Origin of the sequence: Bordetella tumbae, assembly GCF_965139195.1 — a bacterium.
In the GTDB taxonomy this organism is placed as follows: Bacteria; Pseudomonadota; Gammaproteobacteria; order Burkholderiales; family Burkholderiaceae_B; genus Bordetella_A; species Bordetella_A tumbae.
This window is the reverse complement of record NZ_CBCSJH010000046.1, coordinates 1-40,768: the sequence shown is the minus strand read 5'-3', so window position 1 is coordinate 40,768 and position 40,768 is coordinate 1. Positions and strand designations below refer to the sequence as shown.

Here is a 40,768-nt window from a genome sequence, read left to right as displayed (position 1 = left end):
GTGCCGGGCCGTTGAGCACGGATTTAGTCCGCGCAGCGGACCGAGGCCCCTGGTCATGGGCCGAGTCCGTGCGATAGGCCCGGCGCCACGCCCAGGCACGCGGCAGGGACGCCTTCAGAGAGACAATCAAGAGCAGCAAACGCCCCACAACACCAACAGCGATAAAAAATGCCCCCACGCTGCGCCTTCGGCTTGCTGCCCCAAGGGGGGGCGGCCCCGGCAACAAAAAACGCCGGCATCAAGCCGGCGTTCCGAGGGAATTACACCCATCGATTTAGACGGGTGTTTGATGCAGCAAGCGGCTAGGGCGCCTTCTTTTTCTGTTGAGCGGCAAAATCCCCCGCCACAGCCGTGCTGAAGGCTGAAGGCTGCAGATACTTGCGCAAAGCGGCATTGACCGAATCGGGGGTGAGTGCCTCGATTTTCTGGTCGAACTGCGCAGACCATTCGAACGTCCGGCCACGGCTCAGGTAGTCGACCCAGGCAGAGGCCAGCACGCTGTCTTGGGCGCGGGACAGCTTGCGATAGTTCAGCAGGGCGGTGATGCCGTCTTCGATTTCTTTGGCCGTGAAGCCGTCTTTCACCGCGCGGGCGAGTTCCTCTTTGATGGCGGTTTCCAGGCGCTCACGGTTTTGCGGCGCGTAGATTGCATAGACCGTCCAACTGCCCGAAGGCTCGTACGAGGACACCGACAGATTGCTGCGTACGTTGTACGAGAGGCCTTCTTTTTCGCGGACGCGTTCCCACAGGCGTGAGGTTTCCGAGGTGCCCAGCAGGAAATTCGCCAAATAAAGCGCCGGGAAATCCGGATCGGTATCCTGCAGCTTGAGAGGCAACCGCGAAATGTAGAAGGCATTGGCCTTGTCGGGCGTCTCGATATCGAAGTTCTGCGCTTTGATGTCGTGGTAAGGATCATCCAGGCGGGTGTACGCTGGTGCCTTTTGCCAGCCTTTCAGCCCCTCGGTCAGGGATTGCTTGACCGCATTGGCGTCAAATTCACCCACCGCGGAGAACTTCACCGTGCCTGCGCCGTAGAACCGCTTGTGAAACGCCGCCAGTGCATCGCGTTTGATGGCTTCGGTCTGCGCCAGCGCCTCGTCAAAGGTAGGTACATAGCGCACGTCGTCGGCAGGCCACGGGTTGTCCTGGCGCGCCAGCGCACGCGAGGCCAGAGCCGTAGGCTCGGTCATGGCGCTGCGTATCGAGGTCAGTGCTTGACGTTGATACTCCTCGATTTCGGCTTCCGGGAAATTGGCATTGCGCACGATATCCAGCACCAGGCTGACCAGCGCGGGCAAATGTTCGCCAGCGGCTGACATCGAGACGGTCAGGTCGGTGCCGGAGCCGCTGAACGAGACCTGCGCTTGCAGCGCGTCGAAACGATCCTGAATTACCTGGCGCGACAAGGCAGGCGTGCCGCGTTCGAGCAGATCGGCGACCGCCGCGGCATTGATACGCTGGCCGCGCAGGCTCGCCGCATCGCCAAATTGGACAAGCAATTCGGCCTGCACGCGCCCACCGCGCGTGGTTTTGGGCAGCAAGGCCAGTTGGACCGCGCCATTGGGCAGATCCAGGCTGTCGCGTTGCGTCAGTTTGTCGATGTTGGCCGGTGAGGGGTCAAAGGCATCGGCTTGTTTGAAGTCGGTATCGCCTTTGTAGTCTTTCAGTGCCGCACTCAAATCGGCGCGCAGCAGTTGCGGCGAGCGTTTGGGTTTTTCCGTGGGGATGTAGCGGCCTTCGGTGCGATTGCTGGCGGTCAAATACTCGGTCGCAACGCGTTGTACGTCTTCGAGCTTGGCTTGGCGCACGCGGTCACGGTGCAAAAAGAGCAGGCGCCAGTCACCGCCCGCAATGGCCTCTGACAGCGCGACGCCGATTTGCTCGGGGTCTGCGTAGAGCTGTTGCCATGCGGTCAGCCACTTGCTGCGGGCGCGATCCAGTTCCTCTTTGGTAAAAGGCTTTTTATCCAGCGATTCCAGGGTGGCGGTGAGGGTTTGCAGCGCTTTGTCCTGATCCATGCCTGGCTGCAACTGAGCGCCGAACATGGCGACACCGGGATCGTGTTGATCCATGGTGAAACCGAAGACTTCCGCGGCCAACTTGGTCGGCACCAGGGCCTGGTACAGACGGCCCGATGGCGTATCGGCCAGGATGGTCGCGGCCAGGTCAAACGGGATGTAGTCGGGACTGCCGGCCGAGGGAATGTGGTACATCGCGGCCACCAGCGGCGTGCCGCCCGCGCGTCGCAGGGTCACGGCACGCTCGCCGTCCTGCACCGGCTCGACCGTGTATTCCGGCGGAAGCTTGCGTTCCGGTTTGGGCAATTTGCCCAGCGTTTCGCTGATGGCTTCGAGCGTCGTTTGCGGATCGAAGCTGCCGGCCACGATCAGGACGGCGTTATCGGGTTGGTAATACTCATGATAAAAGGCGCGCAATTGCCCGACATCGACGTTTTCTACATCGGTGCGCGCGCCGATGGTGCTCTTGCCATAGCTGTGCCACTGATAGGCGGCGGCTTGCATTTTCTGCATCAGCACGCGAAAGGGGTTGTTTTCACCGCTTTCCATTTCGTTGCGCACCACGGTCATCTCGGAGTCGAGATCCTCTTTGGCAATCAAGGAGTTGACCATGGCGTCGGCCTGCCAGCCCAGATACCATTTCAGCGTCTCGGGGTTGGCCGCGAAGCTGGCAAAGTAATTGGTGCGATCGCTGGAGGTCGAGCCGTTGGCCTGCAGGCCGCGGCGGGAAAACTCACCCAGCGCATTACGCGTGGTGGGCGTGCCCTTGAACAACATGTGTTCCAGCAAATGCGCCATTCCGGTCTGGCCGTAGTTTTCCTGGCGTGACCCGACCAGATAGGTCATGTTGACCGTGGTGGTGGGCTTGGAGGCATCCGGCGCCAGCAGCACGCGCAGTCCATTGGATAGCCGGTATTCCGTGATGCCCTCAACAGAGGTGACCTCTGTGATCCCAGTGGGTGTGGGCGCGGCACCTGCCTGAAAGGCGAGAAATGACGTGACCAGCAGGGCGTTCAAGCGGGCGAATAGCCCCGAAAGCGAAAAACGCATAGCAAGCATCCATAACGGGCGAAAGTCGTTGGAGTGTATACGCAACGGATGGTTCCTATCGCCACGCCGTGATCAAACGGTTCAGTTCCATACAAGACTGAGCGAAGGCGCAGGCTGTCTCGCGGTATAAGTTGCGTCGCTTTACAGTCAGAGAAACCCTGCAAACCTCGCCGTTATAATTCGTTCGAATCAGCATGGCGCCTGGCTTGGCTAAAGGCCGATATGTATGTCGTCGTCTCACCCAGAGAGGTGGGCCTCACGGACTTTCAGATGAATTCTTTCCTATCTCATGCATTGCCTGCCGGGGCCGTGTTGGTCGAGTGCACTTGCGAACGCCATGGTCCGGCGATTCTGGAAATTTTCAACGACGCTATCCTGACCTCGACGGCCCTGTACGACTACAAACCGCGCACGTTGGCCTCGATGCAAGCCTGGTTTCAGGCGAAAGCGGCGGGCGGCTTCCCGGTTGTTGGCTTTGAAAACGAAGCAGGCGAGTTGATGGGCTTTGCCAGTTACGGCTCATTTCGCGCCTATCCTGCCAACAAATATACAGTCGAGCATTCGGTGTATGTCCAGAGCCGTTTTCGTGGCAAAGGACTGGCCGAGGCGCTGATGCGTATCGTGATTGATCGCGCCCGGCAAGCGCAATTGCATGTGTTGGTCGGCGGAATTGACGCCACGAATGCAGGCAGCATCAGGCTGCATGAAAAACTCGGCTTCGTGCATGCCGGGACGATCCGGCACGCAGGGTTCAAATTCGGACGCTGGCTGGATCTGGCGTTTTACCAGTTGATCCTGGATACGCCCGTCGAGCCAGTCGACGGTTGAGCGGGATCATTTCGATAACTGCCGCATCGCCTGTTCCAGGCCTGCTACCGTCACCGGGTACATGCGCTGTTGCATGATGTCGCGCAGCAGTGCGATGGACTGGCGATACTGCCACGATGCCGTGGGCTCGGGGTTGAGCCAGGCGGCCTTGGGCCAGGTATCGAGCAATCGGCGCAGCCAGACTGCGCCAGGTTCTTTGTTGTAATGCTCCACCGAGCCGCCGGGTTGCAGAATCTCGTACGGGCTCATGGTCGCGTCGCCCACGATGATCAGCCGCCAATCGGGGTTGTATTTGCGCAGCACGTCCCAGGTGTCAAAGCGTTCGCTGTTGCGCCGGCGGTTGTTTTGCCACAGCGTCTCGTAAGGGCAGTTATGGAAGTAATAGACGTCCAGATTGCGAAACTCGCTGCGTGCAGCGGAAAACAGCTCTTCGACACGCGCGATATGGTCGTCCATGCTGCCGCCGACATCCAGCAGCATGAGGACTTTGACCGTGTTGTGGCGTTCGGGCACGAGCCGCAAATCGAGGTGACCCGCATTGCGTGCGGTGCTGGTGATGGTGTCGTCCAGATCCAGTTCGAGCTCAGCGCCTTCGCGTGCAAAACGGCGCAGGCGTCGTAATGCGACTTTGAAATTGCGCGTCCCCAGTTCGATTTGATTGTCGTAGTCGCGGAACTGCCGCATGTCCCAGACTTTCACGCCGGTGCGGTTGCCGGCGGAGTCGCCGCCTACGCGGATGCCTTCGGGGTGATAGCCGCCATTGCCAAAGGGGGATGTACCGCCTGTGCCGATCCATTTGCTGCCACCGGCATGGCGTTCTTTTTGTTCTTCGAGGCGCTCTTTGAAGAGCTCCATCAGTTTGTCCCAGCCGTGCTTTTCGATCGCGGCTTTCTCTTCGGGTGTCAGGCTTTTTTCGAATTGCTTGATCAACCAGTCGAGCGGAATGTCCTTGTCGGCGGGCAACGCCGCCTCGATGCCGCGATAGTATGCGCCAAAGGCGGCATCGTAGCGGTCGTAGAGCGACTCGTCTTTTACCAGTGCAGTGCGCGCCAGGAAATAAAAGTCATCGAGCGTGGGCGACATGACCTGGTGTTGCAGGGCTTCCAGCAGGGTCAGGTATTCCTTGACCGAGACCGGCAGCTTGTGTGCGCGCAGATGGTAGAAGAAGTCGATCAGCATATCAGCGCCGGGCGTTGCCGCGGGTCATGGCCGCCAGGCGTTCCAGCAGTTGCACGTCCTGTTCGTTCTTGAGCAGCGCGCCTGCCATCATCGGGACGGAGGCTGCGGCGTGCGCATCGATTTGCGACGCCGTCGCGCCCTCGGCCAACAGCAGGCGCAGCCAGTCCAACAGCTCGGACGTGGAGGGCTTCTTTTTCAGCCCGGGGGCTTCACGCAAGGCAAAGAAGGTGTCCATCGCCGCACGCAAGACGTCTTGCTTCAGATCAGGAAAATGCACCCCGACAATGTCGCGCATCGTTTCGCGATCCGGGAACCGGATGTAGTGGAAAAAGCAGCGGCGCAGAAACGCGTCAGGCAGGTCTTTTTCGTTGTTCGAGGTGATGATCACCAACGGGCGGTGCCGTGCGGCAATGGTTTGACGCGTTTCGTAGACATGGAATTCCATGCGATCGAGTTCGCGCAGTAAATCATTGGGGAATTCGATATCGGCTTTGTCGATCTCGTCGATCAACAGCACCACGGGCTCGGGGGCGTCAAAGGCCTGCCATAGCGTGCCTTGCACAATGTAGTTGCGGATGTCGCGCACCTTTTCGTCACCGAGTTGCGAGTCGCGCAGGCGCGATACGGCGTCGTATTCATACAGGCCCTGATGCGCCTTGGTGGTGGACTTGATATGCCATTGCAGCAGGGGGCGCCCCAGCGCGAGCGCGACTTCTTCGGCGAGCATGGTCTTGCCGGTGCCGGGTTCGCCCTTGATCAGCAAGGGGCGTTGCAGCGTCAGCGCAGCGTTGACGGCTAGTTTGAGATCGTCGGTCGCGACGTAGCGGTCGGTTCCTTCGAAGCGGGATGCAGCAGGGCTCTGGGCAGCGGACATAGGCGATGGCAGCGAAAGAAGGGCGGAGGAAGTCCCCGCGTGGGTTAGTATGGCTCAGCAACAATTATCGTACAATCGACCGGGTTTGTAGCTGGGTTCAGGCCCGGCCGCTCATCCCGAGCACAGTTTTCAGCCTTACAAAGAGCCATTCCAATGAAGTTGAAAACCTTTCTGTCCTCGCTGGTTGTAGTGGTGTCCTGTGCTATCGCTGGTCAGGTGGCTGCTGCTGAGGCAGCACCGACCGGCAATATCCAGAACGCCAAAAGCAAAGTGTCCATGTGCATTGGATGCCATGGCATTCCTGGCTACAAAGCCAGTTTTCCCGAGCTCTATCATGTGCCGATGATTGCTGGCCAAAACGCCAAATACATCGAAGCCGCCCTCAATGAGTACAAAAAAGGCGCGCGCAGCCATCCGACCATGGATGCCATCGCGGGCAGCCTGAGCGACCAGGACATTGCTGATCTGGCCGCTTATTACTCTAATCTCAAGTGATGCGAGGGCACATGATGAAACGCTATACGTTGATCCTGGCAGGGGCCATGCTGGCCGCCGCCAGTGGTGGTGTGCAAGCCGGGGATCTGGCTGCCGGTAAAGCGGTATTTGATAAATTCAACTGCGCCTCGTGTCATGGCGCTGATGCCAAGACATCTGTTGACCCGGCTTACCCTGTACTGGCCGGGCAGCACGAAGACTATCTTATCCAGGCACTGAAGGCTTACAGGCGGGGTGCTGCCGGCACGCCGGCCACGGCCAACGTGCGCAAAAATCCCATCATGGGAGCTTTTGCGGCGCAGCTGTCGGATCAGGATATCGAACACGTGGCGCAGTGGCTGTCCGCGCAGCCGAGCGATCTCGGTGTGCGCAAATAACGCACGCCAAGTATCGCCGCGCCAGACTGGCTGATTTCTGTTCTGGGTTGTTATGGCCGCCGGTTTACGGTGGCCCTTAACGCTCGGCGCGTTGCCGGATCAGGTCGATGTAGACATCGCTATCGAGTTCGGTGCCAAGTCGTTGGGCTTCCCAGACGACCTGGCCCAGACAGTCCATGATGTCGTGCGCGGCCTGATGCGCGTCACTGCGCGCGACCAGTTTTTGGTAGGCGGCACGAATGCCGCGCGGGTGGTCGATCGACAATTGTTCTGCGATGGCCAGATGCATCGACAAATGCAAAAACGGATTCGTACGGCCTTTTTCGACTGGATATTCCGCTGTCATGGCTTCGGGATGTTCCAGATCGCCGTGATATTCGGGGTGCTCGATGATCCAGTCCAGCGCCATCGATTCCAATGGCGTCAGAATTTCATTGGCACGGTGTTTGCGCCAAGTCTCGATAAAGAACTCGCGGACTTGATCCCGGGACGGGTTGAACATGTGACGTAACGTCTATAAAGACAGAAAGGAAAGTCTTCATTTTACGCCGGCGGGATTTCATCCCCGCACGGGCGTCAGAATGGGCGCTAGAATGAGCTACGGCCCGCCGTCTGGCTCGGTGGCTAGCGATATCATGCTGGCCACAGCGATCTGGTGGCGAGCGAGCAACCCCCCAGGAGCAATAGGAGCATTCATGTCCTACCAACATATCAAGGTTCCCTCTGCGGGCCAGAAAATCACGGTCAATGCTGATTTTTCTCTGAACGTGCCTGATCAGGCCATCATTCCATACATCGAGGGGGACGGTACGGGGGCGGACATTACGCCTGTGATGATCAAGGTCGTGGATGCTGCAGTTCAAAAGGCGTACGGCGGCAAGCGCAAGATCCACTGGATGGAAGTCTACGCTGGCGAGAAAGCCACCAAGGTCTACGGGCCGGACGTGTGGCTGCCTGATGAAACGCTGGATGTAGTCAAGGATTATGTGGTGTCGATCAAAGGACCGTTGACGACGCCGGTGGGAGGTGGGATCCGTTCGCTGAACGTGGCGTTGCGTCAGCAGCTCGACCTGTATGTCTGCCTGCGTCCGGTACGTTACTTCAAGGGGGTGCCTTCGCCTGTGCGCGAGCCCGAAAAGACCGATATGGTGATCTTCCGCGAGAACTCGGAAGACATCTACGCCGGGATCGAATACGAAGCGGACAGCGAGCAGGCCAAGGAACTGATCCAGTTCCTGCAGACCAAGCTGGGTGTCAAAAAAATCCGTTTTCCCAATACCTCGTCTATTGGCATCAAACCGGTGTCGCGCGAAGGCACCGAGCGCCTGGTGCGCAAGGCCATTCAATATGCGATCGACAATGACCGGGCATCGGTCACGCTGGTGCACAAGGGCAACATCATGAAGTTCACCGAGGGTGGCTTCCGTGACTGGGGCTATGCGTTGGCACAAAAGGAATTCGGTGCGCAATTGATCGACGGCGGTCCGTGGTGCAAATTCAAAAACCCCAAGACGGGCCGGGAAATTACTATCAAGGACTCCATTGCCGATGCCTTTCTGCAGCAGATTCTGTTGCGCCCGGCAGAGTACGACGTCATTGCCACACTGAATCTGAACGGCGACTACATCTCCGACGCCCTTGCCGCGCAGGTCGGTGGAATCGGGATCGCCCCGGGCGCCAACCTGTCTGACTCGGTGGCGATGTTCGAGGCGACCCATGGCACGGCACCCAAATACGCCGGCAAAGACTATGTCAATCCGGGATCAGAGATCTTGTCCGCTGAAATGATGCTGCGACATCTGGGCTGGGTCGAGGCCGCCGACCTGATTATTTCCAGTATGGAGAAATCGATCCTGTCCAAGCAGGTCACCTATGACTTTGCCCGTTTGCTCGAGGGGGCGACCCAGGTGTCGTGCTCCGGCTTTGGTCAGGTGATGATCGACAATATGTGAGGTGCTTTGCGCGAAACCATGGTTTCGCTGCCAGGTCGTCATGAAAACCGCCCCAAAAGGGGCGGTTTTTGTTTTGGGCCGCCCCCAAAACAAAAACGCCCCCTTGGGGGCAGCAAGCTGAAGGCGATGCGCCGCGTGAAGCGGTTCTGTGGCCTGAACGAATCCTGTCAGATGGTAGCGTTTGTGAGCGATGGCGGCGCACTTTATTGCAGATCTTTGCGTCTCAATCTGTCATGTGATGAGTTATTACCCGGACATATTTGATCGAAAACACCCCTTATCCCGCAATATCTACACCGTAAATAGGCCTAATACCAAAAGAGAGGTTCTTGCATGGAGTGAGTTTATAAGTCGGACTATGTCGCCCCATGGCTGTTGTTAACACGCAATAAAGACGTGATTTCTAAATGTGTATTACGTAACTTAATAATTTACACAAAAGCCATTATTCCCATAAAAAACAATGAATTAATGCTTTTGTAAGAAATATTTAGATTCATTATGTAGTTCCTGGTTTTGGGGCGGACAAAACGTTTCCCTAAGGTATGGGTTCTGGCAGTCTCCACGGGTGGGGACTAGCGGCTTTCTCTACTGATCGGGATGAGGATATGAAACTAACAAAAACTCTGCTGGCTGGCGCGATCCTCGCCGGCATGGCCGGCACTGCGTACGCTGAGACGCAAGTGACCTTGTACGGCTTGATCGACGTGGGTATCACCTATCAACGCAACAAGGTTGGCACTGAAGACAGCAACCGTGCGTTGTACGGCGGTAACTACCAGTCTCGTATCGGCATGACCAACGGCATCCAGAGCGGCTCGCGCTGGGGTCTGCGTGGTACCGAAGATCTGGGCGATGGCCTGCAAGCTGTGTTCGTGCTGGAAAGCGGTTTCGGCGCCAGCAATGGTAACAGCGCTCAAGGCGGCCGCCTGTTCGGTCGTCAAGCCACCATCGGTCTGCGCAGCGAATCTTGGGGTCAAATTGATTTGGGCCGCCAAACCAACATCGCTTCCAAGTACTTTGCCAGCATCGATCCGTTCTCGCTCAGCTACTTGAACTCGACCATGGGTTCCGCGTTCAGCGCCGCCAACACGGTTCGCTACGACAACATGGTCATGTATCAAACCCCGTCGTTCAGCGGTTTCCAAGCCGGTATCGGTTACTCGTTCAACGTGGATGACGAAGAGCGTCCGGGCGAATTCAAGACCAGCGACAACAGCCGTGCTATCACCGCTGGTATCCGTTACGCCAATGGCCCGTTGAACGTTGCTTTGACGTACGACCGCCAATTCCTGTATCCGAGCCAACCGCAACCCCAACAGTTCATCATTGGTGGTTCGTATGACTTCGAAGTGCTGAAGCTCGCATTGGCCTACGGCCGCACCTCCGACGGCGTGTTCGCTGGTCAAGACTTTGACGTGATGGGCGGTCTGGGCAATCCCAACACCCCCGCCAAGGGCCAAGGCGGCACGAACGACGCCTTCACCTGGGACGGTCTGAAGATCAATTCGTACTTGGTCGGTGTCAGCGCTCCGATCGGCGGTGCCAGCAACATCTTCGCTTCGTGGCAACGTGCTGATCCTAACAAGGGTCTGGAAGCCATGGACATCTACAGCCTGGGCTACACCTACGACTTGTCCAAGCGCACCAACCTGTATTCGGTCGCTTCGTATGCTGACGCTGCTGATTTCGTAGACGGCAACAAGGCGCTGACCGTTGGCGTTGGTATCCGTCACCGCTTCTAAGATCTAGGTACGGGTCGCCCTTTTTCCGAGCGGAGTCGGGGCACCTTGTTCTTAGCCACCTACTTTGTAGGTGGCTTTTTTTTATCTTCAAAAAGGGTTTTTGCTGGAAAAGCGGTGCCGTCAGGACGGGACGATTTTTTCGTCTAAAATGCACCAAACTGGTGCGACAAGGGAGATGTATTTGCGCCACCTTAGGGCATTCCCCTAGTGTGACAATCCCGCTCATGGTGCACAATCATGTTCATGCAGGTGAGGAGACAAATAGCCCAAAAAGGGCAACCGGCGGCACCGGTATAAATAAACTGGCAGTACCCTAATAAGAGCAAAACGCACAACGGCCGGCACCCATCAGGTGCCGGCCGTTGTCGCATATAAGCCCGCCCGGCCCGATGTTGCAAAAATGGGCATACTGCGGCAACGTGGATACGAATGAATAATATGCCGGATTCCCCGAGTTCCACTCCCTCTGCGATGCGGCGCTATTGGCGGCGTAATCTGATCTTGATCGGCGTGCTTGTCCTCTGTTGGCTGGCGCTGACGTTTCTTCCTGCTTATTTCGCCCGCGAGCTCTCTTTCGACTTCATTGGCTGGCCGTTTGCGTTCTGGATGGCTGCCTACGGGGCGCCGTTGTCTTATTTGGTGCTGATCGGCATCTACGCCCGTTTGATGAATCGGGCCGATGCGCAGGCCCGCAGTGACGCCGAGCGGGGCGATTGATGCCGTTTTCCGGAGACAACGCACGCGAGTTCAAGATCCGGCTGCGCCGCATTTACGTGTTGTATACCGCAGGTTTCGCCTTGCTGATCGTACTGCTGGCATTAGCCGAGATCGCGGGCATGGCGCGCGACTGGATTGGCTATGTTTTCCTCTTGGTCACGGTCAGCCTGTATGCCGGTATCGGTATCGTGTGCCGTACGTCCGATCAGGTGGAGTACTACGTCGCGGGCCGCCGCGTTCCGGCGGTCTATAACGGGATGGCCACCGCCGCCGATTGGATGTCGGTAGCCTCGTTCATCGGGGTGGCGGGAACGCTGTACCTGACGGGATACGGCGGCCTGGCGTACATCATGGGATGGACGGGGGGCTATGTGCTGGTGGCCCTGTTGCTGGCGCCTTATCTACGCAAATTCGGCCAATACACGATTCCGGATTTCATGGGCGCCCGTTATGGCGGTAATTTGGCGCGTTTGGCCGGGGTGGCGTGTGCGGTGCTGTGCTCGTTTACGTATCTGGTTGCCCAGATTTACGGTGTAGGGATCATCACGACCCGTATGACGGGTATTTCGTTCGAGCTCGGCATTTTTGTCGCGCTGGGCGGCATGTTGGTGTGTTCCTTTTTGGGGGGCATGCGCGCGGTGACGTGGACACAAGTCGGTCAATACATCATCTTGGTGGTGGCGTATCTGGTGCCTGTCGTGTGGTTGTCGATGAAGCATACCGACATGCCGCTGCCTCAGTTGTCCGCAGGCAAGGTGCTGCAAGAAATCACTGAGCGCGAAGCGCAAATGGGCAAGGATGTGTCCGAGTTGCAGGTACGCCAATTATGGAAAGCGCGCGCGGATGAAATGACGCAGCGGCTGCAGGCCCTGCCGCAATCCTGGGCCCAGGAAAAAGACCGGTTGCGCAGCCGTCTGGCGCAACTGACGGCTGCGAACGCGCCCATGATCGATATTCGTACGCTGGAGCGCGAACTCGAAACCTATCCGGCCAGTGTCGAAGAAGCCCGTGCCGTGTGGTCGCAAGCCAGGGCGATTTACGAGGCACGCGGATCGCCGCCTGTGCCTCATGCCGAGCCGTTCCCGTCGAAAGATCCCCAAGAACGGCAGGATATGCGTACCAATTTTCTGGCGCTGGTGTTATGCCTGATGCTGGGGACAGCCGGCATGCCACATATTTTGATGCGTTCATACACGACGTCGTCGGTGGTCGAGGCGCGGCGTTCGGTGTGCTGGTCGTTGTTGTTCATCCTGCTGCTGTATTTCATGGCGCCGGCGCTGGCGCTGCTGATCAAATACGAGGTCTATACGCAGGTGGTGGGCTCGAAATTCGCGTCCCTACCGAGTTGGGTGCATGCCTGGAGTGCGGTGGACGTCAATTTGCTCGATCTGGTCGATGTAAATCGTGATGGCCGGGTACAGTTGGGTGAGCTCAGCATGGGGGCCGATGTGGTGGTGTTGGCCATGCCCGAGATCGGTGGCCTGCCCTATGTGATTTCTGGTTTGGTGGCCGCAGGCGGGCTGGCCGCTGCGTTGTCGACGGCCGACGGCTTGTTGCTGACCTTGTCGAATTCCCTGTCGCACGATATGTGGTATCGAGTCGTATCGCCACGCATGTCGGCAGCGCGTCGCGTCATGGTGTCCAAAATACTCTTGCTGGTGGTGGCGTTCGGCGCGGCCTGGGTGGCGGCGCGCAAGCCCGCAGATATTCTGTTCATGGTGTCGGCGGCTTTTTCTTTTGCGGCGTCATCGTTTTTCCCCGCATTGGTCATGGGCATCTTTTGGCGCCGGGCGAATAAATGGGGCGCCACGTTCGGCATGGTTGTCGGATTGGCGGTGACATTCACCTATATGGCGCACACGCATCCTTGGTTGCGGGAATGGGTGTTCGGGATTGACCGGGCCCAACCAATGGATCTGTGGTGGGGAATTCAGCCGATTGCGGCGGGGGTATTTGGCGCGCCAGCGGCGTTCTTGACGATCATCGTGGTGTCATTGCTGACGCCGCTGCCCGATCGGGCGACGACGATGTTGGTGCAGTATTTGCGCGAACCGGACGGCAAGCCGCCCACATCACCGTGAGCGCGCGAGGTGGGCAATAGCTCTGTGAGCGTGTCATTGTCCAGAGAGCAGTGCGGCGCGTGGATCTGCTCTCAGTTCCACGTGTCAGTGGCTGACGGATTTCGAAAACACGTTCATGATCACTACCCCTGCGATGATCAACGCAATGCCCAGGATCGCCGGGGCATCAAGGTGCTGTTTAAAAAACAGCGCGCCCACCAGCGAAATCAGCACAATGCCCACGCCAGACCACACGGCGTAGGCAATACCCACGGGTATTTCGCGCAAGGTCAGGGCCAGAAAATAAAAGGCCACGGCATAACCTGCCACCGTGATTACCGATGGAACCAGCCGAGTAAAACTGTCGGAGCTTTTTAGTGCGCTCGTGGCAATGATCTCAGCCACGATGGCGATGCCCAGATAAACCCATTTCATCTTTGAATCTCGCAAAGCATTGGTGCTCGTGCCGAAGTAGAGCAGGCCGCAGGCGCGGCGTTGCCCGATGATTCTGATCAGCGCCTGGCCCCGGTCTGGCGCAGCAGAACCAGCAAAGCTCCCGCGCCGCCCTCACGTTCCGAGGCCTGAGAAAAAGCCATGACTTCGGCTTTCTGGACCAGCCAGGTCCGAACTTTGTCTTTGAGTACTGGTTCCAGGCCTTGCGAACCATGGCCCTTGCCGTGCACGATGCGCACGCAGCGGATGCCATGTTCCAGGCATTCGTCTAAAAAGGACAGGACGGCATGGCGAGCCTGCTCGACACGCAGGCCGTGCAGGTCCAGTTCCGCACCGGCGGGCCATTGGCCCCGACGCAGGTTGCGGGCGGTATCGGGCGCCGCGTCAGCGCGTACAAAAGCGGTGCCACTCTCTGAGAGCAGGTGGGCGACTTCGGTCCCGTCAGAGACACCGGCATCGGCGCGGTTAGGCGTCTCGCCCATGGCCGCTGCGCGGCGCATGGCGACGGCAGCGCTGACCGGGGCAAGTCCGGCAGGGGGCTTTCCAGGCTGAGGCGAGGCGGCAGGACTGGCCGGCTCGGGTATGCGACGCCCGGATTGCTTGAGGGGCGTGACGGCCTTGGCCGCACGACGGAACGCATGGGGATCGCTGTCTGCTGCATTGGCCTCAGCCGTCTGGCGCGCAATCCGTGTCGCCTGCTCGGCCCGCGCCCGGGCTTGTTGCGAGGCCTGGTGCAAACGTTTCAGATCGCCCAGGCCGCCTTTACTATTGCGCATTCTCCAGCCACCGCTGTGCGTCCAGAGCCGCCATGCAACCCGTGCCGGCGCTCGTGATGGCCTGGCGATATACGTGGTCTTGCACGTCGCCAGCCGCAAAGACACCGGGCACCGAGGTCATCGTTGCCATGCCCGACAGACCGCTCTTGGTCACGATATAACCGTCTTTCATTTCGAGTTGTCCCTCGAAAATGCCGGTATTCGGTTGGTGGCCGATCGCAATGAAGGCGCCCATGACGTCGAGGTCTTCGGTTTCGCCGGTTTCGGTGCTGCGAATACGCACGCCGGTCACGCCGCTATCGTCGCCCAGGACTTCGTCCAGCGTATGGAACAGCTTGAGCTCCATATTGCCGTTGGCGACCTTGTCCATCATCTTGTCGACCAGGATGGGTTCGGCGCGGAATTTGTCACGGCGATGAATGACGGTGACCTTGCGGCAGATATTGGACAGATAGAGGGCTTCTTCGACCGCGGTATTGCCGCCGCCCACCACCACGACGTCCTTGTTGCGGTAAAAGAACCCGTCGCAGGTCGCGCAGCCCGACACGCCGCGGCCCATGAAGGATTCCTCGGATGGCAGGCCGAGATATTTGGCCGAAGCCCCCGTCGCAATAATCAGTGCATCGCAGGTATACAGATTGCCGGTATCGCCCGTCAGTGTGAAGGGGCGCTTGGACAAATCCACCTTGGCGATATGGTCAAACACCATCTCGGTGTTGAATCGCTCGGCATGCTGCTGAAAGCGCTGCATCAGGTCGGGGCCTTGTACGCCGTCGACGTCAGCAGGCCAATTATCGACGTCGGTGGTGGTCATCAACTGGCCGCCTTGGGCCAGACCTGTAACCAGGACGGGGGACAAATTTGCCCGTGCCGCATAGACGGCAGCCGTGTAACCGGCCGGGCCGGATCCTAGTATCAAAACTTTAGCGTGTTTGGGCGTGGACATAGGTCATTATCTTTAAGGGGATGCCCAATTATAATGAGCCCTATGCCGCGTATTTCAACTGCTTCTCCGCGCGCCTCGCGCAACACCCGTAACGGCCCTTCGCCGCTGCAAACGCGTATTTCCGCTTTGCTGCGAGAGGCCCGCTGGATCTTGTTCGCCGCCCTGGCCGCCTGGCTGACACTGGTGCTGGCCACCTGGTCACCCTCCGACCCGGGATGGTCGCATTCTGTGACCAATGGTGCGATTCACAACCGAGGGGGCACCTTTGGGGCCTACCTGTCGGACATTTTGTTGTATTTGTTCGGGTATTCCGCCTGGTGGTGGGTGGTGTTGCTGTTGCATCGAGTGCGGGCCGGCTATCGCCGCCTGGCCAGCCAACTGCGCGCCGATGGCAAGCAGCCCGAAGTCCTGCCGCGTGTCCACTGGGAAGAAGGCGTCGGATTTTTCCTGGTATTGATCGGGTCGCTCGGCATCGAGGCATTACGGCTGTATAGCTGGGGCATGCATTTGCCGGGCGGTACCGACGGTGAAAGCGGTGCAGGCGGCGTGATCGGTCAGATGCTGGCCAGCAACTTGGCGCAGGGCGTCGGTTTCACGGGGGCGACCCTGGCGCTGCTGGTATTGATAGCGATTGGCCTGAGCCTGTTTTTCTCATTCTCGTGGCTGCATGTGGCCGAGCGCGTCGGCACCTGGCTCGAGGGCGTAATACGTCGTATACGCGAGTCCTATACCGCCCGCCAGGACCGCAAGGTCGGCGAGGTCGCCAAGGCCGTACGTACCGAGCAGGTCGAAGCCAAACACGAAAAACTGACGCACGAACAGCCCGTGCGCATCGAGCCCGCGATCACGGTGGTGCCGCGCTCGGATCGGGTCGAAAAGGAAAAACAGCAGACTTTGTTTGCTCCGCCGTCAGGCGAGGGCGATCTGCCCGCGATCAGTTTGCTGGATCCTCCTACGCAGAACCAGGAAACGGTGTCGGCCGAGACTATCGAGTTCACGTCTCGCCTGATCGAAAAGAAGCTCGCCGACTTTGGCGTGAGCGTCACCGTGGTGGCCGCCCAGGCTGGGCCTGTCATTACTCGTTACGAAATTGAGCCCGCCACCGGGGTGAAAGGCAGCCAGATCGTCAATCTGGCGAAAGACCTGGCGCGTGCGCTGAGTCTGGTCAGTATCCGTGTGGTGGAAACCATTCCCGGCAAGAACCTGATGGGGTTGGAACTCCCCAATCCGCGCCGTCAGATGGTCAAGCTCTCGGAAATCCTGGGCTCGCAAACCTATCACGCCAGCCATTCTGTCGTGACGATGGCCTTGGGCAAAGACATCGCCGGTAATCCCGTGGTCGCCGATTTGGCCAAAATGCCTCACTTGCTGGTGGCCGGTACCACAGGCTCGGGCAAGTCGGTCGGGATCAATGCCATGATCCTGTCGCTGCTGTACAAGGCCGGCCCGGCCGACACGCGACTGATCCTGATCGATCCCAAGATGCTTGAAATGAGCGTCTACGAGGGCATCCCGCATCTGCTCGCGCCGGTGGTCACGGACATGCGCCATGCCGCCAACGCGCTGAACTGGTGCGTAGGCGAAATGGAAAAACGCTATCGCCTGATGAGCAAAATGGGCGTGCGCAACCTGGCCGGCTACAACACCAAGATCCGTGACGCGATCAAGCGTGAGGCCCCGATCCCTAACCCGTTCTCACTGACGCCGGATCAGCCCGAGCCGCTCTCGCCGCTGCCCACGATTGTGGTGGTCATCGACGAGTTGGCCGATCTGATGATGGTGGTGGGTAAAAAGATCGAAGAACTCATCGCTCGCCTGGCGCAAAAAGCCCGGGCGGCCGGCATTCACTTGATTCTCGCGACGCAGCGTCCCAGCGTGGACGTGATCACGGGTCTGATCAAGGCCAACATTCCCACGCGTATCGCATTCCAGGTGTCGTCCAAAATCGACTCGCGCACCATTCTGGATCAGATGGGCGCGGAAACGCTGCTGGGGCAGGGCGATATGTTGTACATGCCTCCCGGCACAGGTTTGCCGGTGCGAGTGCACGGCGCCTTTGTGCATGACGACGAGGTTCACCGCGTGGTCGAGCACCTGAAGGGGCAAGGCGAGCCCAACTACATCGAGGGCTTGCTCGAGGGCGCTCTCGAGGGTGAGACGGGCGATGGCGTGGGCAGTGTCACGGGTATGAACGACGCCGAAAGCGATCCGATGTATGACCAGGCATGCGAGGTTGTCCTGAAGCATCGCCGTGCGTCGATCTCGCTCGTGCAGCGCCATCTGCGAATTGGTTACAACCGTGCGGCCCGGTTACTGGAGCAAATGGAGCAATCGGGTATGGTGTCTCCAATGCAATCCAACGGCAACCGGGAAATCCTGGTGCCGTCCAAAGAGGAAGCCTGATGCTCGGTTCTCGTCGTCCTTGGGCTGTCGCCATTGCGACGGCCACTACCGCCGCCTGGTTGTCGCTCAGCCCCTTGGCTGCGCTGGCCGCCGATGCGCGCACGCAACTCAAGGCCTTTGTCTCGCAAGTCAACAGCGCGACGGGCAAGTTCACGCAAACCACCACGGGGCCACAGGGCGGCGCGCAGCGTGCGCAGAGCGGCGACTTTGCCTTTCAGCGGCCGGGTAAATTCAAATGGGCGGTGAGTCAGCCCTATGAGCAATTGGTGATATCCGACGGACAGCAGTTGTTCCAATACGATCCTGACCTGGCCCAGGTCACGACCCGCCAGGTGGATCAGGCCATTGGTACTTCGCCAGCCGCCATTTTGTTTGGCTCCGGCGATCTGGAGCAGGCGTTTGACGTGACGCCCTTGCCGGCTCGGGATGGTCTGGAATGGCTGCGTGCGAAACCTCGCAACGCCGACGCAGGGTTTGCACAAGTCGACATCGGTCTGCAAAACAACCTCCCTTCACGAGTCGAATTGCTGGACTCGTTTGGGCAAACCACTCGCGTCGATCTATCTCAGATTCAATCCAACCCGTCCTTGCCCGCTAACGAATTCCGCTTTGTGCCGCCAGCGGGCGTGGACGTGGTCAAGATGTGATTGGGGCGCCGTGCAACCTGCCGTAATTCTGCCGTAGCGCTGTTGTCATGAGCGACGATCTCTTTGCTGCCGATCCCGCACACCGGCCTTATGTTCCACTGGCCGAGCGATTGCGGCCGCGTACGCTCAGCGAAGTCGTCGGGCAGTCCCATTTGCTGGGGCCCGACAAGCCGCTACGCGTGGCATTTGAATCCGGCCGTCCGCACTCCATGATTTTCTGGGGGCCGCCAGGGGTGGGTAAAACCACGTTGGCGCGCTTGATGGCGGATGGTTTTGATGCGCAATTCATTGCCATTTCTGCCGTATTGGGCGGGGTCAAGGACATCCGCGACGCGGTCGTCACGGCGCAAATTGCCCAAGGGCAGGGTCGTCGCACGATTTTGTTTGTCGATGAGGTGCATCGGTTCAACAAGGCGCAGCAAGATGCGTTTCTGCCCTATGTGGAAAGCGGCCTGTTCACTTTTATTGGTGCCACGACAGAAAACCCGTCTTTCGAGGTGAACTCGGCGCTGCTGTCGCGCGCGCGCGTTTACGTGCTGCAGTCGCTCAACGCCGAGGAATTGCAGCAGCTCATCGACCGCGCTATCGAGGCGCTGAACGAAGGGCGTGATACCTCAAACCAGGTTCGCATCCAGCCTGACGCTCGCGAGCAATTGGCCGCGTGGGCTGATGGAGATGCGCGACGATTGATCAGCGCCGTCGAAGTCGTGGCCGAGTCGGCCCAGGCCGCGGGCCGTGACGAGATCGATGCGGAATGGCTGGAAATTTCGCTGTCGCAGAACTTGCGCCGCTTTGACAAGGGCGGCGATGCGTTCTACGACCAGATCAGTGCTCTGCATAAATCCGTGCGAGGCTCGAACCCCGATGCGGCTTTGTACTGGCTGTCCCGCATGCTCGATGGCGGAGGCGATCCGCGTTATCTCTCTCGTCGGCTCGTGCGCATGGCGTGGGAGGACATCGGCCTGGCAGACCCGCGTGCCATGCAGATTGCCAATGACGCTGCATTGACCTACGAGAGGCTGGGCAGCCCCGAGGGCGAGCTCGCGCTCGGGCAAGCTGTGATTTATCTTGCCGTCGCGGCCAAGAGCAACGCGGGCTATAACGCCTACAACCAGGCCAGGGCCTTTGTAAAACAGGACAAGAGCCGCGAGGTGCCGGTGCATTTGCGCAACGCACCGACCAAGCTCATGAAAGAACTCGGCTATGGCCACGCCTATCGCTACGCCCATGACGAGCCCAATGCCTATGCCGCCGGGGAAACATATTTCCCTGAGGGCATCGGCGAACCCCGCTGGTATCGGCCGGTTCCCCGTGGCCTGGAAATCAAAATCGCCGAAAAGCTGGCTTTCCTGAGAAAGCTGGATGAAGAAGCCGGCAAGAAATAAAAGGCTAAAATCCAGAGGTTTGCCGCGAATTGGCTTTAGCGCTTCGCCGCAAAATTGACATTTCTGATTCCAAAGCACCTTTGGAACCGTATCGGTGGCCTCCATGCCACCGTATTTTATTAACCTGACTCCTGCCTCCCATGCTAGACCCGATCCTGCTGCGTAAAGACCTGCAAACCGTCGTAGACCGCCTCAAAACCCGTGGCGTCGAATTCGACACGCAACGGTTCAATGAGCTGGAGTCTCGCCGCAAGGCCGTCCAGACGGAAACGGAATCCTTGCAGGCACGCCGCAACGCGCTGGCCAAACAGATCGGTCAGCTCAAATCGCAAGGCCAGGATGCCTCGGCCGTGCTGGCAGAGTCGCAAGCGATTCCCGGGCAGTTAAAGCAACTCGAAGAAGATCTCGGCACCGTGCAGCAGTCGCTCAATGAGTGGCTGATGTCGATTCCCAATTTGCCGCACGCGAGCGTGCCCACCGGGGCCTCGTCCGACGACAACGTCGAAGTGCGCCGTTGGCTGCCGGGTCAGCCCGCGGCAGATGGCAATCCTCAGCCCCTGGCGTTCGAGCCTAAAGATCACGTTGCGCTGGGCGAGCCGCTGGGCCTGGATTTCGATCTGGCGGCGAAGCTTTCCGGCGCCCGTTTTTCGTTCATGCGCGGTCCGATCGCGCGCCTGCATCGCGCCTTGGCCCAGTTCATGCTGGACCTCCAGACCGGGCAGCACGGCTACACCGAGTGCTATACCCCGTACATCGTGAACAGCTCCACGCTGTTTGGCACCGGCCAGCTGCCCAAGTTCAAGGACGACATGTTCTTTGTCTCCAAAGGCGGCGAAGACGATGACCCCAAGGTCATGGACGATCGCGGCAACGAGGTCGCCCGCGAAGACCAATACCTGATTTCCACCTCAGAAATCACACTGACCAGCTCGGTGCGCGACACGATTGTCGCTGGCGCCGATCTGCCGATTCGCCTGACCGCCCATACCCCGTGTTTTCGTTCCGAGGCGGGCAGCGGTGGCCGCGACACCCGCGGCATGATCCGCCAGCATCAGTTCGATAAAGTCGAAATGGTGCAGATCACGCATCCCGATACGTCGTACGAGGCATTGGACGAGATGGTGGGGCATGCCGAGCATGTGCTGCAATTGCTCGAGCTGCCGTATCGCGTCGTGCTGTTGTGCACGGGTGACATGGGCTTTGGCGCGGCAAAGACCTTTGACCTCGAAGTCTGGCTGCCCGCTCAAAACACCTGGCGTGAAATTTCCTCGGTCTCGAACTGCGAAACCTTCCAGGCGCGCCGCATGCAAGCGCGTTTCCGCGTCGGCCAAGGCAAGCCCGAGTACCTGCACACGCTCAACGGCTCCGGCCTGGCGGTGGGCCGCGCCCTGGTCGCCGTGCTGGAAAATCACCAGCAGGCCGATGGCAGCATCGTCGTGCCGAAGGTCCTGCAACCCTACATGGGTGGTTTGACGATTTTGCAGCCTTGATGTGACCTTGGGTCATGGTTGCGATAAAAACTTCGCTTTATTCCTGGTTGATGCGTTTCTGGCCTCAGCCATTACACGTTCATGGGCGAGAGCGTATCCGGGCTTGCGTGGGGGCCTTGCTGGGGTTGACTGTCACCGGGGTGTTGTCGAGCGCGTTCGGTCATTCAGGGCAGCATTTCCTCTTGATCGCGCCCATGGGGGCCTCGGCCGTCCTGTTGTTTGCGGTGCCGTCCAGCCCCTTGGCGCAGCCTTGGTCGTTGATCGGCGGTAATCTGGTAGCGGCTCTGGTTGGCGTCACCGCTGCGAAATGGTTGCCAGACCCTCTGATGGCGGCATCGGTGGCTGTCGCGGTGTCTATCGCACTCATGTTCTTGTTGCGTTGTGTGCATCCGCCGTCAGGCGCCGTCGCATTGACGGCTGTGCTGGGCGACAGTGCAGTGCATGCGGCAGGATATGCCTTTGTGCTCGAACCGGTGCTGCTGAATTCGTGCGTCATCTTGATCTGTGCGCTCTTCTACCACGGGATTACTCGACATCATTACCCGCACGTGTTGTCTCGCAAGGACGATGAGGCTGCCGTAGAGGACGAGTGGGCAGGGTTCATGCGCCAGGATATCGAGAAAATCCTGGACGAGCGGGACGAGTTGCTCTCGGTCGATTCCGAGGATATTTACTTGGTGCTGCGCGAGGCCGTCTCCCGCGCTCACGAGCGCCGTACCAAAAGCGTACGTTGCAGTGATGTGATGGTGCCTGCCGTGGCGACTTTGCGGCCAACAACCACCATGCGCCAAGCATGGAAGGTACTGAAGCGTCTCGGCGTTCCAGGGCTGCCGGTGGCCGACGGCGCAGGGCGTTATCAGGGAATGGTGACACTAGTCGACCTGCTATTGAGGGCACGTTCGTCAGGCCGGGGCGGCTGGGCGCTTTGGCCTGGGGCCGCCGGGCTGGGAACGCCGTTGCGTGAGGTGTTGTCCACCGACGCACCGACGGTGACGCCCCAGACCCTGTTGTCTGTTGCCGCGCCGAAAGTCCTGAACTCCCCCGCGCACTGTGTGCCCGTGATTGATGGCCTGGGCGCGCTGCGCGGCGTCGTGACGCCTGCGCAATTGGTTCACGATAGCTATCTGGACAACCTGGGTCTGCCGCTGAACTCGCTCTCAGCCGAGTCTTCCGTCATCCGGCCCACCCACATCGCAATCTAGTTGCGCGCGTGGCGGCCGCGTAAATTTTCCGGCCAATTGCCACATTTCTGTCTTGTTGCCTGAGTATCCTTCAACTCATTCTCTAATCTTTGATGTCAGCAAATGTGTGTGCGTAAAATAGGGCCGCATCTTTAAGGCACAATATGCACCGCCCGTTCAAACGGGAATTTGCTGTCAATGATCAAGGGGGTAGATAGAGATGAGTTCGAGGATGATCGGTGATTTTCGGGTGCGTTGCGATGTTATTGAAGACGATGAGTCAGGCTTCAAGGTACGAGTCTGGACGCGTCGCGTTGGCGGCACCGCTCCTGAGAAAAGCTGGCCCGTGCCGGGTCAGTCGCCGTTCTCAACCCGCACCGAAGCCGAGCAGGGCAGCCTGCAGGTTTTCGAAGACATCAATGGAGTGAGATTCAATGGTGAACCAGAGTTCGCGCACACGTCCGCATAACGGCTGGTGGCGTGCGCCCAGCACCCCGCGGCGTTTGCCCAGCAAGCCTGCGGTGCCCGCCGGTGATCAATCGGCCAATTGAGCAGGAATCCCGGCCCGTGTAGCCGAATGGCTTTTGTTTCACCAGGACCGGTTGCTCAATATAAATATAAAAAAGGGCGGCATTGCTATGCCGCCCCAGGTTAACTTGCGTGATGTCGCGCAGGATTAGTCATCGTAATGACGATGATGGCCTCGTCCGTGGCCCTTCCACTTGTGTCCGTGCTTTCCGCCTCTCCAGTGGCGTGGGCCGTCACCATAGTAATAAACGGGCGCTGGGCGAACATAACGCGGCTCGCGGTAAACCACGGGCGGCGGACCGTAATACACGGGCCGGGGCTCGACATAGACCGGTTGTGGCGCTACATACACTGGCGCAGGGTAAATGATGCCCGGCAAACCAATAGAGACGCCAATATCGACGCGTGCCATGGCGGCGCTCGACATCAGCAGCCCCGCAGCGCTGATACCGGCAATAAACCACTTCTTCATATGCACCTGCCTTGCTGCCCGAAGCAGCCGAGTTGATAGGACGGCTCTATTTTCGGGTTTTTCCTCATTCAGAACGTGAGCGAACGTGCTGCAATAGCGACAATCCGCTACAGGCCGGTTTTGTCCGGCCGCCAAATTGATGCGCTGCAGCGCGATGGCTGACATGCGCTCAACAGGGCAGGACTGCCCTCTGTAATTGACTGAAATTTCCTTGGTACACTGGCGCTCAGACGCTGTCGTTACATTTAAACACCAAGGTTTGTCGATATACTGGACTCATGGAAACGAAAACCCACGATCTTAAGCCTGGCTATTACTGGTACACCATGGAGAGCGATCCCCTGGCTGTCATTCATATTCATGATGACGGAGGGGCGACCTTGATGGGAACGGACTATAGACTGCAAGCCCAGGGCGTTGCCGACATGATCCAGCAAGGTGAACGGTTTTTCTGGATCGAGCCTCCCGTCTTGTAATCGGGGAGCAGTGCAGTATCTGCCTACGCCGGCACGGGCTTTCCAATTAATTCGAAAACGCCATTGATGCCGAACTGCACGCCCATGCAGATCAGCAGAAAGCCCATGACGCGCGATATGGCATCGATGCCCGATTGACCCAGAGCGCGATTGATGCGCTCTGCGCTGCGCAGGCAAATCCAGAAAATCGCAGCTACGAGTGCTGCGACGACAATGACCGCCAAGTGCTCGCTGATTTTCAAGCCGCCTTCGCTGTGCATCGTCGAGGCACTGCTGATGATCAAGGCAATCGTGCCGGGTCCTGCAGTCCCCGGCAGCGCCAGAGGAATAAACGAAATGTCGCGCACAGGTGGCCGATGCGGCCCATGGGGCGTGTCGATACGGACAGCAGGTTCATCTGGCGCCATGTCGATCTGGACCGCTGCCTCGGTCTGGCTGATATCGGGAAACAACATGCCAAAACCGATATAAGCCACAATCAAGCCCCCCGCGATACGCAGGCCAGGAATCGAGATTCCGAAGCCCGTCATGATTGCGTTACCGGCATAAAAGCACACCAAAATGATGCCCGCCACGTAAAACGTGGCCCGATCGACTTGACGGTTGCGTTCCTCGCGGGGATAACCCCGGCTCAGCGCCAGCAATAGGGTGACGCTGGTCAAGGGGTTGGCAACGGGCAGCAGCGTGAACAGTCCCAGTCCCACCAGCTTCAGAAAGTCCAGTATCAAGCGATGTCTCCAGAGACGGGCTGGTGTTTGGCCGGCGCCGGTTTAGCGTCCGCCCCCTGGGGAAACTGCAACTGCACACATAGCCCTGGTTCGGCATTGTGGAGCGTCATCTGGCCGGCATGCAAGCGCGCAATCGCCATGACGGTCGCCAGCCCTAGTCCGTAACCCGGGACATGCTGATGTGCGCGGTAAAAGCGCTCGCCAATCCGGTGAATCTTGTCGGCAGGAATGCCTGGGCCATTGTCGGTGACGGTCAGTGTGGTGTGGTGAGCGGTCTGTGCGACCTCGATGTGGATGCGTGCGCCATGGCCCGCGTATTTCAGGGCATTGTCCACCAAGGTCACCAGCGCGCCCGCCAGCAAATCCGGGTCGCCACGCAGGGGGGCGGGGCCGCTGGCTTGCAGCGTGAGCCGGGCGTCTTGCTCCTCGGCCACCGCTTCGTACAAGTCGGCCACGTCTGCCGCGATGACATCCAGGCGTACTGGTTCGAAATGTTTGCGCCGTGCGCCTGACTCCAGTTCGGCGATCTGGAGCAATTTTTCCGAGATTTTGACGAGGTCGTCCAGCTCCGCCGACAGGCGGTCGACATTCGCTCGGATTTCTTGCCGCGTGGCCGTGTTCCAGTCGATAGTGCGTAACCGGACCTGCATACGCGTCAGAGGCGTGCGCAACTGATGCGCCACGGCGTCAGAAACATTGCGTACCCCGTGCATGAGCCGTTCGATGCGATCCAGCATGCCGTTGATGTCGCTGGACAGCAGCGCAAACTCGTCCTGTTTGGGATGCTCCGGGATGCGCTGGCCCCACTGGCCCGCGCCAAACTGGGCGGCCGTATGGCGAATCACCTCGACACGGCGCTGCAAGACCCGGCGAAACAGCGCGGCGCCCAGCAAGACGAGCAGAGCGATCACCCCCGTTGCCGCCAGGCTGACCTTTTGAATCACGTCGGTCAGTTCATAGAGATCGCGCAAATCGTGCCCGATGATCAGGATCGAGCCATCGCGCAGCCTGCGCGCCACCAGATAGCCGTGCGCCGGTTCTCCTCGCAGCAGTACCGAGCGCATCACCCCGCTGCCATTGAGCGGAGCATCGCTGGGGTCCCAGGCGATATTGCCTACCAGCATGCGGCCGACCGGATCCAGCAGCATGAACATCTCTGTGTCGCTGTTGACGTGATCGGCCATTTCCAGCGATATCTCGCGCGCCAGAGCGGGCAGCCCGCCTTGCTCGAAATGCGCGTTCAGGCGCTGGGCTGTGATCTGGACTTGGCGCGAGAACTGCGCTTCCAGGATTTTTACGCTCTGGTAATACACAAACATCAGGGACAGCAATGACGTCAACAACGCCAGGATGCTGTAGTTCAGCGTCAGGCGAAATGCAACCGAGCTCCAGATGGCGCCCAGCATCTGTCCCAGGCGGCGAATCACGCTGGGTCCTGTTTGCCGTCGCCCTCGATGTGGGGCTGCGCGGACAATCGATAACCCACGCCGCGCACCGTATGAATCAATGGCGCATCCGTGTCGCCATCGATTTTTTGCCGCAGCCGGCTGATGTGCACGTCAATGACGTTGGTCTGGGGGTCATAGCGATAGCCCCAGACGGTGGCCAACAGCATGGTGCGAGTCAGCACCTGGCCGACATTGTTCATCATGTAGGCCAGCAGCTTGTATTCGCGCGGCTGCAAGGTGATCTGGCGGCCACCTCGCGTCACACGTCCGCTGACCAGATCCAGAGACAAATCCGCGACGGTCAGTTGACGCTGTTCATATTGAGGTGATGATCGGCGTATCAGCGCCTCAACACGCGCCGCCAACTCCGGAAAGGCAAACGGTTTCGTCAGATAGTCGTCGCCGCCGGCTTTCAGTCCCCGGACCCGTTCATCGAGGGCCGTCAGCGCGCTGAGCACCAGCACCGGCGTTTTCTTGCCCAATGCCCGCAGGGACCACAAAATCGACAGCCCATCGACATCATTAGGCAACATGCGGTCCAGAATGATGGCATCCCAATTTTCCGCGGTAGCGCGTTGCAGCGCGGTCGGACCGTCCATGCAGATGACCGGGTCGTAGCCTAGTTCCTTCAGTCCATTGGCGATATAGCGGGCATTATCGGCGTCGTCTTCGACGATCAGGCAGCGCCACATGGTTCCCCCTTAATCACGGAAAGAGCTGTAGCGGCGCATTCTAACGTACGTGACGGCATGTCCCAGGGGGCGCAGAGCGTAGTCGATAACATTGCGAATCCTTAATGATTCCGTAATGACCATAAGCAGCGTAGCGTGCGTACCATCGTCAGTGCTATGGATACTCTCGCCTCTCACGCATTTGAACAGCACCCTGCGCTGCGGTCGTCGGATTTCGCCATGTTGGCCGATTTCCGTTACGAATTGCGCCGCTTCGCGCTCTTTAGCGAGTCAGAGGCTCAAGCCCACGGCCTGGCGCCCCAGCAGCATCAGGCGCTGTTGGCGATCAAAGGCCAAACGGTGGCTCCGACCGTGACCGAGCTATCCCAGCGCCTCTGCATCAAATCCCACACCGCCGCCGAACTCGTCACCCGGTTGGTGCACATGGGTATGATCACCCGCCACGCGGACCCCAGGGACGGCCGCCGTGCGCTGCTGCACCTGACGCCATTGGCAGAGCGTACCCTGGAATCCCTGGCGGCGGTGCACCAAGAGCAACTGCAGAACATTCGCCCCTTGCTATTGGGATTACTGGAGAAATTCAGTCAATAGCGCCCGGAGGCCGCCGGCATAGCGTTCGAAATAAAGCTTCCGAACCGGTTTTCTTGTTTACCCAGCATGCCGACAATTCGGGCGGGTGGTTTGCACACGGGGCACAGATACTTGCTGGCAATGATGTGCGAGTGCGTCACAAATTCGATGCTGCAATACGTACAGCGGCTCATCTGCAGCATGTCGCTCTGCATGAACCGCAACAAAATCCAGGCGCGCGTGAAACTGAGTACAGGTTCTCCGTTTCTGTGGACCTCGTCATGCTCCAGATAGAGGTTATAGGCGCTGATCAGCGCCGACACACCGCGGGCGGGCGTATGTTGATCGAGAAATTTGAAGATGTTGTAGAAGATCGAGGAGTGGATGTTATTGCGCCACGTAATAAACCAATCCAGAGAAAAAGGCAGCATGCCCTTAGGCGGTGAGCAGCCGTGTATTTCGCGGTAGAGGCGAGATAGCCGGTCATAACTCAGGTTAGTCTCGTTTTCCAGTACCTGCAGCCGCGCGCCCAGTCCGATCATGGTAGTGGCCAGGGCGATGTCTTTCCCTTCTTTGCTCACGCTCTTCTGCGGGGCAGGTTTCCAGTCAGCCACTGACTGGATTGTCGCTTTAGCCATCTCAGATACTCCCGGTGTGCGCTGCTACTGCCTGGAGTTTGATCGCAGGGGCTTTGGCCATGGCCATCGTCATGCGGGCTTGCTGTAGCGAGTCACTCAAACCGGAATGCGTCAGCGCGGCCAGCATCGACGCATCATCCAGACGGAAGCCGCACAGCAGCGTCGTTGAAGATGCAAGCGCCACCGTTTGCTGAAAAGAAAGCTGCAGAAAAATGCGGCCCGTTTCCTCGCTGAGACCGGTGCGGTACAGCCCTACTGCAAAGTCTTCTCGTAGCAGGCGTTGCACGAGGACCAAATAGTTGAGATTCACATCCCCGATCTCGCGCAAGGAGGAACTTTCGATATCTGGTGGTTGTGTCATTTTGATATATATTGAAATTTAAATAGGCTAAGAATTAGCTTGATTCCAGATTCAAGTCAGTTTCAGCCAAATCCGGTGAAAATTTCGCAAATCTGATCAAAAGGTATGCAGAAAACTAATTCTCTAACTACTTTTTAACACAATAAATATCAAAAAATATCTGTTATGTTTTAGTGGGGGACGATGTCAGATATGGCGCGTGTTATTCGCTCAGCGCTTTGAACGAAGGGCGGTCTGAGGCACGCATGTGCTAAGGACAGGGTCATTCTTGCCGGAAATTGTTGAATACCCGCGTGACTTGCGGATCGGCCGCGATACTGGCTGGCGTGACCAGCAACTGCTCTTGAATCCGCTGCCAGCATCCGGTCTGGTCGGTCTCCTGACAGTCTGGGTGCTTTTCCCAGCGGGCCAAGAACAACGCCCGCACTGCCGGATTGTTTACGGCGAGTGTGCCGAAGCGCTCCGTCTTGCCGAGCGTAATCCCCGCTGCCTTGAACGCGTAATAGGGCAGCTCGCTGCAATAAATGGCGTCTGGTTTGAGACGAAAGAAAATATCGTAGGGGCGGTCCGTATAACGAGAGGCTTCGGCAAGCGCTGTCTTGATACGGTCAGGCGTAGCTGTGTTCAGCCGATAGACGGCATACTGGCCCTGTTGGCCGCGAGCCAGGAATTTGGTCAGTGGGGTCTCGCCGACCGTGCGTGCCGCTTCGATGACCACGGGGCCGGATGGAGTCAGCCGAACAATGCCCATGTGGGTGTAGCGGCTTTTTGTGGCGGTGCGGATCGCAGCGGACTGCGGCCCTGCGGAGTCCTGGAACACCAGGTCGCCGGTGCGCCATTCGGTAAAGTCATGGGCGTGCGCTGGCAGAGTTATTAAGGCGAGTGGCAGGAAGATAGTGGCGAGGCGAGTGGGCATAGTGGGGACGAACGATATGCGCTCGCGGCGCAATCGTGATCAGGTTGTATTTAGCAGGGTCGGTTTCGTTGAGCAATGCTGGGCTGTGAGTTATCCCAGAGCATTGCCATCATTAAGCAGTCAATAGGCTGCCCTGAGCCGCTGGCCTTTTGGCGGTCGTTCTGAGGCGAGCGATTTTGACATAGCGTGCGGCATGTTTGGCCTGCCAGAGGTCATACTGGGCCTGCATGCCAAGCCACAACTCGGCGCTTGTCCCCAGGGCCTGGGATAAGCGCAACGCCATGTCTGCACTGATCGCAGCATGGCCATTGAGAATACGCGAAAGCGCCGCACGAGTGATCTGCAGGTGGGCCGCCGCATCGGTGACACTCAGATCACCGAGGTATTCGCGCAACACCTCACCCGGATGAGGCGGGTTGAACATTCGCATGGCGGCACTCCTAGTGATAGTCAAGATAATCAACAAGAACAACATCGACACCTTCAAAGAAGAAAGTCAGGCGCCAATTCCCTGTGACATCAAATGCATAATGACCCTCGACGTTCTGGCCCTTGGGGTTCTGCCCTTTCAGTTGGTGCAGTCTCCAATTTACGGGGGTGGCCAAGTCTGCAACAGAGGCTGCACTGTGAAGTGCGGCGAGTTGAAGTCGAAGTTTTCCGGTATGAGTCGCCTTGATCTTGGCTTTGGAGCCGTTCTCAAAGAAGGCTTGAATTCCCTTATGACGGAAGGTCTTGATCATTTATGATTCATTGTATAGTGAGGCTATACGGTAAACAAGTGCCATTTCTCGATCCTTGTTTGTTTGGAAACCTGCCCCTTGAGGTTGGGGACCTCGTAATCGGCAGCAGTAGTTTGCCGAAGGCGGTGCAGGCCGCCTAGTCGTAGTTACCGAGGTGTAGTCGACGTGGCCATCTATTTGGAAAAGAATGTCGGGGTGAAGATCGCTGACTTCGGCAGCTTTGAAACAGTGCCTCCTCTCGTGACGGCGCTAATCGAGAGCGACATTGCTGCGCTCGATGCTGCCTTGGCGAGGGGGTTGAATATCGAAGCCGAGATCGAGTTGAGCGAGTACACACAAGAGATTCCGCTGGTGCTGGCGCTCGCGGTGCATGCCAGTGCTTCTGTGCATTGGCTGGTCGAACACAGAGCCAATTTGAATCGAGCCGATGCGCCTGCTTTTCCGATCGCCGCTCGATACGCAAACCCGGACATGATGCGCTATCTCGTACAGCACGGCGCTGATGTCCATGCTCGAAAGAAAGTCGGTGGCGATGCCTATCAACAAGCGTTGTATGGCAAAAAGATAGCGCATCTCCCTGTTACACAGCGTGATCAACAAGCTATACGAATTAAAGCCGTACAAGCTGCCGCAGGAACTGGTGGATTTCTTGCAAAGCGAACGACGACGCATCGACTTGCCGGGCTGCGACGTCGGTTTCGTCGAGTTTTTTGGGCTGACGGACACGGTGCCGATTAAGGCCGGTCGCAAGACGATGCTGCGATTAAGTCGCGAATCGGGCGATTATTCGAACACTCTACTTGTATGGAATCCGAAATCCCAGCGCATCGGTTATTGGGATGTCGAGCACCAGGAATACGGCGATATCGCTTCGTTCAAAGACTTTATGGGTCGTCCTGCACAGTATATGAACAAGGTGATCAATGGAGAGTAGGTGACTGATCTGACCCGGAAGCACGATGCCGTGTGAAATGACGTGCGCCGCAGATCCATGCTGGTAAAAAACTAGCGTTGAGGTGAAGGCGCCGCATGATTGCTGAATGATGCGCGAGGACGGTCTTGCGCGCTCAGTATCCAATCGCGAAAGGCGGCAATCTTCCTCACGTGCTGTCTGTTGTCGGGACAGACGAGATAGTAAGCGAACCCCTCCATGTTCGTGGCGGGAAGCAACTGGATCAATTTCCCATTCGCCAGTTCGTCCTCGACCAGGGCTGCTGGCAAAAGTCCTGCGCCTTGACCGGCAAGCACCGCCTTGAGCATAAGTCCGCTGTCGTCGAAGGACGGACCGCGCACCGCTATTCGTTCAGCGACGTTGTGCACGTCAAACCACAAGCTCCAACCTTTTCGTTCGGCATCGTGAACCTGCGGCCAGTGTGCAAGATCAGACGGGTGAGTCGGGGCTCCCAATTTTTCTACCAGATCAGGCGTCGCCGCCGCGATCATCTCTACCGTCACGACACGATCGCTGCGCAGGCCAGGATAACGGCCCATCCCATGTCGAATCGCAACATCCACGTCCGAGTGAGAAAAATCGACGAGTGCATTGCTCGTGACAATCTGAAGATCAATGTCAGGCTGCGCTTCACGAAAGGACGCTAATCGGGGGACCAACCAGGCGGACGCGAAGAAGGGCGTGACGCTAACGGTGAGCAGGCCAGACTCGGTCTGGGCCGCAATCCGCTCGGATGCCTCCGTGATCTGACGAAACGCGTTGCGTATGGCAGGCAGGTAGTCGCGGCCGGCGTCGGTCAAATAGATTCCCCGCGTCACCCGATCGAACAGTTTCACTCCCAGATTTTCCTCCAGAATCTTGAGCATCTGGCTGACTGCTCCCGGCGTCACGCACAACTCTTCTGCGGCGAGCTTGACCGATAGATGACGGGCAGTGGCCTCGAACGCTTTGAGAGCATTAAGAGGGGGAAGTCGGCGAGCCATGAATTAGAAAATCTATCTCAAGAGAATTAATTATTCTGGTTTGTAGAGTGTGATAACGACAGATTAATCTCCATATTTATTGCACGTCAACGTTGTGGCGGGTGAGAAGATATTCAAGTTTTCTAAATCATATGGGCGCTGCTCGATGTGTGCGCTCGGTAAAAAGGGCTAAGACGAATGTCATTCGAGGTGGAATTCCGTGATCTGATCGATGTGGGTGGGCTTATCGCCCAGCGAGCGCTTACCTCTGTGGAGGTCACCACAGGGCTCCTGGCGCGCATTCAACGGATAGACGGTGGATTGAAGGCGTATGCGCGGCTCTTGGGCGACAGCGCAATCCGTCAAGCGGAGACGGCAGATCGGGAAATTGCGGCAGGCATTCATCGAGGGCCGCTCCACGGTGTTCCCATCGCGGTGAAGGACCTCTGTTGGGCCGAGGGCGCCGCTACTGCGGCTGGGACTGCGATCTATAAGGATTTTGTTCCAACTCGAGACGCGACCGTTGTTCGAAAGCTGAAAGAAGCGGGGGCGGTGCTGATCGGTAAAACGCAGCTTACCGAGGGAGCGTATTCTGACTACCATCCTTCGATACCTCCGGTGCGCAACCCGTGGAATGATGACTATTGGGCGGGCATTTCTTCTAGCGGCTCGGCTGTCGCGGCCGCAGCCGGCTTGTGTTTTGGGTCGATTGCCTCCGATACCGGTGGGTCCATTCGCTGGCCTTCGGCCGCTAATGGAGTGAGCGGCCTCAAGCCAACCTGGGGTCGCGTCAGTCGCTATGGAACATTCGACCTCGCGCCTTCGCTGGATCATATCGGCCCGATCGCTCGGAGCGTCGCTGATGTCGCGGCTATCCTCAGAGTAATAGCTGGGCACGATCGGGATGATCCGACGGCAACCCGTCGTCCGGTGGGCGACTACATCGCCGATACGATCGTCGATGTACGCGGCAGGCGGATCGGTATCGACCGGCGTTGGAATAGCGAAGACGTTGATTCCCAGGTGCAGACCGCATTGACCGAAGCCCGCGCCGTCTTCTCTGACCTTGGTGTCGAGATTGTGGACGTGTCGTTTCCTGATGTTCGCCAGATCGTGCCCGATTGGACGCTGAACTGCGCTGTCGAGGCAGCTGTTGCGCATCAAGCGACCTATCCGCTTCACAAGGAGCAGTACGGCTCTATTCTGTCATCGGTCATTGAGAATGGGATGGTAGTTTCGGGGATGGAATATCAACGGATATTGCTCCGCCGGGCGATTTTCCGTGGGCAGGTCGAAACTTTGTTCTCGTCGATCGATGCTATCCTGACTCCCATCCATCCGTTTGCTCCCCTTGCATTAAGCACAATCGCGACGCTCGGAGAGCAGCCGGAACTGATTGCGAAGTTGCAGCGCTATACCTGCCCCTTCGATATGAGCGGACATCCGGCACTCGCATTTCCTGGGGGATTCTCGACGGAAGGGGGGCCAATCGGCCTGCAATTGATCGCGGCCTCATTCGATGAGGCTTCTCTTTTTAGCCTCGGGTCGGCATTTCAGCGCATAACGAATTGGCATCGCCGCCACCCCGATCTTGATGGGCGGCGGATAGGATCTCAGACTCCAGGAGTAGCGGGATGAGCGTGATTGACTGGGGCATCGCCCTGTTTCGTTGCGCGAAAATGCTGCGCTATCCGGCTCATGGGCGTAAGAGATGACCTTCAAAAAGCCGCCTTTCGGCATTTTCTATGGCTGGCTCGTTGTCGCGGCGGCCTTTGTCATAACCTTCGTTGGCTTCGGAAGCGCCTACACGTTCAGTTCGTTCTTTGAGTCGTTTCAGCATGAGTTCGGTGCGTCGCGCGGGTCAGTATCTTTGGTTTTCTCGCTGGCGGGGTTTCTCTATTTTGCGCTTGGTATTGTGTCCGCCCCGCTCGCAGACCGGTATGGCGTAAAGGTGCTTTCCGCGGCCGGGATGATCCTCGTCGGGTCGGGGCTTATTCTGGCCGGACGGGCTCAATCCATTATGCAAGTATATGCAGCCTATAGCGTCGGCATTGGTTTTGGCATTGGTAGTGCCTATGTGCCTGCACTCGGTGCAGTGCAGCGATGGTTTGTCATTCGTCGCGGTTTTGCTTCCGGACTTGCGGTCAGCGGCATCGGCGTCGGAACCCTTCTATTGCCGCCATTTGCGACATGGCTGATCTCGCACATTGGATGGCGCAGCGCTTACACGACGCTCGGCATCATTACCATTATCCTCGGCATTCTGGCGGCCTTGCTGATGGAAGACGATCCGGCTAAACGCGGGCTGCAGCCAGACGGCGCGCATAGTACTCCTGCGTCGCAAGCCCATGCCCCGCAATCGGGCCTGTCCGTGGGGCAAGCCGTCCGAACGCGACGTTTCATTGAGTTGTATCTCGCATCGCTCATTGGCGCGCTTGGTGTATTTGTCCCTTTCGTCCATCTGGCGCCTTACGCGATCGACCACGATGCTTCCGCAGCAACTGCGGTGTGGCTGCTTGGCGCTATCGGCATCGGCAGCACGGCAGGCCGTTTCTTTCTCGGCGGCATTGCCGACAAGATGGGTAGAGAGCGATTTCTGGTGGCCATGTATATCGGCATGGCCGCTTCTTTTGCGATATGGGCTGTCAGCTCGTCCGTCTATCCGCTCGCTTTGTTCGCGATCGCTTTCGGCCTGTTTTATGGGGGGTGGGTTGCGATCCTGCCGGCAGTGGTGGCCGACATGTTCGGCGGGCGCCAAGCCGGCCGCATCATTGGCGTTCTATATACCAGCGTCGCCGTAGGCGCACTCATCGGGCCGAGCGCCGCTGGCTTCGCCTACGATGTCAGCCAGAGCTATTTGATTCCGATCACTGCCAGCGTTGTATTAAATGTTATCGCAGCGATCATCACCGTTATGGCGGCATATCGACCGGCCGCGTCGAAGGCAGACTGACGAAGCGGCTGGTTCAATCAATGCATGCGGCGTCTCTAGCACTAGCAGTTTTTCTAAGCAAAACAAAAGGCCCCTTGCGGGGCCCGATCGTATTCCAGGCAATGGGTGCCTGGCGGAGAGGGTGGGATTCGAACCCACGATACGCCTAAACGTATACCGGATTTCGAGTCCGGCGCATTCGACCACTCTGCCACCTCTCCGGCGGTGCTATACGGGTTATTTATCGATCGGCACCATGGTCTCGCGCCGATGAACGTAGAGCAGCAAAGCCAAGCATTATACCTGAAAATTTTGTAAAGCAACAAACCCGGCTATGCCCCCGATGCGGGTGGGGCCTAGCGCGGGTGTCATGCTGGGGCCAGTTACACTTGGACCCAGCGTCGGCCTGGAGGCCGCGGCCCGATCTCACACAGGAGAACTAGCATGCTCAAAGGAAAAGTTGCGATTGTTACCGGCTCCACCAGCGGTATCGGTTTGGGCATTGCCACGGCTTTCGCGCAGCAGGGCGCGGATATTGTCCTCAACGGTTTTGGCGATGCGGCGGAGATTGAAAAATTACGGGCTGACCTCGCAAGCCAGCATGGCGTGAACGTCCTGTATGACGGCGCGGATCTGTCCAAGGGCGAAGCCGTGCGTCAACTCGTGGCCAATACCGTGCAATCGTTGGGACGCATCGATATCCTGGTGAACAACGCCGGCATCCAGCACACCGCACTCATCGAGGACTTTCCCGTTGAAAAATGGGACGCCATTCTGGCGCTGAACCTGTCGGCCGTTTTCCATGGCAGCGCCGCGGCTTTGCCGCATATGAAAAAACAAGGCTGGGGGCGCATCATCAATATTGCCTCGGCACACGGCTTGGTGGGCTCGGCGAATAAATCGGCTTATGTGGCTGCCAAACACGGCGTGGTGGGATTGACCAAAGTGACCGCGCTGGAAACCGCTGGCAGCGGCGTGACGGCTAACGCGATTTGCCCCGGGTGGGTGCGTACGCCATTGGTGGAAAAACAGATCACGGCCTTGGCGGAACAACACCATGTAGATCAGGATGCAGCCGCTCGCGACCTGCTGAGTGAAAAGCAGCCATCGCTGCAGTTCGTCACGCCCGAGCAGCTCGGCGGGACGGCCGTATTTCTGGCGTCCGACGCTGCGGCGCAGATCACGGGTACGACCGTTTCGGTCGATGGCGGCTGGACCGCGCGCTAACTATTTCTAACCGATCAAGGATTCTGGCACATGCTGTTTTTGCTTTCTCCCGCCAAAAAATTGGATTACGACACGCCGGTTCACATCGAGCAGCACACGCAGCCTTTGTTTGTGAATCAGGCCGCGGGGTTGATCAAGGTCTTGAAGAAACTGTCGGCCTCGGAGGTTTCCGATCTGATGAGTTTGAGCCCCGCGCTGGCTGAATTGAATGTGAGTCGGTATGGAGCGTGGACGACCAAGTTCACGCAGCATAATTCCCGTCAGGCCGTGCTGGCCTTTAATGGCGATGTCTACGAAGGCCTGCAGGCGGAAAGCCTGTCGGCGGCCCGGCTGGAATGGGCTCAAGAGCATGTGGCCATCCTCAGCGGGCTGTACGGTGTGCTGCGTCCGCTGGATTTGATGCAGCCGTACCGCCTGGAAATGGGTACGCGTTTGGTCACGCCCAAGGGCAAGAACCTGTACGAATACTGGGGCTCCACCATTGCGGATTATCTGAACGAACGCCTCGCCACCCAGAAAACCCCGATCATTGTGAATCTGGCGTCCGAGGAATATTTCAAGTCGGTCGACCTGAAAGTCCTCAAGGCACGTGTGGTGCAGTGTGTTTTTCAGGATTGGAAAAACGGCGCCTGGAAGGTCATCAGTTTTCACGCCAAGCGTGCGCGCGGGTTGATGGCGCGGTACGCCATTGAGCACAAGGTCTCCAAACCCGAAGGCCTGCAGAAGTTCGATGTCGAGGGCTATGCCTATGATGCCGCTGCCTCCAGCGCAGACAAGCTGGTGTTTCGACGCAAGGTTTAATACGTCGCTCAACTATGTCCGCTGGATTGCGCGTCTTTCTGTTTTTCTCGCTGGGGTACCTGGTTTCGTACCTGTTCCGTGGCGTCAATATCGGTTTCGGGCCCATTCTGGCGCAGGAACTTCATCTGTCTGCCGGCGACCTGGGGACGTTGACGAGCCTGTATTTCCTGGGGTTTTCGTTGATGCAAATTCCCGCAGGCGTGTTCCTCGACACGTGGGGACCGCGGCGGGTTAACGCACTGATGTTGCTCGTCGCGGCCGCGGGCACCTTGGTTTATGGCTTGTCGGAAACGTTGACGGGCCTCATGGTCGGCCGCTTGTTGATCGGCGCCGGGGTTTGTGTGTGTCTAGGCGCTGCTTTTCAGGCTTTGGCGCAAACCTTTCCATTGGCGCGTCTGCCCATGATCAATGGCTTGGTGATGGCAGTCGGCGGCTTGGGCGGCGTACTTGTCGGATCACCGCTTTCCTGGGCATTGCACAGCAGCTCGTGGCAGGTGATCAGTATCGGGTTGGCAGGCTTCACCGTGGCGGTGGCGGGATTGATCTGGTTTGGCGCGCCTCGCGAAAGCGCACATCATCGCCGGGCACCCAGTTTGTCGTCACAGTTGCGTGGCACGTGGGCCTTGTTGTGTGACGCGCGATATTGGCGTCTGGTGTCCTTGCCGGTGATGACGGGCGGCGCGTTTTACGGTGTGCAGTCGTTGTGGGTGCGACCCTATCTCACCGATGTCAACGGTCTGGACGGCGCGCATGCGGCAGGCTTGGTGTCGCTGTTGGGCTTTGCCATGATGGCCGGAAATGTGGGGCTGGGCGTCATGGCTCGCCGCATGGAGCGCTTGGGATTGGGGTTGTATGGGTTTGGCGGGGTATGCATGGTGTTGTTCGTGCTGACTCAGGCGTTGATCATGCTGCGCGCGCCTGTCCCTCTGGAAATTTTGTGGGCTGGCTATGGCGCGTTCGGCTCGGCCAACATCCTGGTTTACGCCTTCCTGGCGGGAGAGTTCCCACCCGAGCTGTTGGGCCGTGTCGCATCGACTACCAATTTGTTGATGTTCCTGATGATCTTTTTGTGCCAGGTCGGCATCGGCTGGGTGGTCGATTTATGGCCGGGGCAGGGTGGCGCGTATCCGCCGGTGGCTCATTTGGCCGCGTGGGGGATTGTGTTGGCTTTGCAGGTCGCGGCCGCGATTTGGTATTTCTGGCCGGAGCAGGCCCGCAAGCGGCAGCGTGCGGCGTGACCTAACCCCTTGTCGGTGCCACCCAGGCCGCGCGCAATCAGGACGGCGCCGCCACGGCCGCAGGGCGGCTTTGTGGCGGATCGGCGACTGCTGCCATTTCCTGACGGATTTGCGTCGACGCGCGCAGCATTTGCTTGATCGGATATGCCAGCGCCGCCAGCTCACCTGTGGTGTCGAATTGGTTGGGTAAGTCTGTCGATGCCGGGCTGCTGTCGTCGAGCAAATCCACCATGCCCTTGAGTGCTTTGCGCATCGGTTCAGGTGTTTCTTTCAAACCCGCGAGCAGGGGAATGGCGGCCGTGATTTGCGAGGCCATGATGTGGTTTTGAATGAGCAGGTTGTTGAATTCTGGCACGTTCACCTGGTGAGAGCGCGGCTCGCTCATCATGCGATAGAACGCCTCGGCATAATTGCTGAAGGCAATGTGCACGTTTTTGCGCGCGAGGCGCCAAGCGATATCGGCCTGGGCGGGAGATGGCACCTCCTCTGATGGCGGAGCGCCTGCATTCGCCGCATGCATGGCTCTGACGTAACTCATGCCCGTACGCAAATATTCGCGATTGGCGTTGGTGGCCGCGCGTGCCAGTGGCTTCATGTAGCGTGCTTCCCACCATGGCAGCACATAGCTGCATATGAGCGCAATGGCGCAGCCCATTGCGGTATCGAGCGCCCGTTCGCCAATGACCTCCATGGATACGGTGCCCGGGGCGACGAAGTGAAATACCATCACCACGAACAGCGTATTGAAAATCGCGCTGGCCATGTAGTTCAATTGCAGCAAGCTGTTGCCCATGATGCAGGCGATGAGCAGTACGCCAAACAGGATGGTGGGGTGAGCCGTGAAGCGAAACAGCAGCAACGCCAGCAAGCAGCCGATCAATGTCCCCATCAGACGCCAGCCGTTGCGTTGACGGGTCAATGCGAAGCCGGGTTTCATGATGATGACGATCGTCAGCAGCACCCAGTAGCTATGTGCCGAGGACACTTGCGGCGTCATCCATTGGCCGATTAATCCCATCGCCAGCGCGGCGGCCAGCGTGACGCGCACCGCATAGCGAAAATAGGGGGAATCCAGCCGCAGGTTGCTAGTAATCATCCCTATGCGCAGCTCCTGGCGCGACATGAACTGCGTCAGGGATTTGTCGATGCGCAGCTCGTCGGTAGGCTGCGCATCCATGCGCGCGTCGGTATGGTCAGCCAGTTTGTTCACGATGCGCGAGGCGTTGCGCAGCCGTCGTAGTACTTGCACGATGAGGGCTAGCGTTTCGGGTTCGCGTTCGCTCATGCCCTGCTGTTTGAACTGTTCGATTTCGTATTCGATGGCGCGCAATTCCGCCTTGGGGCTGCTGCGATACTGCACGGCGCGTCCGCGCGAAACATCCAGCGCGATGCGGTTCAATTCCAGCGACATTTTGACCAGCGCGTCACGCATGAATAGCAGGCAATCATGGCCGGCCAGTACTCGGCGTAACGACGCATAGTCCGTGTGCGAGGCGACGAGCGTATCGAGCAGCTGGAGCATGTTGACAAACATGTTCCACAGCATGACGCGCTCGCTGTCGCCGTAGCCGCGTCCTCGCGGCAGTGTGCGCAGCACGATATCGCGCGCCGACTGGTGTTTTTCCGTCATCACGGATTGGGATTGGATCAACTCGCGGTAGATGTCGTCCAGATCGGTCGTTTCATCGTAAAAACGGCTGCGCGCAGCCATATAGTCCGCCGTGGCAAATAGCGCTACGGACATGGCCTGACGCTCTTCGCGTAGCCAGAACACGCGGCTGAATGCCAAGCTGAAGGCCAGGTAGAACAGCGCGCCGCCCAAGGTCGCCAACGCATGGGGCAGCACTTGGCTCGGCGTCATCGGCGAATGCATGGTCAGCGTCATGATCAGCAGCCCGCCGAATCCAATCAGGCCGCCGCGTTTGCCAAAGACTGAAAACATCGAAAAAATAAAGCATTGGCCGATGATCGCCAGCCACAGCAGCACGGGATAGGTCGAGACCGCACCTGTGATCGCGACCGCCATCGTAGCCAAGAACGCCCCGCCTAGCATTTCATTGGTGCGGTGCCGTTGGGGGCCGCCGGGCTGATCGATGATGGCCAGGCACTGCGCGCCAAACGTCGCCACCAGGCCATAGGCATATTCGCCAAAGATGCCGCCCAGCACCAACACCGGCAACAACATGCCTACCCCTTGCCGTACCCCGCCAAAAAAGTAGTGGCTGTAAAGAAAGCGAGGAATACTGGCAATGCGAAAGTCCATGAACTGGGCGCTCTGAAGGTGCGATTCCACAAGTATAGAAACAAGTGCGGGGCTTGGGGGGCCGTAGGTGCGTCTGGGAATCCGGTATGGCGGTACAGCGGGGTTCTTAAGCCGTTTGCGGTGGCCCGGCAGGGGTGGCAGGCGGGNCTGGTCGGCTGACTCGTCCCCTCAACGGGGACTCGGCCTNCGTCCGTGANCCATCGGCGGGCCGGGGGCCAAACTCGCTTCGCTGCGCGGCACTCAAACAT

39 protein-coding genes and 1 tRNA gene are annotated in these 40,768 nt (G+C 58.6%); 21 read left to right on the top strand and 19 right to left on the bottom strand.

Going from position 1 to position 40,768, the window contains the following annotated elements; translation table 11 throughout:
• Nucleotides 1-302 precede the first annotated feature (302 nt).
• Nucleotides 303-3,068 (bottom strand): M16 family metallopeptidase, encoded by a 2,766-nt coding sequence (locus ACNA0J_RS26845; protein WP_415821941.1) that lies wholly within the window; start codon nucleotides 3,066-3,068, stop codon nucleotides 303-305.
• Between the two features lie 270 nt (nucleotides 3,069-3,338).
• Here ACNA0J_RS26845 and ACNA0J_RS26840 point away from each other — a divergent pair, with 270 nt between their 5' ends.
• Entirely contained in the window at nucleotides 3,339-3,896 is a 558-nt protein-coding gene (locus ACNA0J_RS26840) for a GNAT family N-acetyltransferase (RefSeq protein WP_415821940.1), read from the top strand.
• A gap of 6 nt (nucleotides 3,897-3,902) precedes the next feature.
• On the opposite strand, the gene ACNA0J_RS26835 is transcribed toward ACNA0J_RS26840, so the two are convergent.
• Together ACNA0J_RS26835 and ACNA0J_RS26830 are read right to left on the bottom strand one after the other, a co-directional pair.
• Nucleotides 3,903-5,075 carry a vWA domain-containing protein gene (locus ACNA0J_RS26835; protein WP_415821939.1) on the bottom strand — a complete coding sequence of 391 codons (1,173 nt, stop codon included), beginning with the start codon at nucleotides 5,073-5,075 and terminating at the stop codon, nucleotides 3,903-3,905.
• 1 nt (nucleotide 5,076) lies between these two features.
• Nucleotides 5,077-5,949 carry an AAA family ATPase gene (locus tag ACNA0J_RS26830; protein WP_415821938.1) on the bottom strand — a complete coding sequence of 291 codons (873 nt, stop codon included), beginning with the start codon at nucleotides 5,947-5,949 and terminating at the stop codon, nucleotides 5,077-5,079.
• Nucleotides 5,950-6,102: 153 nt separating this feature from the next.
• Here ACNA0J_RS26830 and ACNA0J_RS26825 point away from each other — a divergent pair, with 153 nt between their 5' ends.
• The gene (locus ACNA0J_RS26825; RefSeq protein ID WP_415821937.1) at nucleotides 6,103-6,444 is read left to right on the top strand and encodes a c-type cytochrome; all 342 of its coding nucleotides are present in this window, start codon (nucleotides 6,103-6,105) and stop codon (nucleotides 6,442-6,444) included.
• A gap of 14 nt (nucleotides 6,445-6,458) precedes the next feature.
• Nucleotides 6,459-6,821 carry a c-type cytochrome gene (locus tag ACNA0J_RS26820; protein WP_415821944.1) on the top strand — a complete coding sequence of 121 codons (363 nt, stop codon included), beginning with the start codon at nucleotides 6,459-6,461 and terminating at the stop codon, nucleotides 6,819-6,821.
• 76 nt (nucleotides 6,822-6,897) lie between these two features.
• On the opposite strand, the gene ACNA0J_RS26815 is transcribed toward ACNA0J_RS26820, so the two are convergent.
• The gene (locus ACNA0J_RS26815; protein ID WP_094820078.1) at nucleotides 6,898-7,323 is read right to left on the bottom strand and encodes a DUF1841 family protein; all 426 of its coding nucleotides are present in this window, start codon (nucleotides 7,321-7,323) and stop codon (nucleotides 6,898-6,900) included.
• 193 nt (nucleotides 7,324-7,516) lie between these two features.
• On the opposite strand from ACNA0J_RS26815, the gene icd reads away from it, so the two are divergent.
• The 4 genes from icd (at nucleotide 7,517) to ACNA0J_RS26795 (ending at nucleotide 13,316) form a co-directional block, all read left to right on the top strand.
• The gene (gene icd / locus ACNA0J_RS26810) at nucleotides 7,517-8,773 is read left to right on the top strand and encodes an NADP-dependent isocitrate dehydrogenase (protein ID WP_415821936.1); all 1,257 of its coding nucleotides are present in this window, start codon (nucleotides 7,517-7,519) and stop codon (nucleotides 8,771-8,773) included.
• A 608-nt stretch (nucleotides 8,774-9,381) separates the two neighbouring features.
• A complete protein-coding gene (locus ACNA0J_RS26805) occupies nucleotides 9,382-10,518 on the top strand; it encodes a porin (protein WP_415821935.1) in 1,137 nt (378 codons plus the stop codon).
• Between the two features lie 438 nt (nucleotides 10,519-10,956).
• Complete coding sequence (locus tag ACNA0J_RS26800; RefSeq protein WP_415821943.1) at nucleotides 10,957-11,235, top strand: DUF4212 domain-containing protein; 279 nt, start codon at nucleotides 10,957-10,959, stop codon at nucleotides 11,233-11,235.
• On the top strand, nucleotides 11,235-13,316 hold the full coding sequence (locus ACNA0J_RS26795) for a sodium:solute symporter family protein (RefSeq protein WP_415821934.1): 2,082 nt from the start codon (nucleotides 11,235-11,237) through the stop codon (nucleotides 13,314-13,316). The genes ACNA0J_RS26800 and ACNA0J_RS26795 overlap by 1 nt, the downstream gene beginning before the upstream one ends.
• 84 nt (nucleotides 13,317-13,400) lie before the next feature.
• On the opposite strand, the gene ACNA0J_RS26790 is transcribed toward ACNA0J_RS26795, so the two are convergent.
• From ACNA0J_RS26790 to trxB, 3 genes are all read right to left on the bottom strand, one after another.
• Complete coding sequence (locus tag ACNA0J_RS26790; RefSeq protein ID WP_415821933.1) at nucleotides 13,401-13,730, bottom strand: DMT family transporter; 330 nt, start codon at nucleotides 13,728-13,730, stop codon at nucleotides 13,401-13,403.
• A 77-nt stretch (nucleotides 13,731-13,807) separates the two neighbouring features.
• Nucleotides 13,808-14,524, bottom strand: a complete 717-nt coding sequence (locus ACNA0J_RS26785) for a Smr/MutS family protein (RefSeq protein WP_415821932.1) — start codon at nucleotides 14,522-14,524, stop codon at nucleotides 13,808-13,810.
• A complete protein-coding gene (gene trxB / locus ACNA0J_RS26780) occupies nucleotides 14,514-15,470 on the bottom strand; it encodes a thioredoxin-disulfide reductase (protein ID WP_415821931.1) in 957 nt (318 codons plus the stop codon). Before trxB ends, ACNA0J_RS26785 begins: the two co-directional genes overlap by 11 nt.
• 42 nt (nucleotides 15,471-15,512) lie before the next feature.
• On the opposite strand from trxB, the gene ACNA0J_RS26775 reads away from it, so the two are divergent.
• The 6 genes from ACNA0J_RS26775 to ACNA0J_RS26750 all read left to right on the top strand — a co-directional run bounded on the left by ACNA0J_RS26775 (nucleotide 15,513) and on the right by ACNA0J_RS26750 (nucleotide 23,045).
• On the top strand, nucleotides 15,513-17,873 hold the full coding sequence (locus ACNA0J_RS26775; RefSeq protein ID WP_415821930.1) for a DNA translocase FtsK: 2,361 nt from the start codon (nucleotides 15,513-15,515) through the stop codon (nucleotides 17,871-17,873).
• Nucleotides 17,873-18,520: an outer membrane lipoprotein chaperone LolA gene (gene lolA / locus ACNA0J_RS26770; protein ID WP_415821929.1), complete on the top strand. Its 648-nt coding sequence runs from the start codon at nucleotides 17,873-17,875 to the stop codon at nucleotides 18,518-18,520. The genes ACNA0J_RS26775 and lolA overlap by 1 nt, the downstream gene beginning before the upstream one ends.
• A gap of 47 nt (nucleotides 18,521-18,567) precedes the next feature.
• Nucleotides 18,568-19,905 carry a replication-associated recombination protein A gene (locus ACNA0J_RS26765; protein ID WP_415821928.1) on the top strand — a complete coding sequence of 446 codons (1,338 nt, stop codon included), beginning with the start codon at nucleotides 18,568-18,570 and terminating at the stop codon, nucleotides 19,903-19,905.
• Nucleotides 19,906-20,045: 140 nt separating this feature from the next.
• Nucleotides 20,046-21,395 carry a serine--tRNA ligase gene (serS, locus tag ACNA0J_RS26760; RefSeq protein ID WP_415821927.1) on the top strand — a complete coding sequence of 450 codons (1,350 nt, stop codon included), beginning with the start codon at nucleotides 20,046-20,048 and terminating at the stop codon, nucleotides 21,393-21,395.
• Between the two features lie 14 nt (nucleotides 21,396-21,409).
• The gene (locus tag ACNA0J_RS26755; protein WP_415821926.1) at nucleotides 21,410-22,597 is read left to right on the top strand and encodes an HPP family protein; all 1,188 of its coding nucleotides are present in this window, start codon (nucleotides 21,410-21,412) and stop codon (nucleotides 22,595-22,597) included.
• A 199-nt stretch (nucleotides 22,598-22,796) separates the two neighbouring features.
• Nucleotides 22,797-23,045, top strand: coding sequence for a hypothetical protein (locus ACNA0J_RS26750; protein WP_415821925.1), 249 nt, complete (start codon nucleotides 22,797-22,799; stop codon nucleotides 23,043-23,045).
• 207 nt (nucleotides 23,046-23,252) lie between these two features.
• Here the strand turns inward: ACNA0J_RS26750 and ACNA0J_RS26745 are convergent, their stop codons facing one another.
• Nucleotides 23,253-23,576 carry a virulence factor gene (locus ACNA0J_RS26745; protein WP_415821924.1) on the bottom strand — a complete coding sequence of 108 codons (324 nt, stop codon included), beginning with the start codon at nucleotides 23,574-23,576 and terminating at the stop codon, nucleotides 23,253-23,255.
• A 278-nt stretch (nucleotides 23,577-23,854) separates the two neighbouring features.
• Between ACNA0J_RS26745 and ACNA0J_RS26740 the strand changes: the two genes are divergently transcribed.
• A complete protein-coding gene (locus ACNA0J_RS26740) occupies nucleotides 23,855-24,052 on the top strand; it encodes a hypothetical protein (protein WP_415807065.1) in 198 nt (65 codons plus the stop codon).
• Between the two features lie 23 nt (nucleotides 24,053-24,075).
• On the opposite strand, the gene ACNA0J_RS26735 is transcribed toward ACNA0J_RS26740, so the two are convergent.
• The 3 genes from ACNA0J_RS26735 to ACNA0J_RS26725 are packed head-to-tail and all read right to left on the bottom strand — an operon-like array spanning nucleotide 24,076 to nucleotide 26,920.
• Nucleotides 24,076-24,780 (bottom strand): MarC family NAAT transporter, encoded by a 705-nt coding sequence (locus tag ACNA0J_RS26735; protein WP_415821923.1) that lies wholly within the window; start codon nucleotides 24,778-24,780, stop codon nucleotides 24,076-24,078.
• On the bottom strand, nucleotides 24,777-26,207 hold the full coding sequence (locus ACNA0J_RS26730; protein ID WP_415821922.1) for a sensor histidine kinase: 1,431 nt from the start codon (nucleotides 26,205-26,207) through the stop codon (nucleotides 24,777-24,779). Before ACNA0J_RS26730 ends, ACNA0J_RS26735 begins: the two co-directional genes overlap by 4 nt.
• Nucleotides 26,204-26,920, bottom strand: coding sequence for a response regulator transcription factor (locus ACNA0J_RS26725; protein ID WP_415821921.1), 717 nt, complete (start codon nucleotides 26,918-26,920; stop codon nucleotides 26,204-26,206). The genes ACNA0J_RS26730 and ACNA0J_RS26725 overlap by 4 nt, the downstream gene beginning before the upstream one ends.
• Nucleotides 26,921-27,076: 156 nt before the next feature.
• Between ACNA0J_RS26725 and ACNA0J_RS26720 the strand changes: the two genes are divergently transcribed.
• Nucleotides 27,077-27,511 carry a MarR family transcriptional regulator gene (locus ACNA0J_RS26720; RefSeq protein ID WP_415821942.1) on the top strand — a complete coding sequence of 145 codons (435 nt, stop codon included), beginning with the start codon at nucleotides 27,077-27,079 and terminating at the stop codon, nucleotides 27,509-27,511.
• On the opposite strand, the gene flhC is transcribed toward ACNA0J_RS26720, so the two are convergent.
• The 5 genes from flhC to ACNA0J_RS26695 form a co-directional block, all read right to left on the bottom strand.
• Complete coding sequence (gene flhC / locus ACNA0J_RS26715) at nucleotides 27,505-28,128, bottom strand: flagellar transcriptional regulator FlhC (protein WP_415821920.1); 624 nt, start codon at nucleotides 28,126-28,128, stop codon at nucleotides 27,505-27,507. The genes ACNA0J_RS26720 and flhC overlap by 7 nt on opposite strands.
• A 1-nt stretch (nucleotide 28,129) precedes the next feature.
• On the bottom strand, nucleotides 28,130-28,489 hold the full coding sequence (gene flhD / locus ACNA0J_RS26710; protein ID WP_415821919.1) for a flagellar transcriptional regulator FlhD: 360 nt from the start codon (nucleotides 28,487-28,489) through the stop codon (nucleotides 28,130-28,132).
• Between the two features lie 262 nt (nucleotides 28,490-28,751).
• Entirely contained in the window at nucleotides 28,752-29,405 is a 654-nt protein-coding gene (locus ACNA0J_RS26705; RefSeq protein ID WP_415821918.1) for a YiiX/YebB-like N1pC/P60 family cysteine hydrolase, read from the bottom strand.
• Between the two features lie 112 nt (nucleotides 29,406-29,517).
• Nucleotides 29,518-29,835: a HigA family addiction module antitoxin gene (locus tag ACNA0J_RS26700; protein ID WP_415821917.1), complete on the bottom strand. Its 318-nt coding sequence runs from the start codon at nucleotides 29,833-29,835 to the stop codon at nucleotides 29,518-29,520.
• Nucleotides 29,836-29,845: 10 nt separating this feature from the next.
• The gene (locus ACNA0J_RS26695; protein WP_415821916.1) at nucleotides 29,846-30,145 is read right to left on the bottom strand and encodes a type II toxin-antitoxin system RelE/ParE family toxin; all 300 of its coding nucleotides are present in this window, start codon (nucleotides 30,143-30,145) and stop codon (nucleotides 29,846-29,848) included.
• Between the two features lie 165 nt (nucleotides 30,146-30,310).
• Between ACNA0J_RS26695 and ACNA0J_RS26690 the strand changes: the two genes are divergently transcribed.
• On the top strand, nucleotides 30,311-30,883 hold the full coding sequence (locus tag ACNA0J_RS26690; protein WP_415821915.1) for a hypothetical protein: 573 nt from the start codon (nucleotides 30,311-30,313) through the stop codon (nucleotides 30,881-30,883).
• Between the two features lie 267 nt (nucleotides 30,884-31,150).
• On the opposite strand, the gene gcvA is transcribed toward ACNA0J_RS26690, so the two are convergent.
• Nucleotides 31,151-32,080 (bottom strand): transcriptional regulator GcvA, encoded by a 930-nt coding sequence (gene gcvA / locus ACNA0J_RS26685; RefSeq protein WP_415821914.1) that lies wholly within the window; start codon nucleotides 32,078-32,080, stop codon nucleotides 31,151-31,153.
• A gap of 177 nt (nucleotides 32,081-32,257) precedes the next feature.
• Here gcvA and ACNA0J_RS26680 point away from each other — a divergent pair, with 177 nt between their 5' ends.
• Nucleotides 32,258-33,697, top strand: a complete 1,440-nt coding sequence (locus ACNA0J_RS26680) for an amidase (protein ID WP_415821913.1) — start codon at nucleotides 32,258-32,260, stop codon at nucleotides 33,695-33,697.
• 73 nt (nucleotides 33,698-33,770) lie between these two features.
• The gene (locus ACNA0J_RS26675; protein WP_415821912.1) at nucleotides 33,771-35,012 is read left to right on the top strand and encodes an MFS transporter; all 1,242 of its coding nucleotides are present in this window, start codon (nucleotides 33,771-33,773) and stop codon (nucleotides 35,010-35,012) included.
• Nucleotides 35,013-35,122: 110 nt separating this feature from the next.
• Here the strand turns inward: ACNA0J_RS26675 and ACNA0J_RS26670 are convergent.
• Nucleotides 35,123-35,212, bottom strand: a tRNA-Ser gene (locus ACNA0J_RS26670).
• A 223-nt stretch (nucleotides 35,213-35,435) separates the two neighbouring features.
• Between ACNA0J_RS26670 and ACNA0J_RS26665 the strand changes: the two genes are divergently transcribed.
• The 3 genes from ACNA0J_RS26665 to ACNA0J_RS26655 are packed head-to-tail and all read left to right on the top strand — an operon-like array spanning nucleotide 35,436 to nucleotide 38,257.
• Nucleotides 35,436-36,218 carry a 3-hydroxybutyrate dehydrogenase gene (locus tag ACNA0J_RS26665; RefSeq protein ID WP_415821911.1) on the top strand — a complete coding sequence of 261 codons (783 nt, stop codon included), beginning with the start codon at nucleotides 35,436-35,438 and terminating at the stop codon, nucleotides 36,216-36,218.
• Between the two features lie 30 nt (nucleotides 36,219-36,248).
• A complete protein-coding gene (yaaA, locus tag ACNA0J_RS26660; protein WP_415821910.1) occupies nucleotides 36,249-37,019 on the top strand; it encodes a peroxide stress protein YaaA in 771 nt (256 codons plus the stop codon).
• Between the two features lie 14 nt (nucleotides 37,020-37,033).
• Nucleotides 37,034-38,257 (top strand): MFS transporter, encoded by a 1,224-nt coding sequence (locus ACNA0J_RS26655; protein ID WP_415821909.1) that lies wholly within the window; start codon nucleotides 37,034-37,036, stop codon nucleotides 38,255-38,257.
• 37 nt (nucleotides 38,258-38,294) lie between these two features.
• Here ACNA0J_RS26655 and ACNA0J_RS26650 read toward each other — a convergent pair whose 3' ends face one another.
• Nucleotides 38,295-40,520 carry an FUSC family protein gene (locus ACNA0J_RS26650; protein WP_415821908.1) on the bottom strand — a complete coding sequence of 742 codons (2,226 nt, stop codon included), beginning with the start codon at nucleotides 40,518-40,520 and terminating at the stop codon, nucleotides 38,295-38,297.
• Nucleotides 40,521-40,768 lie beyond the last annotated feature (248 nt).

Coding starts and splice junctions, on each gene's coding strand:
- ACNA0J_RS26765 (WP_415821928.1), top strand. CDS start 18,568: ATGAGCGACGATCTCTTTGCTGCCGATCCCGCACACCGGCCTTATGTT.
- ACNA0J_RS26835 (WP_415821939.1), bottom strand. CDS start 5,075: ATGCTGATCGACTTCTTCTACCATCTGCGCGCACACAAGCTGCCGGTC.
- ACNA0J_RS26680 (WP_415821913.1), top strand. CDS start 32,258: ATGTCATTCGAGGTGGAATTCCGTGATCTGATCGATGTGGGTGGGCTT.
- trxB (WP_415821931.1), bottom strand. CDS start 15,470: ATGTCCACGCCCAAACACGCTAAAGTTTTGATACTAGGATCCGGCCCG.
- ACNA0J_RS26825 (WP_415821937.1), top strand. CDS start 6,103: ATGAAGTTGAAAACCTTTCTGTCCTCGCTGGTTGTAGTGGTGTCCTGT.
- ACNA0J_RS26840 (WP_415821940.1), top strand. CDS start 3,339: ATGAATTCTTTCCTATCTCATGCATTGCCTGCCGGGGCCGTGTTGGTC.
- ACNA0J_RS26650 (WP_415821908.1), bottom strand. CDS start 40,520: ATGGACTTTCGCATTGCCAGTATTCCTCGCTTTCTTTACAGCCACTAC.
- ACNA0J_RS26830 (WP_415821938.1), bottom strand. CDS start 5,949: ATGTCCGCTGCCCAGAGCCCTGCTGCATCCCGCTTCGAAGGAACCGAC.
- lolA (WP_415821929.1), top strand. CDS start 17,873: ATGCTCGGTTCTCGTCGTCCTTGGGCTGTCGCCATTGCGACGGCCACT.
- ACNA0J_RS26745 (WP_415821924.1), bottom strand. CDS start 23,576: ATGAAGAAGTGGTTTATTGCCGGTATCAGCGCTGCGGGGCTGCTGATG.
- ACNA0J_RS26795 (WP_415821934.1), top strand. CDS start 11,235: ATGCCGTTTTCCGGAGACAACGCACGCGAGTTCAAGATCCGGCTGCGC.
- ACNA0J_RS26800 (WP_415821943.1), top strand. CDS start 10,957: ATGCCGGATTCCCCGAGTTCCACTCCCTCTGCGATGCGGCGCTATTGG.
- ACNA0J_RS26655 (WP_415821909.1), top strand. CDS start 37,034: ATGTCCGCTGGATTGCGCGTCTTTCTGTTTTTCTCGCTGGGGTACCTG.
- ACNA0J_RS26790 (WP_415821933.1), bottom strand. CDS start 13,730: ATGAAATGGGTTTATCTGGGCATCGCCATCGTGGCTGAGATCATTGCC.
- flhD (WP_415821919.1), bottom strand. CDS start 28,489: ATGACACAACCACCAGATATCGAAAGTTCCTCCTTGCGCGAGATCGGG.
- ACNA0J_RS26705 (WP_415821918.1), bottom strand. CDS start 29,405: ATGCCCACTCGCCTCGCCACTATCTTCCTGCCACTCGCCTTAATAACT.
- ACNA0J_RS26750 (WP_415821925.1), top strand. CDS start 22,797: ATGAGTTCGAGGATGATCGGTGATTTTCGGGTGCGTTGCGATGTTATT.
- ACNA0J_RS26805 (WP_415821935.1), top strand. CDS start 9,382: ATGAAACTAACAAAAACTCTGCTGGCTGGCGCGATCCTCGCCGGCATG.
- ACNA0J_RS26740 (WP_415807065.1), top strand. CDS start 23,855: ATGGAAACGAAAACCCACGATCTTAAGCCTGGCTATTACTGGTACACC.
- ACNA0J_RS26675 (WP_415821912.1), top strand. CDS start 33,771: ATGACCTTCAAAAAGCCGCCTTTCGGCATTTTCTATGGCTGGCTCGTT.
- ACNA0J_RS26815 (WP_094820078.1), bottom strand. CDS start 7,323: ATGTTCAACCCGTCCCGGGATCAAGTCCGCGAGTTCTTTATCGAGACT.
- ACNA0J_RS26725 (WP_415821921.1), bottom strand. CDS start 26,920: ATGTGGCGCTGCCTGATCGTCGAAGACGACGCCGATAATGCCCGCTAT.
- ACNA0J_RS26755 (WP_415821926.1), top strand. CDS start 21,410: ATGGTTGCGATAAAAACTTCGCTTTATTCCTGGTTGATGCGTTTCTGG.
- ACNA0J_RS26820 (WP_415821944.1), top strand. CDS start 6,459: ATGAAACGCTATACGTTGATCCTGGCAGGGGCCATGCTGGCCGCCGCC.
- gcvA (WP_415821914.1), bottom strand. CDS start 32,080: ATGGCTCGCCGACTTCCCCCTCTTAATGCTCTCAAAGCGTTCGAGGCC.
- ACNA0J_RS26775 (WP_415821930.1), top strand. CDS start 15,513: ATGCCGCGTATTTCAACTGCTTCTCCGCGCGCCTCGCGCAACACCCGT.
- ACNA0J_RS26700 (WP_415821917.1), bottom strand. CDS start 29,835: ATGCGAATGTTCAACCCGCCTCATCCGGGTGAGGTGTTGCGCGAATAC.
- ACNA0J_RS26845 (WP_415821941.1), bottom strand. CDS start 3,068: ATGCGTTTTTCGCTTTCGGGGCTATTCGCCCGCTTGAACGCCCTGCTG.
- ACNA0J_RS26665 (WP_415821911.1), top strand. CDS start 35,436: ATGCTCAAAGGAAAAGTTGCGATTGTTACCGGCTCCACCAGCGGTATC.
- flhC (WP_415821920.1), bottom strand. CDS start 28,128: ATGGCTAAAGCGACAATCCAGTCAGTGGCTGACTGGAAACCTGCCCCG.
- ACNA0J_RS26785 (WP_415821932.1), bottom strand. CDS start 14,524: ATGCGCAATAGTAAAGGCGGCCTGGGCGATCTGAAACGTTTGCACCAG.
- serS (WP_415821927.1), top strand. CDS start 20,046: ATGCTAGACCCGATCCTGCTGCGTAAAGACCTGCAAACCGTCGTAGAC.
- ACNA0J_RS26720 (WP_415821942.1), top strand. CDS start 27,077: ATGGATACTCTCGCCTCTCACGCATTTGAACAGCACCCTGCGCTGCGG.
- icd (WP_415821936.1), top strand. CDS start 7,517: ATGTCCTACCAACATATCAAGGTTCCCTCTGCGGGCCAGAAAATCACG.
- yaaA (WP_415821910.1), top strand. CDS start 36,249: ATGCTGTTTTTGCTTTCTCCCGCCAAAAAATTGGATTACGACACGCCG.
- ACNA0J_RS26695 (WP_415821916.1), bottom strand. CDS start 30,145: ATGATCAAGACCTTCCGTCATAAGGGAATTCAAGCCTTCTTTGAGAAC.